49 protein-coding genes and 1 pseudogene (2 of these 50 running past the window's edge) are annotated in these 57,671 nt (G+C 63.5%); 18 read left to right on the top strand and 32 right to left on the bottom strand.

Features of this window, described 5'->3' with window-relative positions:
• The 3 genes from NG898_RS10975 to NG898_RS10965 all read left to right on the top strand — a co-directional run.
• Positions 1–1,283: the 3' portion of an L-serine ammonia-lyase gene (locus NG898_RS10975; protein ID WP_252692318.1), read on the top strand. Its footprint begins 94 nt before the window's first position; 1,283 of the gene's 1,377 nt are visible here — the last part of the coding sequence; the start codon falls outside the window, past its left edge; the stop codon is at positions 1,281–1,283.
• 633 nt (positions 1,284–1,916) lie between these two features.
• The gene (locus NG898_RS10970) at positions 1,917–3,974 is read left to right on the top strand and encodes an OPT family oligopeptide transporter (RefSeq protein ID WP_252692317.1); all 2,058 of its coding nucleotides are present in this window, start codon (positions 1,917–1,919) and stop codon (positions 3,972–3,974) included.
• Positions 3,975–3,988: 14 nt separating this feature from the next.
• Positions 3,989–4,504 carry a GNAT family N-acetyltransferase gene (locus NG898_RS10965; protein ID WP_024977257.1) on the top strand — a complete coding sequence of 172 codons (516 nt, stop codon included), beginning with the start codon at positions 3,989–3,991 and terminating at the stop codon, positions 4,502–4,504.
• Between the two features lie 15 nt (positions 4,505–4,519).
• Here the strand turns inward: NG898_RS10965 and NG898_RS10960 are convergent, their stop codons facing one another.
• From NG898_RS10960 to NG898_RS10940, 5 genes and pseudogenes are all read right to left on the bottom strand, one after another.
• A complete protein-coding gene (locus tag NG898_RS10960; protein WP_252692316.1) occupies positions 4,520–5,653 on the bottom strand; it encodes a YbdK family carboxylate-amine ligase in 1,134 nt (377 codons plus the stop codon).
• Between the two features lie 5 nt (positions 5,654–5,658).
• Entirely contained in the window at positions 5,659–6,882 is a 1,224-nt protein-coding gene (locus NG898_RS10955; RefSeq protein WP_092976320.1) for a cation:proton antiporter, read from the bottom strand.
• Positions 6,883–7,080: 198 nt separating this feature from the next.
• Positions 7,081–8,214, bottom strand: coding sequence for a branched-chain amino acid ABC transporter substrate-binding protein (locus NG898_RS10950; protein WP_252692315.1), 1,134 nt, complete (start codon positions 8,212–8,214; stop codon positions 7,081–7,083).
• A 130-nt stretch (positions 8,215–8,344) separates the two neighbouring features.
• Positions 8,345–12,316, bottom strand: coding sequence for a trifunctional transcriptional regulator/proline dehydrogenase/L-glutamate gamma-semialdehyde dehydrogenase (gene putA / locus NG898_RS10945; RefSeq protein WP_252692314.1), 3,972 nt, complete (start codon positions 12,314–12,316; stop codon positions 8,345–8,347).
• Between the two features lie 304 nt (positions 12,317–12,620).
• Positions 12,621–13,074: pseudogene (locus NG898_RS10940) on the bottom strand (primosomal protein N'); the annotation flags it as partial.
• Between the two features lie 307 nt (positions 13,075–13,381).
• Here NG898_RS10940 and NG898_RS10935 point away from each other — a divergent pair.
• The 6 genes from NG898_RS10935 (at position 13,382) to hpaB (ending at position 18,836) form a co-directional block, all read left to right on the top strand.
• Positions 13,382–14,077, top strand: a complete 696-nt coding sequence (locus NG898_RS10935; RefSeq protein ID WP_252692313.1) for a glycine-rich domain-containing protein — start codon at positions 13,382–13,384, stop codon at positions 14,075–14,077.
• A 96-nt stretch (positions 14,078–14,173) separates the two neighbouring features.
• The gene (locus NG898_RS10930; protein WP_252692312.1) at positions 14,174–15,826 is read left to right on the top strand and encodes an ATP-binding cassette domain-containing protein; all 1,653 of its coding nucleotides are present in this window, start codon (positions 14,174–14,176) and stop codon (positions 15,824–15,826) included.
• Position 15,827: 1 nt separating this feature from the next.
• Entirely contained in the window at positions 15,828–16,700 is an 873-nt protein-coding gene (locus NG898_RS10925; RefSeq protein ID WP_252692311.1) for a cupin domain-containing protein, read from the top strand.
• Between the two features lie 9 nt (positions 16,701–16,709).
• Entirely contained in the window at positions 16,710–16,943 is a 234-nt protein-coding gene (locus tag NG898_RS10920; RefSeq protein WP_252692310.1) for a DUF2164 family protein, read from the top strand.
• Positions 16,936–17,328 carry a hypothetical protein gene (locus NG898_RS10915; RefSeq protein WP_252692309.1) on the top strand — a complete coding sequence of 131 codons (393 nt, stop codon included), beginning with the start codon at positions 16,936–16,938 and terminating at the stop codon, positions 17,326–17,328. Before NG898_RS10920 ends, NG898_RS10915 begins: the two co-directional genes overlap by 8 nt.
• 2 nt (positions 17,329–17,330) lie before the next feature.
• On the top strand, positions 17,331–18,836 hold the full coding sequence (hpaB, locus tag NG898_RS10910) for a 4-hydroxyphenylacetate 3-monooxygenase, oxygenase component (RefSeq protein ID WP_252692308.1): 1,506 nt from the start codon (positions 17,331–17,333) through the stop codon (positions 18,834–18,836).
• A 100-nt stretch (positions 18,837–18,936) separates the two neighbouring features.
• On the opposite strand, the gene NG898_RS10905 is transcribed toward hpaB, so the two are convergent.
• The 3 genes from NG898_RS10905 to NG898_RS10895 form a co-directional block, all read right to left on the bottom strand.
• Positions 18,937–21,234, bottom strand: a complete 2,298-nt coding sequence (locus tag NG898_RS10905) for a primosomal protein N' (protein ID WP_252692307.1) — start codon at positions 21,232–21,234, stop codon at positions 18,937–18,939.
• A gap of 589 nt (positions 21,235–21,823) precedes the next feature.
• A complete protein-coding gene (hemE, locus tag NG898_RS10900) occupies positions 21,824–22,918 on the bottom strand; it encodes a uroporphyrinogen decarboxylase (RefSeq protein ID WP_252692306.1) in 1,095 nt (364 codons plus the stop codon).
• Positions 22,919–23,012: 94 nt separating this feature from the next.
• Positions 23,013–23,507 carry a cupin domain-containing protein gene (locus NG898_RS10895; RefSeq protein WP_252692305.1) on the bottom strand — a complete coding sequence of 165 codons (495 nt, stop codon included), beginning with the start codon at positions 23,505–23,507 and terminating at the stop codon, positions 23,013–23,015.
• Positions 23,508–23,818: 311 nt separating this feature from the next.
• Here NG898_RS10895 and NG898_RS10890 point away from each other — a divergent pair, with 311 nt between their 5' ends.
• A complete protein-coding gene (locus tag NG898_RS10890) occupies positions 23,819–24,676 on the top strand; it encodes a bestrophin-like domain (protein ID WP_252692304.1) in 858 nt (285 codons plus the stop codon).
• 10 nt (positions 24,677–24,686) lie between these two features.
• Here the strand turns inward: NG898_RS10890 and NG898_RS10885 are convergent, their stop codons facing one another.
• From NG898_RS10885 to NG898_RS10870, 4 genes are all read right to left on the bottom strand, one after another.
• Positions 24,687–25,715: a Rieske 2Fe-2S domain-containing protein gene (locus NG898_RS10885; RefSeq protein WP_252692303.1), complete on the bottom strand. Its 1,029-nt coding sequence runs from the start codon at positions 25,713–25,715 to the stop codon at positions 24,687–24,689.
• Positions 25,712–26,851 (bottom strand): hypothetical protein, encoded by a 1,140-nt coding sequence (locus NG898_RS10880; protein ID WP_252692302.1) that lies wholly within the window; start codon positions 26,849–26,851, stop codon positions 25,712–25,714. Before NG898_RS10880 ends, NG898_RS10885 begins: the two co-directional genes overlap by 4 nt.
• Positions 26,848–28,005, bottom strand: coding sequence for an ATP-grasp domain-containing protein (locus tag NG898_RS10875; RefSeq protein WP_252692301.1), 1,158 nt, complete (start codon positions 28,003–28,005; stop codon positions 26,848–26,850). Before NG898_RS10875 ends, NG898_RS10880 begins: the two co-directional genes overlap by 4 nt.
• A gap of 123 nt (positions 28,006–28,128) precedes the next feature.
• Positions 28,129–29,931, bottom strand: coding sequence for a methyl-accepting chemotaxis protein (locus NG898_RS10870; RefSeq protein WP_252692300.1), 1,803 nt, complete (start codon positions 29,929–29,931; stop codon positions 28,129–28,131).
• A gap of 224 nt (positions 29,932–30,155) precedes the next feature.
• Between NG898_RS10870 and NG898_RS10865 the strand changes: the two genes are divergently transcribed.
• Both NG898_RS10865 and NG898_RS10860 read left to right on the top strand, forming a co-directional pair.
• On the top strand, positions 30,156–30,593 hold the full coding sequence (locus tag NG898_RS10865; RefSeq protein ID WP_252692299.1) for a hypothetical protein: 438 nt from the start codon (positions 30,156–30,158) through the stop codon (positions 30,591–30,593).
• A gap of 98 nt (positions 30,594–30,691) precedes the next feature.
• The gene (locus NG898_RS10860; protein ID WP_252692298.1) at positions 30,692–31,621 is read left to right on the top strand and encodes a sterol desaturase family protein; all 930 of its coding nucleotides are present in this window, start codon (positions 30,692–30,694) and stop codon (positions 31,619–31,621) included.
• 1 nt (position 31,622) lies between these two features.
• Here the strand turns inward: NG898_RS10860 and NG898_RS10855 are convergent, their stop codons facing one another.
• A complete protein-coding gene (locus NG898_RS10855) occupies positions 31,623–32,504 on the bottom strand; it encodes a LysR family transcriptional regulator (RefSeq protein ID WP_252692297.1) in 882 nt (293 codons plus the stop codon).
• Between the two features lie 99 nt (positions 32,505–32,603).
• Here NG898_RS10855 and gstA point away from each other — a divergent pair, with 99 nt between their 5' ends.
• The 3 genes from gstA (at position 32,604) to NG898_RS10840 (ending at position 34,864) form a co-directional block, all read left to right on the top strand.
• Entirely contained in the window at positions 32,604–33,233 is a 630-nt protein-coding gene (gene gstA / locus NG898_RS10850; protein WP_252692296.1) for a glutathione transferase GstA, read from the top strand.
• Positions 33,234–33,426: 193 nt separating this feature from the next.
• Complete coding sequence (pstS, locus tag NG898_RS10845) at positions 33,427–34,488, top strand: phosphate ABC transporter substrate-binding protein PstS (RefSeq protein ID WP_252692295.1); 1,062 nt, start codon at positions 33,427–33,429, stop codon at positions 34,486–34,488.
• Positions 34,489–34,660: 172 nt separating this feature from the next.
• On the top strand, positions 34,661–34,864 hold the full coding sequence (locus NG898_RS10840; protein ID WP_024977239.1) for a DUF3562 domain-containing protein: 204 nt from the start codon (positions 34,661–34,663) through the stop codon (positions 34,862–34,864).
• Positions 34,865–34,875: 11 nt separating this feature from the next.
• Here the strand turns inward: NG898_RS10840 and NG898_RS10835 are convergent, their stop codons facing one another.
• The 3 genes from NG898_RS10835 to NG898_RS10825 form a co-directional block, all read right to left on the bottom strand.
• Positions 34,876–35,823, bottom strand: coding sequence for an alpha/beta hydrolase (locus tag NG898_RS10835; protein ID WP_252692294.1), 948 nt, complete (start codon positions 35,821–35,823; stop codon positions 34,876–34,878).
• Positions 35,824–35,971: 148 nt separating this feature from the next.
• Positions 35,972–36,433 (bottom strand): CoA-binding protein, encoded by a 462-nt coding sequence (locus NG898_RS10830; RefSeq protein ID WP_092976273.1) that lies wholly within the window; start codon positions 36,431–36,433, stop codon positions 35,972–35,974.
• 20 nt (positions 36,434–36,453) lie between these two features.
• Entirely contained in the window at positions 36,454–37,596 is a 1,143-nt protein-coding gene (locus tag NG898_RS10825; protein ID WP_252692293.1) for an RsiV family protein, read from the bottom strand.
• A gap of 587 nt (positions 37,597–38,183) precedes the next feature.
• Between NG898_RS10825 and NG898_RS10820 the strand changes: the two genes are divergently transcribed.
• Positions 38,184–40,592, top strand: a complete 2,409-nt coding sequence (locus tag NG898_RS10820) for a DUF6600 domain-containing protein (protein ID WP_252692292.1) — start codon at positions 38,184–38,186, stop codon at positions 40,590–40,592.
• Positions 40,593–40,693: 101 nt separating this feature from the next.
• On the opposite strand, the gene NG898_RS10815 is transcribed toward NG898_RS10820, so the two are convergent.
• The 14 genes from NG898_RS10815 to NG898_RS10750 form a co-directional block, all read right to left on the bottom strand.
• On the bottom strand, positions 40,694–41,110 hold the full coding sequence (locus NG898_RS10815) for a F0F1 ATP synthase subunit epsilon (protein ID WP_009239559.1): 417 nt from the start codon (positions 41,108–41,110) through the stop codon (positions 40,694–40,696).
• Between the two features lie 92 nt (positions 41,111–41,202).
• Positions 41,203–42,606 carry a F0F1 ATP synthase subunit beta gene (atpD, locus tag NG898_RS10810; RefSeq protein WP_024542535.1) on the bottom strand — a complete coding sequence of 468 codons (1,404 nt, stop codon included), beginning with the start codon at positions 42,604–42,606 and terminating at the stop codon, positions 41,203–41,205.
• 42 nt (positions 42,607–42,648) lie between these two features.
• Positions 42,649–43,524 (bottom strand): F0F1 ATP synthase subunit gamma, encoded by an 876-nt coding sequence (atpG, locus tag NG898_RS10805; RefSeq protein ID WP_004628636.1) that lies wholly within the window; start codon positions 43,522–43,524, stop codon positions 42,649–42,651.
• A 64-nt stretch (positions 43,525–43,588) separates the two neighbouring features.
• Positions 43,589–45,130, bottom strand: a complete 1,542-nt coding sequence (gene atpA / locus NG898_RS10800) for a F0F1 ATP synthase subunit alpha (RefSeq protein WP_252692291.1) — start codon at positions 45,128–45,130, stop codon at positions 43,589–43,591.
• 73 nt (positions 45,131–45,203) lie between these two features.
• The gene (locus tag NG898_RS10795) at positions 45,204–45,740 is read right to left on the bottom strand and encodes a F0F1 ATP synthase subunit delta (RefSeq protein ID WP_232041392.1); all 537 of its coding nucleotides are present in this window, start codon (positions 45,738–45,740) and stop codon (positions 45,204–45,206) included.
• 2 nt (positions 45,741–45,742) lie between these two features.
• The gene (locus tag NG898_RS10790; RefSeq protein WP_045205302.1) at positions 45,743–46,213 is read right to left on the bottom strand and encodes a F0F1 ATP synthase subunit B; all 471 of its coding nucleotides are present in this window, start codon (positions 46,211–46,213) and stop codon (positions 45,743–45,745) included.
• 106 nt (positions 46,214–46,319) lie between these two features.
• The gene (gene atpE, locus NG898_RS10785; RefSeq protein WP_003262709.1) at positions 46,320–46,586 is read right to left on the bottom strand and encodes a F0F1 ATP synthase subunit C; all 267 of its coding nucleotides are present in this window, start codon (positions 46,584–46,586) and stop codon (positions 46,320–46,322) included.
• 83 nt (positions 46,587–46,669) lie between these two features.
• Positions 46,670–47,551: a F0F1 ATP synthase subunit A gene (atpB, locus tag NG898_RS10780; RefSeq protein ID WP_092976258.1), complete on the bottom strand. Its 882-nt coding sequence runs from the start codon at positions 47,549–47,551 to the stop codon at positions 46,670–46,672.
• Between the two features lie 232 nt (positions 47,552–47,783).
• Positions 47,784–48,332, bottom strand: a complete 549-nt coding sequence (locus NG898_RS10775; RefSeq protein WP_092976338.1) for an ATP synthase subunit I — start codon at positions 48,330–48,332, stop codon at positions 47,784–47,786.
• Between the two features lie 351 nt (positions 48,333–48,683).
• Complete coding sequence (locus NG898_RS10770; protein ID WP_092976255.1) at positions 48,684–49,595, bottom strand: ParB/RepB/Spo0J family partition protein; 912 nt, start codon at positions 49,593–49,595, stop codon at positions 48,684–48,686.
• Positions 49,596–49,612: 17 nt separating this feature from the next.
• A complete protein-coding gene (locus NG898_RS10765) occupies positions 49,613–50,398 on the bottom strand; it encodes a ParA family protein (protein WP_092976251.1) in 786 nt (261 codons plus the stop codon).
• Positions 50,399–50,435: 37 nt separating this feature from the next.
• Complete coding sequence (gene rsmG / locus NG898_RS10760) at positions 50,436–51,104, bottom strand: 16S rRNA (guanine(527)-N(7))-methyltransferase RsmG (RefSeq protein ID WP_252692290.1); 669 nt, start codon at positions 51,102–51,104, stop codon at positions 50,436–50,438.
• Positions 51,104–53,053 (bottom strand): tRNA uridine-5-carboxymethylaminomethyl(34) synthesis enzyme MnmG, encoded by a 1,950-nt coding sequence (gene mnmG / locus NG898_RS10755; protein ID WP_252692289.1) that lies wholly within the window; start codon positions 53,051–53,053, stop codon positions 51,104–51,106. The genes rsmG and mnmG overlap by 1 nt, the downstream gene beginning before the upstream one ends.
• A 171-nt stretch (positions 53,054–53,224) precedes the next feature.
• Positions 53,225–54,166, bottom strand: coding sequence for a LysR family transcriptional regulator (locus NG898_RS10750; protein WP_252692288.1), 942 nt, complete (start codon positions 54,164–54,166; stop codon positions 53,225–53,227).
• A gap of 86 nt (positions 54,167–54,252) precedes the next feature.
• On the opposite strand from NG898_RS10750, the gene NG898_RS10745 reads away from it, so the two are divergent.
• On the top strand, positions 54,253–55,266 hold the full coding sequence (locus tag NG898_RS10745; protein ID WP_252692287.1) for an aldo/keto reductase: 1,014 nt from the start codon (positions 54,253–54,255) through the stop codon (positions 55,264–55,266).
• A 68-nt stretch (positions 55,267–55,334) separates the two neighbouring features.
• Here the strand turns inward: NG898_RS10745 and NG898_RS10740 are convergent, their stop codons facing one another.
• Both NG898_RS10740 and NG898_RS10735 read right to left on the bottom strand, forming a co-directional pair.
• Positions 55,335–56,483 (bottom strand): ABC transporter substrate-binding protein, encoded by a 1,149-nt coding sequence (locus NG898_RS10740; protein ID WP_252692286.1) that lies wholly within the window; start codon positions 56,481–56,483, stop codon positions 55,335–55,337.
• 156 nt (positions 56,484–56,639) lie between these two features.
• On the bottom strand, positions 56,640–57,245 hold the full coding sequence (locus tag NG898_RS10735) for a short chain dehydrogenase (RefSeq protein ID WP_252692285.1): 606 nt from the start codon (positions 57,243–57,245) through the stop codon (positions 56,640–56,642).
• A 107-nt stretch (positions 57,246–57,352) separates the two neighbouring features.
• On the opposite strand from NG898_RS10735, the gene crgA reads away from it, so the two are divergent.
• Positions 57,353–57,671: the 5' portion of a LysR family transcriptional regulator CrgA gene (gene crgA / locus NG898_RS10730; RefSeq protein WP_252692284.1), read on the top strand. 590 nt of this gene lie beyond the right edge of the window; the window shows 319 of its 909 coding nt (coding positions 1–319); the start codon lies at positions 57,353–57,355; its stop codon lies off the right edge, out of view.

Genomic DNA, 57,671 nt, shown 5'->3' with positions numbered 1-57,671 from the left:
CCGGCCTGGAAGCCGATGGGCTGATGCCGCAAGTCGCCAGCGTGCGCGTGGAGCTGTACGGCTCGCTCGGCGCCACCGGCAAGGGCCACGGCACCGATCGCGGCGTCATCCTCGGCCTGATGGGCGAGGCGCCGGACACCATCGACCCGGACACCATCGAAGACAAGCTCGCGGCCCTGCGCGCGTCGCAGTCGCTGTCGCTGCTGGGCCGTCACGCGGTGCGCTTCACCGAAAAGGAGCACATCGCCTTCTATCGCCGCGAGGCGATGGCCGAGCATCCGAACGGCATGAAGTTCCACGCCTTCGATGCCGCAGGCGAGCGGCTGCGCGAAGCGCGCTACCTGTCGGTGGGCGGAGGCTTTGTCGTCACGGCCGGTGCGCCGAATACGCAAGTGCTGGCCGCGCACGACCAGTTGCCGCATCCATTCCGCAGCGGCAAAGAGCTGCTGGCGATGTGCGAATCGACGGGCAAATCCATCGCCCGGCTGATGCTCGAAAACGAACTGACGTCGCGCACGGAAGCTGAAGTGCGCGCTGGTCTGCTCAACATCTGGCACGTGATGCAGGCGTGCGTGGCGCGCGGCTGCCGCACGGAGGGCGAATTGCCGGGCCCGTTCCACGTGCGTCGCCGTGCCGCCGAGTTGTATTCACGGCTCACGGTGCAGGCCGAACGCACGCTGTCCGACCCGCTGTCAGTCATCGACTGGGTGAATCTGTATGCGATTGCCGTGAATGAAGAAAACGCTGCGGGCGGGCGCGTCGTCACGGCGCCGACCAACGGCGCAGCGGGCATCATCCCGGCCGTGATGCATTACTACGACCGCTTCGTGCCCGGCGCGAATGACGATGGCATCGTGGACTTCCTCCTCACCGCCGGCGCGATCGGCATGCTTTACAAGATGAATGCGTCGATCTCGGGTGCGGAAGTCGGGTGCCAGGGCGAAGTCGGCGTGGCGTGTTCGATGGCGGCCGGCGCGCTTGCTGCGGTGCTGGGTGGTACGCCTGCGCAGGTGGAGAACGCGGCTGAGATTGGCATGGAGCACAACCTGGGGCTGACATGCGACCCGGTCGGCGGGCTGGTGCAGATTCCGTGCATTGAGCGCAATGCGATGGCTTCTGTAAAGGCGGTGAATGCGGCGCGCATGGCGCTGCGCGGGGATGGCACGCATTATGTTTCGCTCGACTCCGTGATCAAGACGATGCGGGAGACGGGGGCGGATATGAAGACTAAGTACAAGGAGACTGCGCGGGGCGGACTGGCTGTGAATATTGTGGAGTGCTGATTTTGATTTTTGCCTTGGTGGTCCACACTCCTTTCGTTCCCTGCCGGGACCGACTCACTTTTCTTTGTCTTGCCAAAGAAAAGTAAGCAAAAGAAAGGCGCGCCCGAGATGGCGAAAGATTCCTTGAATTTGCGTAACCGGGCGGAGGTGGGGAAAACTCGCTGCGCTCAGACAAGCCTCCTTCCTTGATCCGCCCGCCCACAAAAATTCAAGGCGCCATCAAGGGCTCAACGTCAAAAGAAAAAGGCCAACCCGTCGCGAGGTTGGCCTTTGTCGTTTGGGCTTGCGTCCAGAGTGTTTTGCTTCTGTCTTTGACTTTCCCTGCCCTATGCGGCGCCTTGAATTTCTGTTGCAAGGAGGAAAAAGGAAGGGAAACTGTCTGAGCGCAGCGAGTTTTTCCCTTCCCCTCCTTGCGACATAAATTCAAGGAGGGGGTCGCCGCATCGGGCGCGCCTTTCTTTGCTTACTTTCTTTGGCAAGACAAAGAAAGTGAGTCAGCCCCGGCAGGGGATGAAACAAGGGATGGACCACAAACAACAAATCTAGAGGGCACCCCAAAAAAAACGCACAAGCCCCCGCCCCCATCCACTCCTATAATCCGCGCCACAAGAACCCTCTTTGGAGATCCGCAGGATGCAATCCCTCCATCCTCCCAAGCACATTCCGGCAGCGACCCTGCCGGAGCTGACGCTACGCGGCATGATCCTCGGTGCCATCATCACCGTAATTTTTACCGCTTCAAACGTGTACCTCGGCCTGAAGGTCGGCCTGACGTTCTCATCGGCGATTCCGGCAGCGGTCATTTCGATGGCGGTGCTGCGCATGCTCGGCGGCACGAACATCCTTGAGAACAACATGGTGCAGACGCAGGCGTCTGCGGCCGGGACGCTGTCTTCCATCATCTTCATCCTGCCCGGCCTGGTGATGATCGGGCACTGGCAAGGTTTCCCGTTCTGGCAAACGTTTGGAGTGTGCATGGCGGGCGGCATGCTCGGCGTGGTGTTCACGATTCCGCTGCGCCACGCGATGGTGGTGCAGAGCGACCTGCCCTATCCCGAAGGCGTGGCGGCGGCGGAAATCCTCCGCGTGGGCAGCGGCCAATCTGCTGACGGCGAAGACGCCGCCGATGGCGAGGCGGTGCCCGCCGCGACCGGCATGCGCGATCTCGCTGCCGGCGGCATTGTCGCGGCCATCGTGGCGTTCGCAACCAGCGGCCTGCGCCTGCTGGGCGAAGGGGCAAGCTGGTGGTTCGCAGCGGGTGCCGCGGTGGTGCGCTTGCCCATGGGCTTTTCAACGGCACTGCTGGGCGCGGGCTATCTGATCGGCCTGGTGGCGGGGCTTGCCATGCTGGTGGGCCTGGTGATCGCCTGGGGCATCGCCGTGCCGTATCTGACCTCCATTACGCCGATGCCGGCGGGCAAGGCGCTCTCGGCGTTCGGCACGGACGTGTGGCGCACGCAGGTGCGTTTTATCGGTGCAGGCGTGATTGCGGTGGCGGCCGTGTGGACGCTGGGCACGCTGATCGGCCCGGTGGTGCACGGTGTAAAGCGTTCGTTCGGCAGCCTGCGCCCGAAGGCCGATGGCGGCGCCCAGCGCACCGAGCAGGACATGGCACCGCGCTGGATTCTGCTGGTCACGCTGGCGATGGTCGTGGTGCTGGTGATCACGTTTGCCGCATTCCTGGCGCCGACCATGCTGTCGGCCGGCTCGCGCTGGACGCTGATCACCTGCGCGGTGATCTTTGCGGTGGTGTTCGGCTTTCTGGTGGCAGCGGCGTGCGGCTACATGGCCGGGCTGATCGGTTCGTCGTCGAGCCCGATTTCAGGCATTGGCATCATCGCCATCACCTTGGTGTCGCTGCTGCTGTTGGCTATCGGCGCGGACAACGGCATCGTTGGTTCGCCCGAAGCGAGCAAGCTGGGCATTGCGCTGGCCATCTTCACAACCTCGGCCGTGGTGGCCGTGGCGACCATCTCCAATGACAACCTGCAGGATCTGAAGACAGGCTGGCTGGTTGGTGCCACGCCATGGCGCCAGCAGGTGGCGCTGCTGATCGGCTGCGTGGCGGGCGCGGCGGTCATCTCGCCGGTGCTGGAACTGCTGTACAACGCGTATGGTTTTCCGGGTGCGCTGCCGCGTGCCGGTATGGACGCGGCGCAGGCGCTGTCCGCCCCGCAGGCGACGCTCATGACGGCCATTGCCACCGGCATCTTCACGCACCAGCTGGAATGGAACATGGTGATTGCGGGCATCGTCATCGGTGTGCTCCTGATCGCCGTCGACTGGGCGCTCAAGCAGCGTGGCGGTGTCGCCCGTCTGCCGGTGCTGGCGGTGGGCATCGGCATCTACCTGCCGCCGACGATCAGCACAGTGCTGGTGACCGGCGCGGTGCTGGCGTGGGTCATCGAGAAAATTCTCTCCAAGCGTGCGCAGGCGGCCGGTGTGCCGTACGAGCGCTATGCCGAGGTGCCGAACCGCCACGGCGTGCTGCTGGCGTCGGGCCTGATCGTGGGCGAAAGTCTGGTCGGCGTATTGATGGCAGCCATCATCGGGGCCACGGGCAAGGATGCGCCGCTGGCGATCGTGGGCGCGTCGTTTGAAGGCACGGCGCAATGGCTTGGGCTGATCGTGTTCGCCTTGGTATGCTGGGCCTTCGCGCGCCGCGTACTGGCGGTGCGTCCGACTCATTGACCCCATCCCGCAATATGCTGCTCCGCGACGCAACGCAGGCCGACCTGCCGGCCATCCTCGCCATCTACAACGACGTGATCGCCACCTCCAACGCGATCTACACCGAAACGCCGGTCACGCTGGAAGACCGCACCGCGTGGCTGGCGTTGCGTGCCACGCAGGGGTATCCGGTGCTGGTGGCCGATGATGGCGGGCAGGTAGCAGGCGTTGCATCGTTTGGGGATTTCCGGCCGTACCCGGGCTTTCGAACCACCGTCGAGCACTCGGTGCATATTCATCGCGACTGGCGCGGCAAGGGCCTGGGCAGCCTGCTGGTTGAAGCGCTGTGCGAACGCGCCGCGGCGCTGGGCAAACACCTGATGGTGGGCGCCATCGACGGCGCCAATGCAGGCTCGATCCGCCTGCACGAAAAGCTCGGCTTCAAGGAAGTGGGCCGCATGCCCGAGGCGGCCATCAAGCACGGCCAGTGGCTCGACCTCGTGTTCATGCAGCGCTGGCTTGAAGCGCCTGGAACGGTCCGCAACGACTGACCGTTCCTCGATGCGTCAGGCGGGCTGCGTTGCCGCCTGCGTCCAACGCCCGCAGCCGCGTCGCACGGTCTCGTGCAGGTTGCGGGTTTCACGTTGCGCCGCGCGGATCCATTCGGCATCCGCATCTCGCGCCTCCACCACCTCCCGCACCATATCCAGCGCGCCTTCGGACGACAGCGCTTCGGCATGTGTCGACAGCACCTTGCTCGTTTCCAGGATGTGATCAGCCAGCGCACCGCGGTTGCCCGTGGCCGGGTCGACGTATTCGCCGGCCAGCCCGAAGCGGCATGCCTGGAAGCGGTTGAAGGTGTAGACGAGGTAATCGTCTTCCTCGGGCATGAACGGGCGATCGAGCAGCAGCCAGCGGCCCAATGCCTGGATATAGGCGGCGATTGCGGCCGCGCGTTCGACGGTCAGCGGGGTGTCCATCACGCGGACTTCGATCGTGCCGAATTCGGGCTTGGGGCGGATGTCCCAGTAGAAGTCCTTCATGCTTTCGATCACGCCCGTGGCGTGCATCTTGTCGAAGTACGCAATGAAGGCATCCCACGTCAGCACGAACGGCGCGCGGCCCGACATCGGGAAGGCGCTGACCGAGTTCATGCGCGCGGAAGCAAACCCCGTATCCACGCCCTGCACGAACGGCGACGACGCGGCCAGCGCAATGAAGTGGGGCACGTAGCGCGACATGGCGTGCAGCAGGTACAGCGCGTCGTCGGGATTGGGGCAGCCAATATGCACGTGCTGCCCGAACACGGTGAACTGCTTGGCGAGATAACCGTACAGATCCGAGATGTACTGATAGCGCGGCGATTGCGAAATCTGGCGCTGGCTCCATTGCTGGAACGGGTGCGTGCCGCCACCGCAGATGCCGATGTTCAGCGCCGTGGCGGCGTCGGCCATGCGGTCGCGCATCTCGCGCAACTGCCAGAGCGCCTCGTCATGGCTGTGGCAGATGCCGGTGGAGATCTCGATCATCGAATCGGTGATCTCCGGCTTGATGTCGCCGGGGTATTCCTTGCCCTTGAGCATGCGCAGCAGGTCGGGCGACGCTGACGCGAGGTCGTAGTCATGGCGATTGACGAGCTGCAGTTCCAGCTCGACGCCAAACGTCAGGGCTTCGGATTTCGAGAACGGTTCGAGGGACATGGGGCTCAGTGCCTCCCTTCGTCTTGTCGCACCTCACCTGCCCAGCGCAGCGAACGCGCGGTCAGGATCGGCGCGGCAATCTGTTGGATCGCCAGCGTGCAAAGAATGATGGCCGCAAGCGGCCCGCCGGTTTGTGGATACAGTGCCGCCGTATCGTGCATCAGCAACCATGACAGTCCCGACATGGGCCCAAGCGCCAGGCCCAGCGCGATGCTCTGCCGCATCGACAGGCCCGAGAACGAGCCCAGCGCCGTCGTGGCCGCCAGTTTGGCAATGAAGCGCGACAGCACCAGCGCCACCGCCGCCACACCGCCGATCACCCAGTCCGACGCCTTGAGCGGCAAACCAAGCGACACGATCATCACCACAATGAGGATGCTGCCAGCGCTGCCGAAGTGCGACGGCCACACGCGCGGGTGATCGTCCTGATGCTTGAACACCACGCCTGCCAGCAGCAACGTGAGCGGCACCGACAGCTTGAGCAGCTTGGCCATCGCCAGCGCAAACAGGACCAGGCCGACCAGCACCAGAAACGCGTAGTGATCGTCACCCGCCATGCGGTGATACAACGCATGGCCCACCTTGCCGACCACCCAGGCAAGGAGCACGGAACCTGCCAGCAGGTACAGCGGATGGAGCAGCGCCGCCGCCCAATGACCGTATTCGCTGTGCAGCCAGCCCGCGGTCAGCGGCACCAGCACGCTGGCGTAGATGCTGTTGAGCGCGCCCAGCGAGAGCAACCGCTCCGTCACCTGGCCTTCGGCGCGCAGCTCGTTCTTCAGTTGCAGCAGCACCGTGGGGGACGTGGCCACGGCGATGGCGCCTGCGGCCACCGCCACCGGCGTCGCCACGCCAAACAGCTGTAGCACCCAGGTGACGAGGCCCCAGGTCAGCAGGCTCTCGAAGCCACTGGTAAGCAAGAGCCAACGATTGGCACGCAGCCACTCGAACGACAACCGGTGACCCAGTTCGAACAGCGCCAACGCCAGCGCCATCTCGATCAGGATGTGGGTCTGGTCGAGCATGTCGGCGTCGATGAGCGGGCGGCCCAGCACGCCGGCCACCAGCCCCGCTGCCGCGTAGCCGACGATGCGCGGCAGCTTGAGCGCCGCACGCGCAAACTCGCCGCACAACGCCGCACCGACCAGCGCCAGCCCGACCCAGAAAAGACCGCCGGGTTCGGGCGGCCACGAAGGGAAGAGATCGTGAAGTCCTGTCATGGGCGACATGGTACCCGAAGCACCCGCTTGGGAAAGTCAGCCAAGCACTGACACGCGTTAGACCCGTGTTACACGATATTTAACAATAGATCGATGGTGTTGAATGCAGAAGGCGACAACTCTGCGTTTGGAGACGTTGGCCGCCAGCAAAGAAAAACCGCCCCGGAGGGCGGTTTTCATACTGCGAATGGCTGAGAGCCGGTCGGATTACTTGCCGCCGACACTCTCCAGCGGCGTCCACTTGCCGCCGGTGACCTTGTAGACGGTGATACCGCCGTCCTTGAGGTCGCCCTTGTCGTCGTAGGCGTAATGCTTGGCGGTCACGCCTTGCATGTTGGTCGCGGCCAGGATCGGCAGGTACTTGCTCGGATCCGACGAGCCGGCCTTCACCATGGCTTGCATCAGGGCCATCGCGCCGTCGTAGGCGTACGGCGAGTACGTCTGCACCGGCGTGCCGAAGCGCTTCTCATAGCGGGCCTTGTAGCCAGCGCCGCCCGGCATTTGCTCCAGCGGCAGACCGGCCAGCGAGCACACCACGCCTTCGGCCGATTGCGCGCCAGCCAGCTTGATGAAGTCGTCGGTCTTGGACATTTCGCCCGACATCAGCGTGGACTTCATGCCCAGTTCGCGCATCTGCTTGACCAGCGGAGCCGATTGGCCTTCCGCGCCGCCGTAGAACACGGCGTCAGGCTTCTTGGCCTTGATCTGCGTGAGGATCGACTTGAAGTCGCTGGCCTTGTCGTTGGTGAACTCGCGACGCACGATGGTGGCGCCGGCAGCCTTGGCGGCCTTCTCGAACTCGTCTGCCAGACCTTGGCCGTAAGCGGTGCGGTCATCAACGATGGCGATGTTCTTGTAGCCCAGCTTCTTGACGGCGTACGTGCCGACCACCGAACCCTGCTGGGTGTCGGAAGTCATCATGCGGAATGTCGTCTTGTAGCCTTGCTTCGTGTATTCCGGTGCCGTTGCCATCGCAATTTCTGCAATGCCGGCGTTGTTGTAGATGCGCGAGGCCGGGATGGTCGTACCCGAGTTGAAGTGGCCCAGCATGCCCTTGATGCCGCTGTCCACAAGCTTCTGTGCGACGGTGGTGCCGGTCTTCGGGTCAGCCTGGTCGTCTTCCGAGATCAGCTGGAACTTGACTTCCTTGCCGGCGATCTTCGGCTTGGTGGCGTTGAACTCTTCCACAGCCAGCGTCAGACCGTTCTGCATGTCCTTGCCGTACTGGGCTTGAGGACCGGTCATCGGGCCGGCGTAGCCCAGCTTGATGACTTCTTGGGCCGATGCCGCACTACCCAGCGCGCACAGCGCCGCCGCCAGACACAGTTGCTTCAATTTCATTTGTGCGTCTCCTAGTTCAAACGCAATTTGGATCAATAGCGCGACGGGATCACCGTCGCCCTCCTCCCGCTTCGCGCGCCATCCGTACCCGTCGTGCGGATGCCGCTGCGAATCCTGCTCGTGCTCCCCGTCAGCCGATGGTCATCAGGCTGGCGTTGCCACCCGCTGCGGCCGTATTGACCGACAGCGAACGCTCGATCAGCAGGCGCTCCAGCGCCAGCCCTTCCCCGCCATGCGGCAGGCCTTGCACGCCCACGATCGGGCCGGCACGTCGTGCCAGTCCTTCGCAAATGGCGCGCAGATGGTCCGAATCGCCGTGGTGCAGCACCGCATCAAATGCCGCTTCGTCGGTCGACCCGACCACACGGACGCGCGATTGTACTGCCGCCGGCAAGCCCCGAAGTACCGCTTCGATGGCAGGGTTTTCCTGCACAACGGCCACGCTGCCCACGGCCAGCACAGCCGCCAGCTGGCGCAGCCAATCGGCCGGATCCGCCGCCACGCACAGCACCGCTTCGCGCGGCAGCAGCGTGTAGGTGTTGCGCTCGCCCGTCGGGCCCGGCAGCGTGGCCGTGGCGCCCGTGGCCGACGCCGCAGCCAGGCGTTCGCACAGCGATGCCAGCTCAGGCGACTGCTTGCGTGCCCAATCCGTCAGCGCATCGAACGGCGCCAGCAGCGCGCGGCGCGCATCGGTATCGATTTCCGTGCCGGCGCCAGCGGTCAGTTCCAGCGCAGTGCGCATGCCGTCCTGCGGGCACGTCGACAGCAAACGCAGCAGATACAGCGGGCCGCCGGCCTTCGGACCCGTGCCCGACAGGCCTTCGCCGCCAAACGGCTGCACGCCCACCACGGCGCCGACGATATTGCGGTTCACATACAGGTTGCCGACGTGCGCCCGATCCACCACGTGCGCGATGGTCTCGTCGATACGCGTATGGATGCCCAGCGTCAGGCCGTAGCCCGTGCCGTTGATCTGCTCGATCAGCTTGGTCAAGCCGGCGTTGTCACCGGAGCGTTTCCAGCGCACCACGTGCAGCACGGGGCCGAAGATCTCGCGCGTCAGGTCCGACAGGCTGTCGAGTTCGATGACGGTGGGGGGCACAAACGTACCGTGCGCGCAGGCGGCCGGCACCGGCGCCTGATGCACACGGCGGCCCTTGGCGCGCATCGCTTCGATGTGGCCGACGATGTTGTCGCGCGCTTCGGCGTCGATCACCGGGCCGACATCGGTGGCGAGGCGATCCGGATTGCCCATCGCCAGTTCGGCCATGCCGCCCTTGAGCATCGCGAGCACGCGGTCAGCCACGTCATCCTGCAGGCACAGCACGCGCAGCGCCGAGCACCGCTGGCCTGCCGAATCAAACGCAGACGACAGCACATCGGCCACCACCTGCTCGGCCAGCGCAGACGAATCGACAATCATCGCGTTCTGGCCGCCGGTCTCAGCAATCAGGGGGATCGGCGCGCCGTTGGCGTCCAGGCGGCCAGCCAGCGTGCGCTGCAGGATGCGCGCGACTTCGGTCGAGCCGGTAAACATCACGCCCTTGGTCCGCATGTCCTTCACCAGCGCCGCGCCGACGGTCTCGCCACGGCCCGGCAGCAGTTGCACAGCACCGGCCGGCACGCCGGCTTCACGCAGAATGCGCACGGCCTGGGCGGCGATCAACGGGGTCTGCTCGGCAGGCTTGGCCAGGACCGGGTTGCCTGCAGCAAGCGCTGCGCTCACCTGGCCGGTGAAGATTGCCAGCGGGAAGTTCCACGGGCTGATACAGACCACGGGGCCCAGCGGGCGATGCGTGTCGTTCGAGAAACCGCCGCGCACTTGCGCTGCGTAATAGCGCAGGAAATCGACGGCTTCGCGCACTTCGGCGATGGCGTTCGACAGCGTCTTGCCCGCCTCGCGAATGATCAGCCCCATCAGGTGCTGCATCTCGTCTTCCATCAGGTCCGCTGCGCGATCGAGCAGCGCGGCACGCGCTTCCGGCGGTGTGGCTTGCCAGATCGGAGCGGCAGCGGCGGCGGCCGACAGCGCGGCATCCACATCGGCTTCGGTGGCTTCCGTCACGTGGCCAACGATATCGCGCAGGTCCGACGGATTGCGCACCGGTTGCGGTGTGCCGCCAGCGTATGGCGCATCGCCGATGGTCGGCTGGGCCGTCCAGACGGTGCTCGTGCCCGCAAGAAGGGCGGACGACAACGACGCCAGGCGCTGCTCATTCGCCAGGTCAATGCCCGACGAGTTGGCGCGCACGTCACCGTAGAGGTGGCGCGGCAGCGGAATCTTCGGATGCGGCAGGCCGAGCGTCCCTTCATCGGCGTGCATCTTTTCCACCACCGCCACCGGGTCGGCGACGAGGTCGTCCAGAGGAATCGACTCATCCGCAATACGGTTCACGAACGAGGTGTTGGCGCCGTTTTCCAGCAGACGGCGCACGAGGTAGGCCAGCAGCGTTTCATGCGTGCCGACCGGCGCGTAGATACGGCACGGGCGGTTCAGCTTGCCCGGCTTGTTGCCGACGACCTGCTCATACAGCGGTTCGCCCATGCCATGCAGGCACTGGAATTCGTATTGGCCGGGGTAATAGTTTTGGCCGGCCATGTGGTAAATGGCCGCCAGCGTGTGCGCGTTGTGCGTGGCGAACTGCGGGAAGATCGCTTCCGGGGCGGCCAGCAGCTTGCGTGCGCAGGCCAGGTACGACACGTCGGTATAGACCTTGCGCGTGTAGACCGGGTAGCCCTCCAGGCCGTCGACCTGGGCGCGCTTGACCTCGCTGTCCCAATACGCGCCCTTCACCAGGCGGATCATCAGGCGGTGCTTGCTGCGGCGTGCCAGATCGATGATGTAGTCGAGCACGAACGGGCAGCGCTTCTGATAGCCCTGCACCACGAAGCCGATGCCGTTCCAGCCGGCCAGCTCGGGCGCAAAGCACAGGCGCTCCAGCAGGTCGAGCGACAGCTCCAGGCGATCGGCCTCTTCCGCATCGATGTTGATGCCGATGTCGTATTCACGCGCCAGCATCGCCAGCGCCTTCACACGCGGATACAGCTCGTTAATCGTGCGGTCGTACTGCGCGCGCGCGTAGCGCGGATGCAGCGCCGACAGCTTGATCGAGATGCCCGGCCCTTCGTAGATGCCGCGCCCGCCCGACGCCTGCCCGATCGCGCGGATGGCCTGCTCGTACGACGCGAGGTAGCGCTGCGCATCTTCCTCCGTCATCGCGGCCTCGCCGAGCATGTCGTAGGAATAGCGGAAGCCTTCGGCCTCGAACTTGCGCGCGTTGGCCAGCGCTTCGGAAATGGTTTCGCCGGTGACGAACTGCTCGCCCATCAGGCGCATCGCCATGTCCACGCCCTTGCGGATCAGCGGCTCGCCGCTCTTGCCGATGATGCGCGTGAGCGCCTTCGACAGCCCTGCTTCGTTGTGGGTGGCGACCAGCTTGCCCGTGAGCAGCAGGCCCCAGGTGGCGGCATTCACAAACAGCGACGGGCTCTGGCCGACATGCGAATACCAGTTGCCGTTGCTGATCTTGTCGCGGATGAGTGCGTCGCGCGTGGCCTTGTCGGGAATGCGCAGCAGCGCCTCGGCCAGGCACATCAGCGCCACGCCTTCCTGGCTCGACAAGGAGAATTCCTGGATCAGGCCCTGCACCAGCCCTTCGCGGCCAGTGCCGACCTTTTGCGTGCGCAGCTTGCCGGCGAGGTCCCGTGCGAGCTGCTTGGCTTCCGAAGCGAGCGCGCCCGGCAGACGGGCCTGCTCCAGCAGCATCGGAATGGCTTCGGTTTCCGGCCGGCGATAAGCGGCGGTGATGGCAGCGCGCAAGACCGATTGCGGTTGCACGCTTTGTGCGAATTCGAGGAACGGTTGCACCGCGGGTTCGTCACCCTCGTGCACGTCCGAGACGGCTGCGGCGGCGGACGGGAGGCCATCCGCCGCCGGGCCGTTTGCATCAGTTGGCAGCTGCCCCCGCTCCACTTGATCCAGATACGTGAAGATCGCCTGCTTGATCAGCCAGTGCGGCGTGCGGTCAATGGACTGCGCAACGCGCTTGAGGCGTTCACGCGAAGCATCGTCCAGCTTGACCCCGAGGGTGGTTGTAGCCATGTGGGTTCCTATCCAGAGCTGCCATTGCCTGGCTTGTGGCCGGCAAATTGGGCGGATCATACGCCTGGCGATCTTGAAGGTGCAACCTAGTGAAACCCCTTGGTTCGAAATGGGTAGATTGGGGTGCAACCGCAGGGGCGGTTGGGGCTTTTGGGCTGGTTTTTTGTTGGTGGTGCATCCCTTGTTTCATCCCCTGCCGGGGCTGACTCACTTTTCTTTGCTTACTTTCTTTGGGCAAGACCAAAGAAAGTGAGTCAGCCCCAGCAGGGAACGAAAGGGAGGTGCCCCCCCAGCCCTCAAATGCTCAAATCCTCAAAGGATCAATCTCCAACTGCCACCGCCCCCCCTTCACAGTCTTGCCAATCCCCGCAAACTCCTCAGTCCAGGCAGTCAAAAGCTTCTGCAACGCCGCGCGAGAACCCGATTCAACCAGCAACTGCGCCCGCTCGCGGTCGGCCAGGCGCACCATCGTCGTGGGCACCGAATCATGCAGGAACACGGGGGTGCCCAGTTCGGCCGCCAGTGCCTCGTCAGCGGCCCGTGCTGCACCCAGAAATGCCAGCGCCCGCGCCACTTCTTTGTGCTCGGCGGTCAGCAGCGCCTGATAGGCAAACGGCGGTAGCCCCGCCTGCTTGCGCTCGCGCAGCAGTTGCCGCGCAAAGCCCGCGTAGTCGTGCCGCACCAGCGCCTGCAGTGCGGGGGGCGTCCGGATAGCGCGTCTGGATCAGCACCTCGCCGGCCAGCCCGGCGCACCCGCGCGCCTTCGCCATGCGCGCTTTGACCCGATTACGCATCAACACAATTTGACAACGATCTCACCAAGGTTGCGGTGATGATTTAGAGCGTCATTTCGGGCCATTGGCAATCCACCATATCGGAACAGAGCAATACGAGATCGATGTCAGCGACCCCGACCCGAGTCGCGCAGTCACTCGCACTATGGCAGGTGATTGCGCGATTGCACAGGTCGATTGAAATTCAACTGCAAACAGGAGGAACCCCGCACGACTATGAAATAAGTGCCGTCGCATCTTTTCTCAGCTTAATCAGCAAAAAGGAGGTTTCATGACCGCAGTTTTGGATCGCCAGAGGGATGTTGTCGATTTTTTGTATTCAGCGGATTTGGCGCGCTATCAGCACGAAGGCGTCATTGGCAAGTTCAGGGACGAATGGGATGTGGAGGAGGCAGAGGCACTCGACATCTTTTCGGAAATGAAAAAATTTCTGTGTGTATCGGAGTACGCGCAGAGACAATGCATTGAATTTGAAATCGATGAGCCACTTTTGATGGTCGACAAAATGTGGCACCACTTCATTCTCTTCACCAAAGATTACGAAAAATTCTGTAATCGCTTTTTTGGGAAGATGATTCATCACATACCGTTCTGCTCGGCGCATCTGACCCAGAAAATCCAGACACTGTCCCAGAAAGGAATAACGCTGAGCGATCACAAGCGCGGCAGGCTTGAGAAACAGCTTCAGGTCATCAGCGCGACGTTCGGCAATGAGACGCTGAAAAAATGGTATGTGCAATACGGCAACAAGTACTCCCCCGAAAAGGTGAACCTGTTGCAAAGGTCCGCATATCACGGGGACCTGAAGAAACTGGGGACACCTATCGATCCGAAACTCGCCAACGGAATGACGACTGGCGAACTCATCCAAGGCATCATCCAGCAGGTATCCCCGTCAATGTATTGTGGTGGTAGTGGCTGTGGCATGTACTGCACCTGCAACTCCTCCCGTAATCTCTACACCTGAGGCGCTCACAGAAATAGAGCGTGACACCCCGGGTCGCCTCAGTCCGATTCGGGGTGGAGCCAGTCATGGAGTCCACAATTGGATCAAGGAACGGGCATGTCCCATTATGTTGCGCGGCTACTGGCTCGCTACAAGTACTACTTTGCGGGTGTGATCGCACTCGCGTGCCTGAGCGCATTGCTGAACACATCGTTTGGCGCCTTGCTGAAATGGCTAACGGATGGCTTGCAGCACGGAAAGACTGATATTTTGTTCCTCTTTATCGTGTTGTTCGCATTGCAGAGATTTCTGCTTCCAATTGCGGGCGCCAGTGGTACATTGATTTCTAACCGGCTCGCGAACCGGATCGAAAGCGACATCCGAAAGAGCTGGTATGAATACGTTGTCAGTCTGGACTATGGCAGCGCACGCCTGAAGAATTCCGGGGAATACCAAAAGAAGATACAGGAGGCTGTTTTTTCAGTACGCACCCTGCTAAACAGCACGCTGAGATCGCTGCTTTCCATCGCACTTGAGATAGTTTCCATTGCCCTGTTTGCAGTCATTTTCGTGGGGTGGGAGGCGGGGTTGGTTCTTCTGCTCTTCGCGGCGTTATATTCTGCATTTGTCGTGTATGTCACAAAGAAAAGAGCGCCAATGATGAGGGAGATTGCGCAATCGGATACCGAGTGCGCAGCTTTCATGCACGACAGCTTCATTAATTCTGGGGCCATTTCCCCAGACATGCGCAACGGTCGACTGAGCCATCACGCAATCCTGTTGGCCAAACTAGAAGAACGGAAGAACAATAATGTCAGGAAGCTGTTTCTCGACAGCATCGTTTCTTCGGTTATCTGCGTAGCAGCCTGCTTCTTGATGCTCACGGCGTATTGCGGACAGGGGGCAGGCTCGACTGGCGCCATCATCCTCCTGGCCACCGGGTTGGCACAATTGATCATTCAGATCAATGCCCTCGGCTTCAATTATCGCAATATCCTCAGCGCAGGGATCGATATTCGGCGAATCTCGGAGGGGCTGAAGATCAAAGATGGCATCAACGTCGGTACCGCGTCTCCTGTGTTTGGTGCTAAGCGCTATGACTTTTCCTTTCAGGGCTTCTGCGCTGCTGGCATCACCGCGAATGGTACGCAGCCAATCTATGGGGAGATCAACATTAGTCCTGGAGTGGTGAACACCTTGCGCGGTGCCAGCGGTATCGGGAAAAGTACCATCGCGCGTGCGATGCGCGGAGAAATCCGGGCGCCGGCAAAGCAACTACTCATCAATGGCATAGATGTGAGCGGTATGGATTCCGATCTGCTGCTAGCAAAGATTGGCTATGTTTCCCAGGACAACACCATCTTCAATGAGTCCATCATTCAAAACCTTAGGTACGGAAAGCATGACGCGAGCCCCAAGGAACTCGTCGATTCGCTCTCAAAGGTCGGACTACAGAAATTCAGCGATAACCTGGAATATGTTGTTGGCGAGAAGGGTGGGCGGCTTTCTGGTGGAGAGCGTCAGCGGTTGGTGATCGCTAGAGGGCTGCTTCAGGAGTGCGATATCCTGATTCTCGACGAACCATTTTCAGGACTGGATGAAGAGAGGGCGTACTCCCTCGCTGGCACCATCGCGAGCCTAGCGAGTGACACATGCATATTTATAATCACCCATCAGCACCCTCATGTGCTCTTCAACCGTGAATCCTTAGGTAACCAGCATGTCATGGAGGAATCAGGCGGCAATATCTACATAGAGAACCGGAGCTAATATGCTGAATTGCCCCGATTTTCTAACAGGCGGTTTGCATTTTCGGCCTTATATTCTTGACGCGCTCCACGTCGAAGAGATCGTCACCTGGAGTGAAGTCAATTCACTTCTGTCCAGCGGACTGATCGATTACCCCAGAATCCGGGTTGCGGCAGCGGACAATGAATACAGCCGAAGCTATAACGGGTTCCTACGCTACTCGTTCTCCGAGCGAGGCGAAAGGCGGCCCAGGCTGGTCCCCGGGGTACTGCGCAAGGCAATGCGCGATGGTTGCGCGATTATCATCGATCATTGCGAAGCCTTCTTCCCGGGACTCAAGGCGTTAACTGGCGAAATCGCTGCCGCACTGGGCTGCCCGGCATGGGCGAACCTGTACATCTCCCCGAAGGGTCCAAGCGGATTTGGCCGCCACTTTGATGATCATGACATCGTCGCCATACAGATTTATGGCAGTAAGCGGTGGTCAATACATGCTCCTACATACCACTCGCCAAACCGGGGGGACAAGAGTTTCTACTTGCCTTCTCCCAAAGGCAAACCGTTGATGGAACACGTGCTGTCCGCAGGTGATGGCCTGTACCTGCCATTCGGCTATTGGCACGATGTGGAAACCATTAGCAATATCTCGATGCATGTCACGATTGGCCTGGATTTCGCCAGGAAACTAGACGCCGTGAAACTGATTTCCGAAGAACTGGCCAAAGACCGCTTCTTCCGTGACAAGATTGACTATTCGATGACCGAAGTCGAAGCCCGCGAGTTTAAGGAACGTTTGATTGACGTGATACAAGATCTTGATATGGAGAGATTTCTTGCGAGACTACGTGAACGGCGGCTCGACAAGGAACCAGAATTCAATCTTCCCACCTTTTAGGAGTGTGTCGTGCATACCCAGAAATTCGACCTGATCAAATTCTCTTCTCAAGTACGCGATCTGCTGGATAGCGAACTTCAGATTTCGGTCGGCAACATGGAAGTCGTTCCGTTTGCCGAGAAGCTGTACAAGCTGATACGCGCCCTGGCTTACAACGAAGGCGTGTTTGACGCGAGGCGCGTGATGGACCGCAAGATCTCCGACATCTCGGAGCAGATTGATACCTTGTTGCAGTATGAGTAAAAAATATTCGTTCAAGCAGATAAGAGCAGTCTGGATCAATGCATATCTGAATGGAGAAGTGGATTGGCTCGCTTATCTGGAAGCTCCGTCATTCTTTATCCAGAGGAATGCCGAGCGGGTATCCAAAGCCGATCAGATTGCGTACATCGAACGAAGCCGTACCAAATTCCCTAACAGGCGAGCGGGCAATGTGGAGTTCAAGGAAACCGTCACAGCGATGCAGGAGCACAAGAGTTGGGCCACAGTTGCGGGCTCGGCCTGGTTCAAGAGGAACGACCAGATTGTCAGCCAATGCGAGTTCTTCGAGTTGTGGCTGATTGTCGAAGGTCGATGGCAAGTCGCATCGCTTTGCATCGAAAACACCGATCGCACCGAGGAGACATAACGATGACGGATAGAGGCCAAGACGATAACGAATCTGCGTCTGGGACGTGGGCATTTGATGGAAAATACCATGGTGCGAGAAAGGGCGCGGACTTTCTGCAGCGCCTTCAGAGCAGCCCACCTGACCTTTGGTATCAAGGCAAGCGCATCGAGAATGTTCGGCATTTCGCGCCGCTCAAGAATGGTGTGGAGACTCTCGCGGCGCTCTACGATTATCAATGGGATCACAGCGACCTGATGCTGGAGACCATTGATGGCAGGAAGGTGAGCATGTCGTTCAGCATCACAAAAGACCGAAGCGATCTGCTCGCCATGGGTAAAGCGCTTCTGACAGGCGCGCGATTCAGTCAGGGCATGCTCGGTCGCGACCCGGCCTACCTGAACAGATCAATTGCCGCGTTCTCAGGCAGTGCGAGCTTTTTCGATATCGGAGGCAGAACTTTTTCGAACAACGTCAAGGAATACTTCAGGTTCGTTCGCGATAATGACCTTGCTCTGACGCACACGATATTGAATCCGCGGGTCAATCGGCTGGCTGGACCAGCGTTTCAGAATGATCCAACAGTATCTGCTCATGTCACCCGAGAATCGGACGCCGGCATCTATGTTACTGGCGCCAGGCTGGTCGCAACGCTTCCTTTTGCCGATGAGATCGCAGTCTTCCCGGCGCGGCTGCTAGACGTCTCGGATGCTTCGAAGGACTACGCATTTGCATTCGTCCTGCCTACCAGCACTGCAGGACTAAAGTTCATCTGCCGCGATTCCGTTGATTATGGAATGGGCCCTAGGAATCATCCGCTTGGCGCGCGGTACGAAGAAATGGATGCGGTCGCACTCTTTGATGACGTGTTTGTCCCCTGGGAACGTGTGTTTTGCTATCGGGATATCGACATCTGCAACCAATTCTATGATGTCACCGGAGCCACCGCTCACATCACCTACCAGGTAGTTTGCAAGAATATTGTCAAAATCGAATTTTTTCTCGGCCTGATTTCACTGATGGTCCGTGGATCAGGACTGGATAGGTTTCAACATATTCATGAAAAGATGGCCGAGATCTGGGCGGGATGGCAGGCGATGAAGGCATTCAAGTCGGCGGCCGAGGCTGGAGCAAGATTGAACGATTTCGGCATGCTCGTTCCCGACTGGAGTCCGCTGGAGGCGGCCAGATTCATGTTTCCCCGCATGTATCCCAGGATTGTAGAGATCGTCCAACAGATTGGCGCCAGCGGCTTGGTGACATTGCCAACGAGTGAGGATCTGGATGGACCACTGCGTACCGAAATCGATAAGTACTTCCAAAGCGTGAAGCTCGCGGCCGCAGACAAGATTGATCTGTACCGGCTGGCGTGGGATGCCTCGGTTTCCGCATTTGCTGGTCGACAGGTGCTCTACGAGAGATTCTTCTTTGGTGATCCCGTGCACATGGCAACACGCATATTCCGGAACAATCCGTGTTCCGACCTGATGGAACGGGTGAATCACTTCATTCATGGCAGAGATTGCTAGCGATACGTCTCCGCAAATTTTGTTTTGCTCTTGCGGTGTCTCCCTTGTCTCTTCCCCTGCCGAGGACGAAACCGGGATGCACCATCAAGGCCCCAAAACTTCAAATCCGCAGCGGATCAATCTCCAGCTGCCACCGCACGCCCTTGACCGTTTTGCCGATCTGCGCAAAACCGTCCGTCCACGCGGCCAGTAGCTTCTGCAACGCTGCGCGCGAGCCGCTTTCCACCAGCAGTTGTGCGCGCTCGCGGTTTGCCAGGCGCACCATCGTCATCGGCACCGGATCATGCAGAAACACCGGCGCGCCCAATTCAGCGGCCAAGGCTTCACCAGCCGAACGCGCAGCGCCCAAGAACTCCAGCGCCCGCGCGACTTCCTTGTGCTCTGCGGTCAGCAGCGCCTGATAGGCAAACGGCGGCAACCCGGCTTGTTTGCGTTCGCGCAGCAATTGCCGCGCAAATCCGCCGTAGTCGTGCCGAACCAGCGCCTGCAGCGCGGGTGCATCCGGATACCGCGTCTGAATCAGCACTTCCCCCGCCAACCCGGCCCGGCCCGCGCGGCCGGCCACCTGCATCAGCGATGCAAAGAGATGCTCGCCTGCGCGGAAGTCGTGCGAGAACAGTGAGGAGTCGGGCGCGACCACGCCCACCAGCGTCACCCGCTGGAAGTCATGCCCCTTGGCGACCATTTGCGTGCCGATCAGGATGTCGACGCTGCCCTCGTGCACGGTGTCGAACAGCGCTTCCGCGCTGCCTTTGCGGCGGGTGGAATCGGCGTCGATACGGGCGACGCGCGCCTGCGGAAACAGCTCGCCGAGCGTCTCTTCGATACGCTGGGTGCCGCGCCCGAGCGGGGCGATGTCGACGTTGCCGCAGTCGGGGCAGTGATGCGGGATGCGGGATTCATACCCGCAGTGGTGGCATCGCAGGCGCCGTTCGGGCTTGTGCAGCACCAGGTACGCCGAGCAACGCGGGCAGCCCGAGAGCCAGCCACACGCGTCGCACGAGAGCACGGGCGCGTAGCCACGGCGATTGAGAAACAGCAGGCTCTGTTCGCCGCGCGCGAGGCGATCGGCAATCGCATCGACGAGCGGTTTGGACAGCCCATCGCGAATCTCACGCCCAGCGCGGCGTTCCAGGTTCAGGTCGATGAGCGATACGCTCGGCAGCACCGCTTCAGCCTGCGCACGTTGCGAGAGCGTCAGGCGCGTGGTGGCAGTCTGCTCGGCGCGCCACCAGGTTTCCAGCGACGGCGTGGCCGAGCCCAGCACGACGGGGATGTTGCGTTGCTTGGCACGCCATAGCGCCAGGTCGCGTGCGGAGTAGCGCAGCCCCTCCTGCTGCTTGTACGACGTGTCGTGCTCCTCATCGACGAGGATGAGCGTCAGGTTGGGCAGCGACGCCAGCATCGCCAGCCGCGTACCGAGCACGATGCGCGCCTCACCGCGATGCGCTGCGAGCCAGTTCAGCGCACGCGGCTGTTCGGCCAGGCCGCTGTGCAGCGCCGCCATCGGCACCCCGGGAAAACGCGCCGCAATGCGCGCTTCCAGTTGCGGTGTCAGGTTGATCTCGGGCACCAGCATCAGCACCTGCGCAGCAGGATCGCGCGCCAGGGCGTCGGCGATGGCGTGCAGGTAGACCTCGGTCTTGCCGCTGCCCGTAACGCCGTACAGCAGGAACGGGCTGAACGTGCTGGCCGCGCCCGCTTGGGCAATGGCCGCCACGGCGGCGGCCTGTTCATCGTTCAGGGCAGGCGCGACGGACGGTGCCGGCAATTCGAGCGGTTGCGGCAACAGCGCCTTCGGCCGCAGTTCTGCGCGCAGCCAGCCAACGGCTGCCCAATCCCGCAGCTTAGCGACGGCTTGCCCGTGCAGTTCGACGGCAGCGCTGGTGGACAGCTCGCCATCGCCGGTCAGCGCTTCGGCTAGGCGCATGGCGCCCGAGGCACGTTTCGGAATGCTGTCCAGCAACGCGGCCCGTGCTGGCTCGCACATCACGTAGACGGTTTCGTTGGCCTGGCGCGCGAGGTTGTCCCAGCTGCCGGGCGTGCGCCAGAGCGGTGGCAGTGCCGGCAACGTCACCTCGCCGAGGGCACGGTGGTAGTAGCCAGCTGCAAATTCGGCCAGAGCACGCCATTCGCCGTCGAGCGGCGGTACCCAGTCGAGCACGCGCTCGATATCGCGCAGCTTCTCTTGCGGCACGTCGGTGGTCGCGGCAGTTTCGACCACCAACGCCACCACACGGCGATTGCCGAACGGCACGACCACAAGTTGCCCGGGAAGCACAGGCGACCCGCACCGGTAGTCGAACACCGCATCAAGCGGCGTATCGATCACCACGCGCGCGATGGCGGCCGACGCCCTGGCATCAGAGAAAGCGGCGTCGACTTGGGTGGTGGTCATGCAAAGCGCAAACGGTTGAATTGCAAAGGGATTGTTGCGATGCAGCGGCGGATCCTGCACCTGGGAAATGCGTCTTGCCCATCTCACCTTGCCTTCACAGCCATTGTCGTGGCCGGCTCAATGTTCAAGTGTTACTTGAGGTTTGCGCCCTGGCGCCCTGATCGGCGACCGTTTTCCGGGCTATCCACACAGCCTGTGGATAACTTTGTTGAAAAGTCGCCTGCCGCGCCCACGAAGGCCAATGGATTCACCGTTTTTCTAGCTTGCACGATTTACGCGCACGCGGCTTTCTTTCAGAAAAATCAAACACTTATGCGTTGGATGCACACTGCCGCCCCTGTTGCGCCGCGGAAAGAACCAGCCGCGACAGCTTTGTGCATAAGTCAAGTCTTGACAGCCGGCAACGCACCAGAAAGCGCGAAATAAATCGCTTGACACCCCTTCGGGGCCAGATGGGGCCACCCGCACGCGAGTAGTCACTCACCCCTACTGCACCAAAGCGGCGAAGATTCCACCCGTGCCCCCGGCTTCACGCACTACTGCGGCTCAATTCAAACGCTATCGCACCGCAACATTGATCTCATACGTGTTATTTCGCTTTCGTGCGCAGCGCGCGACTGAAGCTGTGCACCTCGTCCACCAGCACCGTCACGGCTTCGGGCGGCGTGAACTGCGAGATGCCGTGACCGAGGTTGAAGATGTGGCCGTCGCTGTCGCCGCTGGCTGCGTAGTCTTCCAGCACGCGGCGCACTTGGCCGCGAATGGCGTCGGGTTCGGCAAACAGCACCGTCGGGTCCAGGTTGCCCTGCAGGGCGACGCGCCCTGCCGTTCGCTGGCGGGCGAGCTGCAGATTGACGGTCCAGTCCACGCCCAGCGCGTCGGCACCGGTCTCAGCCATGGCTTCGAGCCACAGGCCGCCGCCCTTGGTGAACAGGATGACGGGCACGCGCTGGCCGTCGGCCCCGGGGCGAATACCCTTCACCACGCGCGCCATGTAGGCCAGCGAAAACTCCTGGTAGATGCCATCGGCCAGCGCCCCGCCCCAGGTATCAAACACCTGCACAGCCTGGGCACCGGCCTCAATCTGTGCGTTCAGATAGTCGATCACGGCCTGCGCGTTGATCTCCAGGATGCGGTGCATCAGGTCCGGGCGCGCGTAGAGCATCGACTTGACGGTGCGGAAATCGTCCGAGCCCCCGCCTTCGACCATGTAGCAGGCGAGCGTCCAAGGGCTGCCCGAGAAGCCGATGAGCGGCACACGCTGGCGGCCGTCCTGGACGAGCGCCCGGCGGATTTCCGCCACGGCATCGAACACATATTGCAGCGACGACATATCCGGCACCGACAGCGCCACCACATCGGCTTCCGTGCGCACCGGCTTGGCAAAGCGCGGGCCCTCGCCCTGCGCGAACGACAGGCCCAGGCCCATGGCGTCGGGCACGGTCAGGATGTCGGAAAACAGAATCGCCGCGTCCAGCGGATAGCGATCCAGCGGCTGCAGCGTCACTTCCGTCGCATATGCCGGCGACTTGGCCAGGCCGAGAAAGCTGCCGGCCCGCGCGCGCGTGGCGTTGTACTCGGGCAGATAGCGGCCCGCCTGGCGCATTAGCCACAGCGGCGTGTAGTCGGTGGGCTGGCGGCGCAGGGCGCGCAGGAAGGTGTCGTTGGCGAGCGGGGCGGACATGGCGATGGACTCTTTAGGAGGGCGCCATTGTAAGGGATGGTGTTTTTATCCCACCCTGACCCAGGCCAACATCCCGCAGATCACGGCGCAGATATCACGGCACCTTGTGCGTATCGCCCGCGCGCTGCGGCGGCAGCTTGATCGCCATCGCCTTGAAATCCGTGCTGGTGGTCAGCGTTCCGTGCACCACGCCGCGCGGAATCACGATCAGATCGCCCGCCCGGACTTCGCGCGCCCCGTTGTCGAGCCAGACGGTGGCCGTGCCCGACATCACGTACTGGATCTCGTCCGAGTACGTATGCGTGTGCTTGGCCACGGTGCCCACCTGGATGCCGACCGTGCCGTTGGCCGCCGTCACCAGGGTCTTCGTGCGCAGCGTACCCATCTCGGCGATGACGGGGCCGATCTCGTCCGGGGTCATGCCGCCCATGTTGATGATCTGCGCCGAGAGCGGTGGGACGGGCTGGGCGGCCGGCGGCGCAGCCGGAGCCGACGCCTGCGCAAATGTGCTGGCGTGACCGACCAACGCGGCAAATCCGGCCACAGCGCAAACCGCCCGGACGGCGGCAACAGAACGATGGCGATGCATGATGCCTCCTCTTGACGCGGCCGCCGTCGGGATGCGGCGATCCGTGGTGATCGAGATGAATTCACGCAGCGATTGTCGCATCGGCCCCCGGGCGCGGAGACTTAGGGCGACTCCCGAGGGCGCAGCTACCGCCCGCAAGGCGCTTCCCCCCCCTGCTTTCCACGGAGAGTCGCGCCAAGCGCTGAGACGCAGCGACCATCCCACGCGACGCCGTCACCATTTGCGCCAACACCCCGCGGCGGCAATTGAACCGGCCACACCGCGCGTGAGAGCATGCCGCCCCATCTTCCCGGGCGGGCGTGCCGCGCACCATGCATCATTTCGATTACTACAGCTGGCTGTTCACCCTTTCCAATTCGGCGCTGCTGACGGTGTGCTTCGTCTCGCTGGGGATCGTCTCGGCCGGCGCGTCGGCGGTGTCTGCCATGCTGGCGCGCCTGTGGCCGACCCGGCCGGGCGCCAACATCATCGGCACGCTGCTGACCGGACTGCTGGTGCCCACGGCGGTGATCATCGGCTTCATCTCCAGCGATATCTGGACGCAGAACGCCCGCGCCGAAGCCGCCGTCGAGCGCGAGGGCATCGCCGCCGCAGAGGCGCTGCGCATTCTCGAAGCCCTCCCGGCCAAGCTCGCCACCCCCATTCAGACCGCGCTACTGGTCTACGCGCGTAGCGCCGTGGAGGACGAATGGCCGGCCATGGCAGCGCGCCAATCGAGTCCGCAGACCGCGCGTGCATTCGCGCAACTGCGTGAATCGGTCTGGGCAGCGCGCTACGACAGCACGCAGCAGGCATTGCGCGGGACCGCACCGGCCGATGTGCGGCGCATCGATGCGCCCCAGCATATTGCGCACGAATTCGACGAGCTGGAAAAACGCCTGGATGCCATCGAGAACGCCCGGGCCACGCGGCTACAGCTCGCCAAGCGCCAATTGAGCGGCATCAAGCTGGCGGCCATGGCGTGGCTGCTGTTCACCAATGCCTTCGTTATTGCCGAACTGCACCGGGGGGCTGCCCGGGAGCGCCGCATTGCGCTGGCGCTGTTCACGGCGGGCTTCGGGATGATCTTCTTCCTGCTGGTGCTGCACGACCGCCCGTTCGCGGGCAGCGTGACCATCGGCGCGGACGCGCTGTCGACAGTGCTCGCCTGCCCGCCTCCGGGTCAGTAGGCTGCACGCGCTACACCAATATCCGCATCACGCGCTCACCGGTCTGCACGGGCTTGCCGTTGGGCATCCACACGGCATCAAGCATGGGGCGCACAAAGTCGAGCTCGGTGGAGATGCCGTTCTGCCGGCCAAAGCGCACACTATTGGCAGCCTGCGCTTCGACCACCCGCCGGTCCTGCTCGGCAACCCGATATAGGAACGGCCAGACGAATGCACGCACGGCCCAGGCGGGCGCCCAGCGCTTTTCCACATGCAGCGTGGCAAACAGGCGCGTGCGCATCTCGTCTTCGGGCGTGAAGTGCAGCGTGAAATACAGCGCGCTGCCGTTGGCGTAGCGGTATTCGAGCTGGGCGGTGGCGGGCGCAGCGATACCGAAATGCGCGCGCTCCACCGTGCGGGGCGATTCGAACAAGCGGTACAGCAAGCCGCTTTGCTGCGCTTGGCCGGTGTAATCCACCTGCAAGCCATGTGTCGATTGGGTGACGGTCACCGTCACGGGCTGGCGCGCGCCGTGCCTGCGCACGAGGCCAGGATGCACAAGGTGCGTGTGCAGCGGATCGAGAAAATTCTCCAGCGCATCGGCCGGGCGGGCCTGCCACAGCGTGCTCCACAGAAAGCGGCGGCTGCCGGGCGGCAAGCGCTGCAGAAATGCTGGCAAGGCAGCAGGCGCAGCTTCACCTGGCGCTCGCACGCTCATCCAGATCAGCCCGTCGTGCTCGAACGCCTGCCACGCGTGCACTTGCACGGCGGGCACAGCAGCGCCCGGGCACATGCCCGGCATGGCGGTGCAGCGGCCGTCGGCGCCGAACGTCCAGCCGTGGTACTTGCACTGCAGTGTCTCGCCGACGAGCTGCCCGTCGGACAACGGCACATGCCGATGCGGGCAGCGGTCATCAAGCGCAAGCAGGCCGCCCGAGGGCAAACGCGCAAGCACCACCGCGCGGCCAAATACCGTCACGCGCGTTGGCTTGTCGCGCAGGCGGTGCGCTTCGGCAACGGGATACCAACCGCGCAGCAGCGTGGCGTTCCAGGCAGTCATAACTGAAAGCGTTGCATGATCGGCACGCCGATCCGGGTTGTGAGGGTGCGCAGCACGGCAATGGCGCGGCGCGTGGCGGGCGGCAGATGCCGGCAGTACACGGCGCTCATCTCAATGGCCGGCATGCCGCCGCGCAGGCGCTTGAAGTGCGCGGCGCCAGCGCTCAGGTTCAGTTCGGCATCGTGCGTGATGGTCAGGCGCAGCACATGCGCCATCAGCAGACGATACAGCGCGGCCTGCTGCGGCCACGTCGTGTCGTATCCGACGATGGGCGCAGTCAGCAACGGCCCTTGCCCAAACACGCCGACCACCGCGCGCAGCACACCATCGTCATCGCGAAAGCCCGCGCACTCGAGCAGCCCCGCCGCGTGCCATGCGCGCATGAACGCAGCGGTATAGCGCGGGTTCAGCGCGGAATACTTGTCGAGATAGAGCTGCGCATACAGCCGCTCGGCCTGCGCGAAATCGGCATCGGTAAGGGCGTCGTGCGGCACGAAAGTCAGCGGAGTCGCGTCGAGCAGCTTGAGATCCCGCCGCAGGTCACGACGCAGCTCCGACGCGCGCGACGCACGTTGCAGGTGCTGGAACAGATAGACCTGCCGCGTGGGGATCAAATCGAAGCCGGCGGCCGTGGTGGCGCGCAGCCAGTCGGCATGCTGGATCGTGTTGAGCGAACGCAGCCAGATCGCACGGCCGGGCCACCGGTCGCGGCACGTACGCACCAGCGCGTCCAGATCGAACGCCGCTGCCGATGGATACAGGTTCGTGCTGACGAGCCAGTTGTTGACGGCCACCGCCCGGTCCAGTTGCGCATGCCGCATCCATGCATCGGCCAGACCGATCGCACCGCGCAAGAGCGGCCGCAGCATACGCGGCATCAACCGCTCGGACTCTTCCGCTGCATAGCGGCCATACGTGGTGATGGGCGAGCAGACCCAGGCATTCTCGGCATGACCGGCGCGATCCTCGCTGTCGTTGATCGTTACCGGCAGCGGCAAACTGCCGGCCTCCACCACATCGACCTGCGTCACCAGATTGGCGACAAACGGCAGCGACGCCTGCCCGCGATGCACGTGCAGGAACGCGCCCGCCTTGTCGGCAAAGCATGCGTGCGGCACGGCGCCGGGCGCATTCATACCTCGGGTAGCTCCTGGCCGTCCCACTCGATGTCTTGTGTGGCGGCTTCGCGCATGTTGCAACGCTGCGCGATCGCCATGCGCGCATACGCGGCGAGATCGCACACGCCGCCCCAGAGCGGGCCGCGATCGCCCGGCGTGGCGATGACGTCGGTGGCGGCACGCCAGTCCTGGCGCCATTGGCGCAGCCTGCCGTGGCGCACCGCATCGAACAGCCCCGCCGATGCCATCACCGCAGCCGCCATGCGCGGCACACCGGGCGACGGTTCGATGCAGCCGTCGAGCGTGCCGGCCAGCGCGGCGGGCAGTGCATCGTCAAGGCCGAACAGGTGGCAGCCGCTGGTCGCGCGCGGGTTGCATTCGAGCGGGCTCACGCGGCCATCGGCCTGCTGGATCCAGTCGAACGAAAGCTGTCCCGTGAAGTCGAGCTTGCGCGCGAAGTCGGCGACAAAGCCGCGTACCGCGTCGATGCGCGCAGGCGCGAAGTAGAAACTCGCGCTGGTCGACATGCGCCAGTCGGGGCGATACAGCGCATGGGCTACGAGTCGGCCGCGATCGGCCACGCTGTACGAGCAGAACTCCTGCCCTGCCACCAAGCTCTGCACCACCCACGCGCCCAGGTCGGCCAGCGGCGGTGCATCATCAGGAATGCCGTTGCGATACAGGCGCACATGCACGCCAAAGCGCGAGAACTCCGGTTTGAGCACGACTGGGCGCCCGCCTGCCCAGGCACGCGCTTCATCCAGCGTGCGCACCCGCGCGGAGACCGGCACATCTGCGCCGCAATCCTGCGCAAGTTCAAGGAACGTCCATTTGCTGTGCACCGCGCGCAGCTTGTCGAAGTCTTCGGCCAGCACCCGCACGTGGTTCGGCAAGTGATGCCGGTAGCGCGATACGAAAAAGACTTCCTCGCACGTCGGCACCACCAGATCGATGCTGCGCTCGCGCACGATACGCGCAAGGTCCGCCGCGAACTGCGCAGGCGCATGGCGCGGCGATGCAATGCGAAACGTGGCCGCGACAGCCCGAGAGGCGCCGCTGATCTGGCACGGAATGCTGTCGGCAATGCAGACCGTCCACCCCTGGTGGGCAAAGCGGCGGGCGTGGTCGAGCGCCACCGGCGCGCGGCCACCGAGGATCAGCACATTGGGCATACCGGCGGAGCGTTGAGGTCAGGCAACGTCCGCCGAAGGCAAGAGGCGCGGGGGAAGTTGCCGGGGCTCCATTCTAGGCAAAGGAGCACCCGGCCCGGGCGCGGTGAAGAGGGGTACGGCGCGTCAGGCGTTGCGCAGCTTGAACAGCCCGACCGTGCGTGCCAAGCCCTGCGCTTGCTCGTTGAGCATCGACGATGCGGCGGTCGACTGCTCCACCAGCGCGGCGTTCTGCTGCGTGGCCTGGTCCATCTCGGCGACGCTGCGATCGATCTGGCTGATTCCGGTGCTCTGCTCGTGCATCGCGCCGTCGATCTCGCCGATGATGCGGGCGACACGCTCGATGCCCTGCACGATCTCCTGCATCGTTGCGCCGGCGGCCTGCACGCGTTGCGCGCCGGTCTTCACGCTGGCTTCCGATGCCTGGATCAGGTCCTTGATCTCGCGGGCGGCCGTGGCGCTGCGCTGCGCCAGTGTGCGCACCTCGCCGGCCACCACGGCAAAGCCGCGGCCGTTCTCGCCGGCACGGGCGGCTTCTACCGCAGCGTTCAGCGCGAGGATGTTGGTCTGGAACGCAATGCTGTCGATCACGCCGATGATCTCGGTAATGCGCGCCGACGATTTGGCGATCTCGTCCATCGTGCTGACCGCGCTGGAGACCACGTCGCCACCGCGCGTGGCGGCATCGCTTGCGTCGCTCGCCAGGCGCGTGGCCTGCACGGCCGCATCGGCGGAGTTCTTCACGCTGGTCGTCAGCTCCGTCAACGCGGCAGAGGTTTCCTGCAGGTTGCTGGCCGAAACTTCGGTGCGGTTGGAAAGATCACGGTTGCCCGCTTCGATCTCGCCGGTGGCGGATTTCATGCTGTCGACGCTGGCGCGCACGTCCAGCAGCACTTCGCCAATCTTGTCGATGAACGTGTTGAACGAGGCGCTGATCTGCGCGACCTCATCGTTGCCGACCACGGGCAGGCGATGCGTGAGGTCACCGCCGCCGGAGCCGATGGTGTCCATCGCATCACGCACCTGCGACAGGCGGCGGAACGACTGCGACGTGAAGAACGCGGCGATGCCCACGGCGGCCAGCGTCAGCAGCACCATGGCCACGGCCAGCGCATTGACGACGTTGCGCAAACCGGCGGTGGCTTCAGCCTTGTCCAGCGCAATCACGAGGTACCAATCGGTGCCCTGCACGGCCTGTGCCTTGAGCAGTTTCGGTGCACCAGCCAGGTCGACCTCCAGCGGCGTGGTGGCTTTGGCCAAGTTGGCCAGCGTATCGACGGTGAGCGAGGCCGCCACGTCGGTGGCCGGCTTGAGCATTAATTTTGCGTCGGGGTGGGCGATCACCTGGCCATCCTTGGCGACCACGAAGGCGAGACTCGACGGTGTCGGGTGTACCGCTGCCACCACCTCGCGCACGCCATCCAGCGGCACGGCACCGGAGAGCGCGCCGGTGGTTTCGCCGTTCTTGACGAGCGGCGCAGCAAATGAAACGTACGGCACGCCGGTCGACACGTCGCCGTAGGGCTTGGTGACGAGCAGTTGGCCTGCGGCAAGGGCTTGCTTGTACCAGGGGCGGCCGGTCGGGTCGTAGTCCTTGGGCGTGGTGGCGCTGGTCGAGATGAAGCTCTTGTCAGTCCAGCCGATCGTGATGATGGGGAAGCCGTTGGCGTCGCCCATGTGCTTGCCGAAGCCTTGCGGGTCTCCGTGCTCGATCACGCCGGCGGTGGCCTTGACGGCCTGAGCCTTCGCCGCGACCCATTTGTCGATGGCGAGCGTGTTGCCGCTGGCAATGGCAGCGAGGTTCTGGTCAATCGATTCCATCGTGTTCGAACGCACGATGGAATATGTGGCCGCGCCGGACAGCGCGAGGGCGCCAACCACGGTGGCCGATGAGATGAGGAGAATTCGGGTGCGGAGAGAGGAGATCATGATTCTTCTAGGCCAAACGTTTTCCATGAATCTGACTGCGTACGGTATTTGCCGCAGCGCCCTCCAGAACCGACTGCTGGCTGTCGGGGGCCACCCAAGCTGCTACGGCACCGCGCAGGCGAACTTGAGGCGGCGAAACCCGCCCCCACGGGGGGGATGGCTGCTATAAAAGGAAACTCACCACGTGATTGCCCAGGCAATTCACCCCCTTCAAACCGAAGCCCATGCAAGACGCCTTCCACATCGACCCCGCCACCGGAGACATCCGGTTCGCTGACATCCGCGTCACGCCGCAGACACGAGCCGATGCCCTGCCGGCACGCTTTGCAGTCGGGCCTGTGCGGTCCGTGAGCGTCGAGGGAAAAGACGTCCCCTGCCAATTCGCGACAGTGGCGGTGCTGGACGACACCACGCCCGTGACCGTCAGCCTGCGGTTTGAGGCCGATGCGTTGGTCAGCGTATTCGTTGAGCTGGCGCAGCCGGTTTCGTACGACGACATCGGCGTCGTGGAAGAACGCCACCGCCGCTGGATCGCCAGCAAACTCGGCAAGGATCCTGGCGGCCTGACGCGTTACCCCTGGGGCAGCGCGGGCGTGGCACAAGACAAGAGCGGGGGCGTGCACATCTTTCTGCACAACCGCAACAACACATGGGGGCGCTGAATACGCTGTAAGACGCCCGCGCGTCGGCCCCAATTGCCGCCCCGGCACCGTTTGCAGTACCGTCGCTGGCATTCCTACGGAGCCGGGAGCCCAGCGCCATGGCCGTGCTGTTCACCATTCTGAAGATTGCCGTCGTGCTCGTGCTGGTGTCGTCACTGGCCGAGGCGATCGTGCTGTCATTGAGAAACGGCTGGGCCAACTACGACTGGAAGGCGGCGGGCTTATCGGTGGTGGATTTCCTGGTACGCGAGTACCCACTGCGCTGGCTGCTGCCGCTGGCGTTCTGGACGCAAGGCCTGGAATGGGTCTACCAGCATCGTCTCTGGACGCTTCCGATGGATCACTGGACAGGCTGGGTTGCGTGCTTTCTCGGCCAGGAGTTCTGCTACTACTGGTACCACCGCGCCGCGCACCGCGTGCGCTGGTTCTGGTGTACGCACGCCATCCACCATTCGCCGAACGACCTGAACCTTTCGGCGGCCTACCGCTTCGGCTGGACGGGACGGTTGACCGGCACGCTGGCGTTTTTTGCGCTGGCGCCGCTGCTGGGCATGCCTCCGCGCATCGTGCTGATGCTGCTGTCGCTCAATCTGCTGTACCAGTTCTGGATTCACGCCACGTGGATCCCCCGCCTGGGGCCCCTGGAATGGGTGCTGAACACGCCCTCGGCACATCGCGTGCATCACGCATCCAACCTCGAATACCTCGACGGCAACTACGGCGGCGTGCTGATCGTGTTCGACCGGCTGTTCGGCACGTACATCCCCGAGCGCAAGGACGTGCCCTGCCGCTACGGCCTCGTGCACCCGATGCGCACGTACAACCTGCTGGTGATCGAATTCGCACATTGGCGCGCGCTGTGGCAGGACCTGAAGACTGCACGCTCAGCTGGCGAAGTGCTTGGTTATCTGTTCCGCCCGCCAGGCTGGCGGCCCGATGGCAATGGCGACACGACAGAGGATTTGCGCCGCCGCGCCGCGCTCATTCCCGAAGACCAGCCGATCGCCGCGGCCGTTGCTGCCAACTGAACTACGGCAAACGCAGCGTCTGCGCCAAGTGCCCATACACCACGGCAATCCGCCGCAGATGGCGCGATTCCGGATGCGTCAGGAGCCATAGTTCCGATTGATTGGCATCTTGCAGATCCCGCAATGTCACCAGATCGCGGCGTTCCTGTGCCATCACCACGGGCAGGATCCCGACGCCCATGCCCATGCCGACCATCTCGGCCGCGATCTGCAGGCTGTTGACGAAGTATGTGGGCATGACCTTGGGGAAATGTCGCTTGCGCCAACTGACTGATGGGTGATCCGGAATGGCGTCGTCAATCGCGAGCCACGGCGTGCGGCCGGCTTCGACATCGGCGTAGGTGATGCCGCTCGTGCGCCCTGCGTACAGCCCCACGCGAATCGACCCGATGTGCTTGCCCACCAGATGCTGGGGCGGGCGCCGTGTGGCCCGCACGGCAATGTCGGCATCGCGCCGGGTCAGGCTGGCCAGCTCGTTGCTCACACGAAGGTCGTAACTCAGATTCGGGTGCTCGGCTTGCAACGCCTTCAACGCGGGCGCGACCATGCCGACCAAGATCGTGTCCGTGGTGGTGATGCGCACCGTGCCCGACACCTGATCCGGCACCGCATGCACCGCCGATCGCGCGGCCTCGAGCGCGGACTCCACCTGCTCGGCCTGTTCGGCCAGGGCCTGCGCCAAGTCCCCCGCCAGATAGCCCGTACGCGAACGCGCAAACAGCGTGGCGCCCAGCCCGCGCTCGATGCGCTGCAATGACCGGAACACGGTGGATGCATCCACGCCAAGCCGCTCGCCCGCCGCCGCCAGCGTGCCCGTGCGCACCATCGCCAGCACGATCTCAAGGTCTGCCGCGCTTAATCGGTATTGCGTCTGTGCAAGCATGATTTGCTGCTCCGCCTATTTCGTTGGCACTGGCGCAATCCTACAGTGTCGTCACCGCCGCCGTCGGCGGCTTCCCAACCCGTTCACGAGATGACAACCATGAAGCTCTACTACTCCGCCGGCGCCTGCTCGCTGGCCGTTCATATCGCCCTGCGCGAAGCGGGTGTGCAGTTTGACCTGACCGCCGTCGACCTTGCCAAGCACCTCACCGCCGACGGCACGGATTTCTACACGATCTCGCCGCGCGGCTACGTGCCGCTGCTGGAGCTGGCCGATGGCTCGCGCCACACCGAAGCCGCCGCGCTGCTGCAATACGTGGCCGACCTCGACCCGGCGCAGGCCCTGATCGGCAAGCCGGGCAGCGCGCACCGCTTGGCCGTGATCGAGTGGCTCACCTTCGTCAGCACGGAGCTGCACAAAGGCTTCGGCCCGCTCTGGTACAAGGACACGCCCGAAGCCACCCGCCAGGGCGCCAAGGACAAGCTGGCGAAGCGCTTTGCCGAACTCGACGCACGCTTCGCCAAACAGCCGTACTTGGCCGACACGTACAGCGTGGCCGACGCTTATGCCTTTGCGGTGCTGAACTGGACGAACTTCCTGGCGCTGCCGATGAGCGCGTATCCGAACGTGCAGGCGTATATGGCGCGGGTGGGTGCGCGGCCGCAGGTGGTTGAAGCGTTGACGGCCGAGGGCCTGATCAAGGCCGATGCAGCCAGCGCCGTCGCCTGACCGATGGCCTGGGATCGGCGAGCCCTAAACAAAACCGCCGATCCCACCCCCTACTCCGCCCAACGTTTGCGGAACGTCTTACAACAGATCCCCATGTTGTAGATGGGCCCTATCGGGGCTGCACGCCGTGCTGTCACAGGCGCGTCGCTACAATCGCACGCTTCGCGTCTTCTGCAGTCCCGCAGCTCCGCCCATGTTCAAGCACGCTGTTCTCGCCCTCGCCATTGCGGCTGCGGGCTTGCCGCTCCTCGCGCGCGCCGATGTGCGCGGCGCAGGTTCGACCGCCGCTGCGCCGGTCTATCGCGTCTGGTCGGCAGGGTATGCCGCATCGTCGGGCGTTGCGCTCAGCTATGACGCGGTAGGTTCAGGAGAAGGCCTGAAGCGCATTCGCGCGGGCGCGGTGGATTTTGGTGCGTCTGACGTGCCGCTCTCCAGCGCGGAGGCTGCCAAGGCAGGCCTCGTCTGCGTGCCATCCGTGGTGACAGGTGCGGTGCCGTTTGTGAACGTGCCGGGTGTGCCGCGCGGTCAGCTCAAGCTGACGGGCGAAGTGCTGGCGCAGATCTTCCTCGGCAAGATCGAGAGCTGGGATGCGCCTGAGCTGCGTGCGCTGAACCCGGGCGTGACGCTACCCAAGCTGAAGATCCATCCCGTCGTGCGCTCCGATGGCTCAGGCACGACGTACCACTTCACCGATTATCTGAGCGCCGTCAGCGCCGATTGGAAAAGCGCTTACGGCACCAAATCGACCATCAACTGGCCGGCGGGCTTCACGGCCGCAAAGGGCAGCGGCGATGTGGTCAAAGCGGTGCAGGCTACATCCGGCGCCATTGGTTATGTCGACTACAACTACATCCTCGACAACGACCTGAGCGGCGTGCAGCTACGCAACGTGGCCGGCCGCTTTGTCAGCGCGCAGGTGAGCGGCTTTCGCGAAGCGGTGATGCAGAGCGCTTGGAACCGTAAGGGCGATTTCACCGCGCCGCTGGTCAACCTGCCGGGCGCCGAGACGTGGCCGATCACCATGGGCACCTTCATCGTCGTGCCGGCAGTCAGCGTATCGGGGCCGCGCACGCTGGCCGCGCTGAAGTTCCTGACTTGGGGTTACTTCCACGGCGACGAGCTGGCCGCGCGTGCGAAATTCGTGCCGCTGCCCGAGCGCGTGCAGGCGATTGCGTATCGCGAACTGGCACGCGTGACCGATACGTCGGGCGCCGCCATCGGCCTGCAGAGCATGCCCGCGAACTGGGGCAAATGATCATTGCCGGTGCAGTGTCTGCACTGGCAACAGCACAGTTCTGATGCCGCGCAAGTGACCCGTTGAAAGCTTTGCAACAAGGCTGGATTGTTCCGACGCGTTTCCTATAGTGGTCACTCGCCGCGCAAGTCAGCCCGCGCGTCACCGCCAAAGCAACGACCGGAAAGCAAACATGGGTACCGCCATCGCAGACCAGGACGAGCAGATCCACCAGATCGCACAGGACACCGGCGCACCAGCTGATCTCGTCCGCGAGCAGTACATGCAGACAATGCGCACATTGGCCGCAGATGCCAGCGTGCACGACTATCTCTCGCTGTTTGTCACACGCCGGGTGCTCGCCGCGTTCCGCCCGCGCCGCACGCCCACGCGTTAGTCCCGCCCTGCTTATTCCTCGCTGATCATCCCGACGAATGCATGCGCTGCGCGGCGCATCCATTCGCGTGCGCGCTCGGCCTCGAACTGGATGCGCGCAAAGGCGTGCGTCATGCCGGAGGCTTCGATGGTGATGACCTGCGCGCCGTGCTGCACGAGGTAGTCGGCGTATTGCAGGCCATCGTCGCGCAACACGTCGTGCGCGGCCACGATGACAACGGTGTCCGGCGGCGTATAGGCCGGCGCACGCGCCATCAGGAAGATGCGTGGGTCGTGCTCGGCGAGCGGCTTGGCGAGGGCGTCTGCACCGATGTATTTCTCCCAGTACCAGCGCATTTCGTCACGCGTGAGGCCGGGGCCTTGTGCAAACGCGTTGTAGCTTTCGCTACCAAAGGCGGGCGTGGTAACGGGGTACAGCAACAACTGCGCATTCACGAGGCCGGGGCGCATGCCCTGCGCGGCCTGCACCGCAAGGTGGCCGCCCGCGCTGTCGCCGCCCACCGCCAGGAAGTCCGGATCGAAGTCGAGGTCCGCGCGCTGCTCGGCCAAGTACGCGAGCGCGTCGCGTGCATCGTCCGCCGGCGTGGGAAATGCATGCTCGGGCGCAAGGCGGTAATCGACACTCACAACGGCACAGCCCGTGTCTTGCGCCACCAATGCGGCGAGCATGCGATGCGTTGTGCGCGGCGCGCCAACCACCCAGCCGCCACCGTGGAACCACACCAGCAAGCGCGGCGTGGTCACGCCTTTTGGACGAAAGACGATGGCGTCGAGCGTGCGCCCCGCAAGCAGCAGGCTGAGGTCTGAAACGTCAACGCTTTCGGGATCGGGCCGGTCGGATATCGCAGCAATCGCCTCAAAGCGCGCGCGCTGCGCGGGTGCGTCTTCAGGCGGGGGCAAGGCGCCGAACTGTTCGGCAAGGCGTTGGTAGAACTGCAGGATTTGCGGATCGACGGCCATGATGTAAGCAGGATGCGATGACCGCCAGAGTGTAGCGCGCCAGGTTGGCTGAACTCCCTTGATCCGTCAGGAAGCGATCGGCGCGGTCGTTGACGAAACCTCTGCCCCTTGCGCCATCGTGTTTGTCACAAGGCCGTGGGGCCGGCGTTCATTTTTGCTCGCCGATACCGAGTCGCCAGTGTTCGATCTTCGTGCAGCGGTCTTGCACGGCCGGAATGCCGGCGTTGCGCGCCACGGCCATCGCCTCGTCATTCACGATGCCGAGCTGCACCCAGATGCCTCCCACGCCGAGCGTCACGGCTTCCTGCACGACGGGCAAGACCTGTTCTGAGCGACGGAAGATATCGACCAGATCGATGCGCTGGCCGGCGGCGGCAAGCGTCGTCGCCGCTTCGGTGAGCGTGGCGTAGCAAGGTTCGCCGAGCACGTCTTCGCCCGCGTGCTGCGGGTTGACGGGCACGATGCGATAGCCGGCCTGTTGCAGATAGCGCGCCACGTCATAGCTGGGCCGCGTCGGCCGCGGCGACAGCCCGACCACGGCGATGGTCTTGCCGGACAGCAGCCGGCGCATGGTGGCTTGCTCGTCGACGTAGGAAGGATTGGCAGACATGGTTGGCGATGCAGAGGCAATCAGGTTGCGGGCCGCTTGCAGGCGGAGCCCAGGTCATCGAAGCGCACGGCGGCACGGAACGCCCCCGACGAATACGGGCCGACCTCGTACGGCCCGTAGTGCACGACGATGCGGTCACCTTGCAGCGTAAACGGAAACGCGGCGTTACGCAGATCACGCTCCTTGAGCGCGCCGCGCGGCGCATCCGGTGCGCCTTCGCGCTTGAGCGCATCGACAATCTGCGTATTGAAGCTCTGCAGGCAGGCGGATGTGGGGTTCAGCACATCAGCCAGGGCAATCGGCTGAAAACCCTGCGCGCCGCGTCGCCAGTTGCCGGCGGTAAAGCTGTAGTTGCCGTGCGCGCCGCCGCTGTACGCCCACACCATGCGCAAGAGGCTCACGGTGTCGCCCAGGCCGACTGCGCTGATGCGGATGACGCACTCGGTGTCGTACTGGTCGCACTTGCGCACACGCAGCGACTGGATCAGCGCGTCGATGGCGGCATCGCCCGTCACCGGATAGCGCTCAGTCAGCTTGGCCTGGCCGGAGGCGGCCGTGGCCTCCTGATAGCGCGCCATGCGCTTGAGCGTGAAGGGTTGGCTGCGGCCGCCGTCGCTCCAGGTTCCGGTAGCAGCGGCACCATCGGCCGAGAGCGCGCCGGAGAGCGTGCCGCCCTCGCGCACGACAGACTGGCCGGCCGCATCGAGCGCTTCTGCACGTTCGCGCCACACGAAGCGGCGCTCGGGCGCGTTGCGGCCTTCGATGCTCCAGAAGGCGCGGCCCTGCGGGCGGTCATCGTAGGCTTCGCCGGTCAGCGTGTCGGCCACCGGATCCTTGTCTTTGCCCTCCTCTTTGGGTGCCGGGTCGTACACGTTCAACCAGACGTTCCAGCCGGGGCTGTCGGCGCCTTTTCCGACCGCGCCCTGCCAGAAGTTGCCGGCCAGACGCTCGGACTGCTCTTTCTTTTTTTCAAGTGGGACAGTTGGCGCAGAAGCAACAGGTGCGGAGGCGGGCGGCGCACTCGCAGGCGTTGCAGGTGGAGCAGGGGCGGCATCGGTGCCCGCCTGTGCGCCACCGGCCCCGCCAAGTGCCCCCATCAAGGTAACAAAAACGCCCGCCCTCACCGACTTGTGCAACACATGGTGCATCGCATGCCTGTGCATGCCTCCCTCCTATGAACCCGACACCCCAGACTAGGACACACCCGGCTGGTTCGTCTTTTTCCAAGCCCCGTCTGCCTAAGCGGCAAACCGATGGGACTGTGCGGGTGCAGCAGGCGTTCCCCGAACGTGCCTTCGAAGCGGTTTTGGGCTCACACCAAGCGGCTTTTACCACGCTTGCATTCGATTGCAATCCGACACACTTTGTTACGCCTCAGGGCCACCCCGTCACCCACAATGCCTTCGCACCCCGGCGTTTGTGTCCAATTGTTGTGCGCCATATCTGGCCCAGCGGTGGCGGCGACACGGCGTCCGGTGCAAGGTTACCCCCTCCTTTCGAATTGACCCCTCGAAGGGATTTCCCGTCCGCGCGGTGCTCCCCGGCCCGCGCGCTTTTTTTTGTGTGCGCAATTCGCGCGCCTGCCCGCGTGCTTCCCACCTTCCCCAACGCCCTGGATGCGACCGATCCGTCTATCGGCTTCCTGCGCGACGAAACACGCTCTTACAAAGGCAAGTCGACCCCTCGGCGCCTGCCGCGTTAAATGGAGACATCCACGCGGCACAGGCCGCCATAAAAACGAGGGCTCACCATGTCCAATGTTTCCCGTCGTTCTCCTCTCTCCGGTGTACGGCTGCCGCATGTGCTGCGCGCGGTGGGCGTTGCCGCCGTATTGCTAGTTTGCGGTGCGCAGGCCGCGATGGCCGCCGATCCGGCCTCACGGGTGGCGCGGCTGTCGGACTTTTCCGGCACGGTTAGCTTCGCGCCCGCCGGATCCGATGATTGGGCCGGGGCCTCGCTCAACCGCCCACTCACCACGGGCGACCGCTTGTGGTCGGACCAGGGCAGCCACAGCGAGCTGCACGTCGGTTCTACGGCACTGCGCCTGGGCCAGAACAGCGGCGCCACCCTCGTCGACCTGGACGATCGCAACACGCAAGTGAAGCTCACGCAAGGCGCCCTGTCGGTTCGCGTGCGTTCCCTGCCCGCCGACCAGACCATCGAAATCGATACGCCCAACCTGGCGTTCACGCCGCAGGCCCCGGGCGAATACCGTCTCGACGTTGCACCTGATGGCTCCAGCACGACCGTCACCGTGTGGCACGGTCAGGGCACGGCCTACGGCGATGACCGCTCCACCCCGCTGGGTACCGGTCAGCAAATCCGCTTTGGCGGCACCGATCTCGCCGAGGCCGGCGGCACCGACAACCCCGGCCGCGACGCCTTCGACCGCTGGGCGGAATCTCGCGATGCCCGCGAAGACGCATCTGTCTCTGCCCGCTACGTCGGCCGTGAAATGACCGGCTACGAAGCCCTCGACGACAACGGCACATGGCGTGAAGAAGACGGCTACGGCGCCGTGTGGGTGCCGCGTGCCGTGCCCGCCGGCTGGGCACCGTATCGCACAGGCCATTGGGCCTGGGTGGCACCGTGGGGCTGGACGTGGGTCGACGACGCGCCTTGGGGTTTCGCGCCTTTCCACTATGGCCGCTGGGCGTATGTTGGATCCACCTGGTGCTGGGTGCCCGGGCCGGCGGTGCCGCGTCCGGTCTATGCGCCCGCACTCGTTGGTTTCGTGGGCGGCGGAGGCGGCGGCGGCGTGAGCTGGGGGATCAACATCTCGATCGGCTCGCCGGGTGTGGCGTGGTTCCCGCTGGCGCCAGGCGAGGCATACCGCCCCGTGTATGCAGCCAGCCCGACGTATGTGACGAACATCAACCGCACGGTGGTGGTGAACAACGTCACGGTCAACAAGACCATCATCAACAACAACACCAACGTGACCAACGTTCGCAACGTGAACCGGGTCACCTATGTCAACGCCAACAACCCGGCCGCGCTGACGGCGGTGCCCGCCAAGACGTTCGTCAACGGCCAGCCCGTCGGCCCCGCCATGACGCATCTGCGGCCGGAACAACTGCGCGCGCAGATGGCGCACGCGCAGTTTGTGTCGACGCCGGCGCTGGCACCGGTGCGTGCCAGCCTGGTGGGCGCAGCAGCCAACGGCGGGCCGCATCAATTGCCGCCGGCACAGGCATTTGCACGTCAGGCGATTGCGGTGCGCGCACCCGCCCTGCCGGCAGGCGGGCACGATGCATTGGCGGAACGGTTCCGATCACAAGGCGGTGCGCTCCCGGGCGCTGGCCCGGCGTGGACGGGCGGCAACGTGGGCGCCCGCGTTGCGCCGGTGCGGGGTCACGCCAATATGGGAGTGCCGACCCCACCCGCGGCTGCGCAGGCAGCAGGGCTACGTCTGACTCGCGCCGCACCGAGTGGGCAGAATGGGCCTGCGCACGCCGGTAACGAGGCGGCCCGACCGCAGGAACAGCACGGTCCGAATGGGCCGCAAGGATTGATGGGTTCGCCGAACCCGCAGGGTGCGCAAGCGCCGCACGGCGCCCAGCCTGGGCCGGCACCGCGGGCCCTCATGGCCCCGGACTCGATCAACCGTCCACGCCCGTTGCCGGGTGCCGCCGCACCGCAGGAGCGCCCCGGACAACCGCAGATTGGGCAGGCGCCACAAGGCCCGGCCGGCATGACAACACGGCCGCCGCAGCGCGAAGACGCGCCCGGTACACCGCGTGACGAGCGCCGCGCCTTCGAGCCGCGTCCGCAACTGCCGCAGCCCGGCCCGCAAGCGCCTCATCCGCAACAGCAACCTCAACCGCAGCGCGGTGGCCAGGAGCCGAATCGCTTCAACGGCAACACGGCACCGGCCATGCAGGAGCGTCCGCACAACGAGCCGCCGCAGATGCGCGCCCGCCCGGAGCCTGAACAGCGCCGGCCGGAGCCGCACACGGAGGCCCCGCGGCCGGCACCGCAACCGCAACCGCACGTTGAGATGCGCCCGCCGCAACCGCAGGCCCTGCCACGTCCGCCTGAGGCTCGCCCGCCGCAACCTCAACCGCAGGCCCAACCGCCTCGGCAGGAACACCATGAAGCCCAACCGCATCCGCAAGGCAATCGCGGTGAAGAAAAGCACGAAGGTGAGCACCGCTGAGCGGGTGTTGCACCAGTTCGCAGGCGAAAAAAAAAGCAGCCCTTCGGGGCTGCTTTTTTGTCTGCGCTGGCCGATGACACCGGCCAGCACACACTTTTGCCTTAGCGCTTGCGACGCAGGCGTGCGATCGCTGCAAGCTGCGCAGCGGCCACGGCCAGTTCACCTTGCGCACGGGCCAGATCCAAGTCGCTGCTTTGATTCTGCAGCGCCTCTTCGGCCGCACGCTTGGCTTCGTTCGCCTTGGCTTCGTCCAGGTCGTGACCGCGGATTGCGGTATCGGCCAGCACGGTTACCTTCTTCGGCTGCACTTCGAGAATGCCACCGGCAACGAACACGAACTCTTCGCCGCCATCTTCCTTCTCGATGCGCACGGCGCCCGGCTTGATGCGCGTGATCAGCGGCGTGTGACCAGGCAGAATGCCCAGCTCGCCGGCTTCGCCGGGCAGTGCCACAAACTTGGCATTGCCGGAGAAGATCTCGTGCTCAGCGCTGACGACGTCTACATGAATGGTTGCCATCTCGATTCCTTTGCTCAGAAAAGCGGCTTCCTGAATGGACTTCAGGAAGCCAGTACTGGCCCCGGCTTACGCACGGCGCCAGACCGTTGCTCTTACTGGAGCTTCTTGGCCTTCTCGAAGGCTTCGTCGATCGAACCGACCATGTAGAACGCCTGTTCCGGCAGGTGATCGCACTCGCCGTCCACCAGCATCTTGAAGCCGCGGATGGTTTCCTTCAGCGGCACGTACTTGCCCGGCGAGCCCGTGAACACTTCTGCCACGTGGAACGGCTGCGACAGGAAACGCTGGATCTTACGAGCACGGCCCACGGCCAGCTTGTCTTCCGGCGACAGTTCGTCCATGCCCAGAATCGCGATGATGTCGCGCAGTTCCTTGTAGCGCTGCAGCGTCTTCTTCACGCGGTCGGCGACTTCGTAGTGTTCCTGGCCGACCACTTGCGGGTCGAGCTGGCGCGAAGTCGAGTCGAGCGGATCCACTGCGGGGTAGATACCCAGTGCAGCGATGTCACGCGACAGCACGACGGTCGAGTCCAGGTGCAGGAAGGTCGTTGCCGGCGACGGGTCGGTCAAGTCATCGGCAGGCACGTACACGGCCTGGATCGACGTGATCGAGCCAGTCTTGGTCGACGTAATACGTTCCTGCAGCTTGCCCATTTCTTCAGCCAGCGTCGGCTGATAGCCCACGGCGGAAGGCATACGGCCCAGCAGTGCCGACACTTCGGTACCGGCCAGCGTGTAGCGGTAGATGTTGTCGACGAAGAACAGGATGTCACGGCCTTCATCACGGAAGCGCTCGGCCATCGTCAGGCCGGTCAGCGCCACGCGCAGACGGTTGCCCGGCGGCTCGTTCATCTGGCCGAACACCATGGCCACCTTGTCGAGCACGTTGGAGTCCTTCATTTCGTGGTAGAAGTCGTTGCCCTCACGGGTACGCTCGCCCACGCCAGCAAACACCGACAAGCCCGAGTGCTGCTTGGCGATGTTGTTGATCAGCTCCATCATGTTCACGGTCTTGCCGACGCCGGCGCCACCGAACAGACCCACCTTACCGCCCTTGGCGAACGGGCAGACCAGGTCGATCACCTTGATGCCGGTTTCCAGCAGGTCCACCGACGGCGACAGTTCGTCGAACTTCGGAGCCTTCTGGTGAATCGCGCGCTTTTCGTCGCAGGCGATCGGGCCGGCTTCGTCAATCGGGCGACCCAGCACGTCCATGATGCGACCCAGCGTGCCGTGACCGACCGGCACCGAGATCGGCGCGCCGGTGGTCGCCACGCGCATGCCACGACGCAGACCGTCGGACGAACCCAGCGCAATGGTACGCACCACGCCGTCGCCCAGTTGTTGTTGCACTTCGAAGGTCAGGCCCTTCTCGGCGAACGAAGCGTCGTTGCTGTCATCCAGCACCAGCGCGTCGTAGACCTTCGGCATCGCGTCGCGCGGGAACTGAATGTCCACCACGGCGCCGATGCACTGCACGATATTTCCGTTTGCGATACTCATTTGTATCTCCAATAACTTGATTCTTTGCCGTGGCTATCAGACTGCCGCTGCGCCGCTGACGATCTCGGACAGTTCCTTCGTGATCGCTGCCTGACGGGTCTTGTTGTAGACCAGTTGCAGTTCGCCGATCACGTTCTTCGCATTGTCCGAAGCCGCCTTCATCGCCACCATCCGGGCCGATTGCTCGGACGCCATGTTCTCGGCCACCGCCTGGTACACCAGCGCCTCGACGTAGCGGATCAGCAGCTCGTCGACCACCGTCTGTGCGTCCGGCTCGTAGATGTAATCCCACGAGTAGGCCTGCTTCTCGGCGTCGCTCTGCGCGAGCTTGTCGGCGGTCAGCGGCAGCAGTTGCTCGACCACCGGCTCCTGCTTCATCGTGTTGATGAAGCGGGTGTACGCGAGGTACACGGCATCGATCTGGCCAGCGTTGAACGCGTCCAGTTGCACCTTGATCGCGCCGATCAGCTTTTCCAGATGCGGCGTGTCGCCCAGATGCACGACGTTCGAGACCACCTTCGCACCGACGCGGCCCAGGAACTGCATGCCCTTGGTACCGATGGCAGTGGTTTGCGTCTCAACGCCCTTGTTCTGCAGATCGCGCAGTTGGGTGGTGACGGCACGCAGCACGTTGGTGTTCAAGCCACCGCACAGGCCCTTGTCCGTCGTCACCACGATCAGGCCGGCACGCTTGATGTCGCGCGCAACCATGAACGGGTGCTTGTACTCCGGATTGGCCAGTGCCATGTGCGCAGCCACGTTGCGGATCTTCTCGGCATACGGGCGGGCAGCACGCATCCGTTCCTGCGCCTTGCGCATCTTGGATGCGGCGACCATTTCCATCGCCTTGGTGATCTTGCGCGTGTTTTGCACGCTCTTGATCTTGGTGCGGATTTCTTTTGTTCCGGCCATTTCTTCCTCTCCGTTCAAACCTGGTCATGCTGGCTACGCGCGACCAGTTTCGGGAATGACGCGGTTAGAACGCGGCGGACTTCTTGAAATCCTCGATCGCGGCACGCAGGGCGGCCTCATCGTCCTTCGAAAGATCCTTCGTATCTTCGATGCGGTTGATGAGATCGGCGTACTTCGTCTTCAGCGTGTCGTGCAGGCCCTTTTCAAAAGCCAGGATGTCCTTCACGTCCACGTTGTCGAGGAAGCCGTTGTTGGCTGCGTACAGCGACGCGGCCAACTGCCACACTTGCAGCGGCTGGTATTGCGGCTGCTTGAGCAGTTCGGTCACGCGGCGGCCGCGCTCGAGCTGCTTGCGGGTCGCTTCGTCCAGGTCGGAAGCAAACTGCGCGAACGCAGCCAGTTCACGATACTGAGCCAAGTCGGTACGGATACCGCCGGACAGCTTCTTGATGACCTTGGTCTGAGCAGCACCACCCACACGCGACACCGAAATACCGGCGTTGATTGCGGGGCGCACACCTGCGTTGAACAGGTCGGTTTCCAGGAAGATCTGGCCGTCGGTAATCGAGATCACGTTGGTCGGAACGAACGCGGACACGTCGCCGGCCTGCGTTTCGATCACGGGCAGTGCGGTCAGCGAACCGGTCTTGCCCTTGACTTCACCGTTGGTGATCTTCTCGATGTGCTCGGCGTTCACACGTGCAGCACGCTCCAGCAGACGCGAGTGCAGATAGAACACGTCGCCGGGGTACGCTTCACGGCCAGGCGGACGGCGCAGCAGCAGCGAAACCTGACGGTACGCCCAAGCTTGCTTGGTCAGATCGTCATACACGATGAGGGCGTCTTCGCCACGGTCGCGGAAGTATTCGCCCATCGTGCAGCCGGCGTAGGCCGACAGGTACTGCATGGCAGCCGAGTCGGAAGCGGCAGCCGCCACCACGATCGTGTAGTCCAGCGCGCCGTGCTCTTCGAGCTTGCGCACCACGTTGGCGATCGTCGAAGCCTTCTGGCCGATTGCCACGTACACGCAGAAGATGCCCTTGCCCTTCTGGTTGATGATGGCGTCGACGGCCACAGCGGTCTTGCCGGTCTGACGGTCGCCAATGATCAGCTCACGCTGGCCACGGCCGATCGGCACCATTGCGTCGATCGACTTCAGACCGGTCTGCACCGGCTGGCTCACCGATTGACGTGCGATCACGCCCGGAGCGACCTTTTCGATCACGTCCGTCTTCTTGGCGTTGATCGGGCCCTTGCCGTCGATCGGCTGGCCCAGTGCGTTGACCACGCGGCCCAGCAGTTCCGGACCAACCGGCACTTCCAGAATGCGGCCCGTGCACTTGACTTCGTCGCCTTCGGAAATGTGCTCGTACTCACCCAGCACCACAGCGCCGACAGAGTCGCGCTCGAGGTTCAGCGCGAGGCCGAACGTGTTGCCCGGGAATTCCAGCATTTCGCCTTGCATCACGCCCGACAGGCCATGAATGCGGCAGATACCGTCCGTCACGGAAATGACCGTGCCGGTGTTCTTTGCGTCAGCGCCAGCCTTCAAGCCCTCGATACGGGTCTTGATCAGGTCGCTGATCTCGGAGGGGTTCAGTTGCATCGAATGCTCCTAATTCTTCAATCTGTCTGCGGGCGCGATATCGTCGATTGCATCGTCGCCTCGCGAAACAGCATTACGCGGCGGTCAGCGCAGACTGCATCTGCGTCAGGCGCGCGCGCACCGAGGTGTCGAGCACTTCGTCGCCAATCTGCACACGCACGCCGCCGATCAACGAAGGATCGACGTTCACGTGAGCCTGCAGCTTCTTGCCGAACTTGCGTTCGAGCGTGGCGACCAGTTCGGTCAGGGGCGCGCCCTCAAGCGGGAACGCACTGGTGATCTCGACGTCGGCGGCGCCTTCGCTGGCATTCCGCAGCACATGGAATTGCGCGGCAATTTCCGGCAGCAGCGACAGGCGCTTGTTGGCCACCAGCAGGCCAACCAGTTCCTTCGCCTCATGCGAAACCGGAGATTTCAGCGCCGACAGGAAGATCCCCGCCACATCGGCTTTGGAGAGCTTCGGATCATCGGCGACTGCCTTCATGTCGGGCACGGCGGCAATTTGCCCCATTTCCGACACGAGCTCAGACCATGCACCCAGATTGCCGGCCTTCGCCACGCGGAACAGCGCCTCTGCGTACGGACGGGCAACGGTTGCGAGTTCTGCCATGATTACAGCTCAGCCTTGAGTTGATTGAGCAGATCGGCGTGGACCTGCGCATTGACTTCACGCTTGAGGATCTGCTCGGCACCCTTGACGGCCAGCACAGCAACCTGGTCACGCAGCGATTCACGCGCGCGCACGGTTTGCTGCTCGGCTTCTGCCTTGGCTTGCGCAATGATGCGCGCGGCTTCGGCCTGGGCGTTTTGCTTGATCTCGTCGGCGCTCATCTGGGCGCGCTTTTCAGCGTCCGCGATGCGTTGCGCGCCTTCATTGCGCGCTTCGGTCAGTGCCTGGTCGACCCGCTTGTTGGCCAGCTCCAGCTCAGCCTTGCCCTTGTCGGCAGCGGCCAGGCCATCGGCGATTTTCTTCGCGCGTTCGTCGAGCGCCTTCACCAGGGGCGGCCAAATGAATTTGGCAACAACCCACCACAGGATGAAGAACACGACCATCTGCGCGACGAGTGTGGCGTTCAGGTTCATGGTGTGTTCCTTTCGGTATTGAGACTACGGATCAATGCACGAAGCGGCGAGGGTCACGCGCAGCGTTCACCCAGGCCGCCTCCGGCATCATGCAGACCGAAAAGAATTACTTGATGACCGACAGCAGCGGGTTGGCGAACGCGAACAGCATGGCCACACCAACACCGATCAGGAATGCCGCGTCGATCAGGCCAGCCAGCAGGAACATCTTGGTTTGCAGCGGGTTCATCAGTTCAGGCTGACGTGCGCAGGCTTCGATGTACTTGCCGCCCATCAGTGCGATGCCGAGGCAGGCGCCGATAGCACCCAGGCCAATGATGATGCCGATACCGATGGCGGTCAGACCTTGGATGTTGGCGAGAAATGCTTGCATGATGACTCCCTTTTACGTGAAAGACTAAGAACTTGAGAACTTGGAAAAATCAAACGGAACCGGAGAACCTGAACCGCAACTACTTAGTGGTGTTCATGTGCCTGGCCGATATACACCAGCGTCAGCATCATGAAGATGAAGGCTTGCAGCAGCACGATCAGGATGTGGAAGATCGCCCACACTGCGCCAGCCACCACGTGACCCACGAAACCCAGCGCCGACGTGTCAGCACCAAACGTCCAGACCGAGCCGAGCAGCGCGATCAGCAGGAACACCAGTTCGCCCGCGTACATGTTGCCGAACAACCGCATGCCCAGCGACACAGCCTTGGCGAGGAATTCAATGATGTTGAGGATCAGGTTGAACGGCGCGAGATACCACTTGGCGCCGAAGGGTGCCGACAGCAGCTCGTGCGCAAAGCCGCCAGCGCCCTTGATCTTGAAGCTGTAGTAAATCATCAGGATCAGCACGGCGAACGACATGCCAAACGTGCCGTTCAGGTCAGCCGTAGCCACCGCGCGATGGTGCGGCACGTGCACACCAAAGGTACCGAGGAGGTGGTTGACGCCCGTGACCCAGTCCACCGGGATCAAGTCGACCGCGTTCATCAGCGTGACCCACACGAAGACCATCAGCGCCAGCGGAGCAATCCAGGAACGATCGCCGTGGATGATGCCCTTGGCTTGGTCATCGACCATCTCGACGACGAGTTCAACGAAAGCCTGGAAGCGGCCCGGAACGCCGGCGGTAACGCGACGTGCGGCGATGCCCAGGAAGATGATGCCGATCAGGCCCATCAACACGGACCAGAACATCGTGTCCCAGTTGATGACGGAGAAGTCGACAACGGAGGCCTGCTTGCCGCCGATGCTATTGAAATTCTGCAAATGCTCCGCGATATACGCGGAAGGCGTAAGAGCGTGCTCGGCGGCGTGGCCGGCGGCTTCTGCGACTTCAGTTGCCATGATGATTCAGTCCAATATTGCGAAACATTCTTCGTGACCCGTTCCGACTCGCGCCCGATTCAACCAGGTTCCTCCTGGAGATCGCGGACTGCACGCGGCCGAAACGCGCCACCTTATTCTTGTGGAGTGTCAGCGCAATGAACCGGGGCTTCTCCTGCCTCAGGCTACTGCCACATGCCAACACGTCCAGTGTGCCCGCCGTGTCGTGGTGGGCTGGAGCCGACTCAACGCGCTATCGCAGCGCGAGACCGACCCAATACATCTTGAGTGCCAGGATCAGGGTGATCAGCAAGGGCGGCCAATGCAGGCCCTTGAAGACAACCACCACGATCACCAGCAGCGCGACCGTGCCGAGCACCTTGATCGCTTCGCCCACCACCAGACGGGCGATGGATTCGAACCCCTTGGCCGCCGACAGCCGCATCGCGAACCATGCCGAGGGCACCACGCACACGCCGCCACCCAGCAGAGCAGACAGCGCAGCCTCGCCCGCTGACGCAGCGCTCGTGCCCGCGAACCAACTGCCGACATACCAACCGAGCGCACACAACAGTGTGATGGCCACTTGGCCGAGCACGATGGAAAAGGGCGTGATACGCGAGGCCTGCAGAGCCTGCTCGCCGAACAGAGCGACCGCCTCGTCATGTGAGAGCACATGCACCGGCGGTTCCGCCTTCTCCTCATCGTCCCAACTATCGTGCTTCGGATCCTGCACCGACTGAGGTCGGGCGGCGTTCAACGAAGCGTAAGAATCGGGCCGTTGCCGGTCGGCTGGCTGCATGGAAGAATGTGCTTTCATCATGCCGCACCGCTTTGGGTCAGGCGGATTTAAAACCGCACGATTTTACGGGACATGGCGTTCGCCAGTCAACGCGCAAGCGAACGCTCGTGCGGGCGCCTTCGACAGCACTCAGCGCGGCCGCGTTCCATATGGCATGCACAATGCAGCGCTGCTGCCGAGGCACCGAATCCGCCGGATGGAGCGGCACCCCGTTGATTCCATGATGGTGTGGGCGATACGCAGCGTCGATGACGCGCGAGGTAATCGCACCAATTCCGTGCCAAGCGGCTGCCCGCAAATGGCGCAACCACGCCGGCTACGGCAGGTGCGTCAAACTGTCGCAGGTAAAATTCAGGCAGCTTCTTCGCCGCCATCAGGACGCAGGCGCGCCAACAACCCGTCGAATTCGTCGAGACTGCTGAACTGCACAGTCAACTGACCACGGCCCTTTGCTGCCAGCTTGATCTGCACGCCCAAGCCCAGTTGATCAGCCAGTTCCTCTTCCAGGCGCGCAACGTCGCGACCGCCCTGGTGGCCGCCCTTCTGCTTCAGTGACTTCAGCTCGAACGGCTTGAGCGTCAACGCCACCAGTTTTTCCGTCTCGCGGACCGACAGGCGCTTATTGACGATCTGATTGGCCAATGTGATTTGTGTTGCACCATCGACGGCGAGCAGCGCACGGGCGTGGCCCATGTCGAGGTCGCCGGCCATCAGCATCGTCTGCACAGGCTGGGCGAGATTCAACAGGCGCAGCAGGTTCGAGACCGCGCTGCGCGAACGCCCGACCGATTCCGCTGCCTGCTCGTGCGTGAACTGGAATTCCCGCACCAAGCGCGCGATGCCCTGCGCTTCTTCCAGCGGGTTGAGGTCTTCGCGCTGGATGTTTTCGATCAGCGCCATGGCGGCGGCCGATTCATCCGGCACGTCCTTCACGAGGACGGGCACTTCGGTCAGGCCGGCGAGGCGCGATGCGCGGAAGCGGCGTTCACCTGCGATGATTTCGTACTTCGGCTTTGTGCCGTCGGACTCGACCTTGCGCACCAGAATCGGCTGCATCAAGCCTTGGGCGCGGATGCTCGCGGCAAGCTCCTGCAGCGCGCCTTCGTCCATGCGCGTGCGCGGCTGATATTTGCCGGGCTGCATCTGTTCCAGCTTCAGGACCGTCGGCGCGCCCTCCTGCTTGGCGGCTTCGACAATCTCGGCCGGACTGCCGAGCAGCGCTTCGAGGCCGCGGCCCAGTCCCTTTTTCTTCATCGTGCTCATGTTGTTCCTCTTGCTGCTCAGGCCGGCATGTCGGCCATCTGCCGCACGCGCGCGATCATCTCGGCGCCGAAATCCAGATAGGCCTTGGCGCCTTTCGATGCCACGTCAAACGCTACGCCCGGCATGCCGTACGACGGCGCTTCGGCCAGACGCACGTTGCGCGGGATGACCGTCTTGAACACCTTGTCGCCGAAGTGCGATTCGAGCTGTGCCGAGACCTGCTGCTGCAGCGTCACGCGCGGGTCGAACATCACGCGCAGCAGGCCGATCACCTTGAGGTCGCGGTTCAGGTTGGCGTGCACCTGCTTGATGGTGTTCACCAGATCCGACAGGCCTTCGAGCGCGAAGTACTCACATTGCATCGGCACAACCACGCCATGCGCGGCGCACAGGCCGTTGAGCGTCAGCAGCGAGAGCGACGGCGGGCAGTCGATGAGGACAAAGTCGTAGTCGGCTTCCACCTCGGCGAGCGCAAGCTTGAGGCGATTTTCGCGATGCTCCAGATCGACCAGTTCGACTTCGGCGCCGGCCAGGTCGCGGTTTGCTGGCAACACGTCATAGCGCCCGGCCTCGGAGCGCTTGCGCGCCTGCGGAATCGTCGCCAGCCCGACAAGAACCTGGTAGACGCTGAATTCGAGCGTGTGCTTGTCAATGCCCGAGCCCATCGATGCATTGCCCTGCGGGTCGAGATCGACCAGCAGCACGCGCTGCCCTTGCGCGGCCAGCCCGGCCGCGAGATTCACCGTGGTGGTGGTCTTGCCGACCCCACCCTTCTGGTTGGCGATCACGAAAATATTCGACATGACTCCTCTGCGGTGAATGGCTCGCTACAACGTTCGCTCACGCCGACGGCGCGAGGATGACCAGGTGACGTTCGGCCGGCAGCCCCGGCACGGTCAGGCGTTCGATGGCCTCGACGGTCCAGCCGGCGGGCAAGCGTTCAATTTCGGCATCCGGGCGCACGCCCTTCATGGCGACCATGCGACCGCCCGGGGCCAGCAGATGCCCGGCCAGATTTACGAAATCGACCAGTTCGGCAAAGGCGCGCGAGGTGATGACGCCATAGCCGGTGGCATCGGCCAGTTTTTCCACGTGGCCCCAATGCGACTGAGCGTTGGTCAGACCAAGCTCGGCACGGCACTGCGTCAGGAAGGCGGTCTTTTTCTGCACGATGTCGACCATCGTGACGCTTACATCGGGAAAGGCGATGGCGAGCGGGATGCCCGGCAGGCCGCCGCCCGAACCGACGTCCAGCACACGCGGTGCGTCGGGTTGGGCACGGCGGGCCAGCTCGGCGATGCGCGACACGGCCGAGAGCGAATCCAGCAAGTGGTGCGTCAGCATGTCGCCGGCGTCGCGAATGGCGGTCAGGTTGTAGACGCGGTTCCATTTGGCCAGCAGCCCTTGGTACGCCAGCAGGCGATCGACTTGCGCTTCGTCCAGCGACAAGCCAAGCGCGCGGGCGCCGGCTTCCAGCTCTGTTCGGGCGTCTGTCAGTGCATTCGCCATCAAGCGGCCTCGCCTTCCGAGGTGGCACGGGGGCCGACTTGTCCACGCAGCACGCCCTTCTTCAAGTGCACGAGCAGCAGTGACACGGCGGCCGGCGTGATGCCGGAGATACGCGAAGCCTGTCCGATGGTCTCCGGCTTGTGCTTGGCGAGCTTCTGCTGGACCTCGATCGACAGGCCGCGCACTTGCGAATAATCGAACTCGGCTGGCAGGCGCGTGTTTTCGTTTGCACCAAGGCGCTCGACTTCATCGGCTTGCCGGGCGATATAGCCATGGTATTTGATGCCGATCTCGACCTGCTCGCGGATCTGCTCGGCCAGCAGCGGGTCTTCAGACAACGGCGATTCGAGTGCGTACTTGCCGCCCTGCATGCCCATGAGCGTTTCGTACGTCACGTTCGGGCGACGCAGCAAGTCGGCCAGAGCGTACTCACGCTCAATGCCTTTACCAAGCACCGGCTCAGCGTCTTCCAACGGAAGCGTGGCCGGGTTCACCCAAGTCGACTTGAGGCGCTCTGTTTCACGTGAAACAGCGTCGCGCTTCCGATTGAACGCATCCCAGCGCGCATCGTCGACGACGCCCAGCGTGCGGCCGACTTCGGTCAGGCGCATGTCGGCGTTGTCTTCACGCAGGCTGAGGCGGAACTCGGCCCGGCTGGTGAACATGCGGTACGGCTCGGTCACGCCGCGGGTGATGAGGTCGTCGACGAGCACGCCCAGATAGGCCTGGTCGCGGCGTGGCGTCCAGGCTTCCTTGCACTGCACTTGCAAGCCGGCGTTGATACCGGCCAGCAGGCCTTGCGCCGCCGCCTCTTCATAACCGGTCGTCCCGTTGATCTGGCCGGCGAAGAACAAGCCGGAAATCGCCTTGGATTCCAGCGAAGCCTTCAGTCCACGCGGGTCGAAGTAGTCGTACTCGATGGCGTAACCGGGGCGCAAGATGTGGGCGTTCTCCAACCCGCGCATCGAGTGAATCAGATCGAGCTGCACATCAAACGGCAGGCTGGTCGAGACGCCGTTCGGGTAGAACTCGTTCGTCGTCAGGCCTTCCGGCTCCAGGAAAATCTGGTGGCTGTCCTTGCTGGCGAAGCGGTGGATCTTGTCTTCGATGCTCGGGCAGTAGCGCGGCCCCACCCCTTCGATCACGCCCGTGTACATCGGGGAGCGATCCAATCCCGCCCGGATGATGTCGTGCGTGCGCTCGTTGGTGTGCGTCACCCAGCATGGCACTTGGCGCGGATGCATGTCCGCACGGCCCATGAACGAGAACACCGGCACTGGATCGAGATCGCCCGGCTGCTCTTCCAGCATCGAAAAGTTGATGGAGCGGCCGTCAATGCGCGGCGGCGTACCGGTCTTGAGGCGCCCTTGCGGCAGCTTCAATTCCTTCAAGCGCGCCGACAGCGATACCGCCGCGGGGTCCCCCGCGCGGCCGCCGGTGTAGTTATTCAACCCAACGTGGATCTTGCCATCCAGGAACGTCCCGGCCGTCAACACGACGGCGCGTGCACGGAACTGCACGCCGACCTGCGTCACCGCACCGACAACGCGGTCGCCCTCAACAAGCAGGTCTTCCACAGCCTGCTGGAACAACATCAGGTTCGGCTGGTTTTCCAGGCGATGACGGATCGCCGCCTTGTACAACACGCGGTCCGCCTGGGCGCGAGTTGCCCGGACGGCCGGGCCCTTGCTGGAATTGAGGATACGGAACTGGATGCCGCCCTCGTCCGTCGCGATAGCCATGGCGCCGCCCAGGGCGTCCACTTCCTTGACCAGATGGCCCTTGCCGATGCCCCCGATGGACGGGTTGCAGCTCATCTGCCCCAGCGTCTCGATGTTGTGCGTCAGCAGCAGGGTCTGGCAACCCATGCGCGCCGCCGCCAAGGCGGCCTCGGTGCCGGCGTGTCCGCCGCCCACCACGATCACATCGAATTCAATTGGATACAGCATGGCTTCCTCCTCGCATGGAGGCATCGAAAATTTGGAGAAGCGGAATTATAAGTCGCGCAGCTACACCGCAGTTCGACCATGCGGCAATCGAGACAAAATTCGCCCGCTTTTCGTGTTTCACGTGAAACATGCACCGCTTGTTGGCCGCGTTTGTGTTTCACGTGAAACACATCAACCGGTAGGCGCTCCGCCCTCGCGGTCCGAGTGCGCGCGCAGAAAATCAATGAAGACACGCAGCTTGCCCGGCATCTGTGGCGTGCGTGGGAAATAGAGATGAAAGCGATACATCGGGGGGCACCATGCCTCAAGCACCCGAACCAGATGCCCGGCCGCCACATCCTCGGTAATGAGGTCCTCGAGCACGTGCGCTAGGCCAACGCCCTGCTTCGCCGCCTCAACCATCGCCAGCACGTCGTTGGCAATGAAACCACCCGTCACGTCGGCAGACTGAATGGCCCCGCTGGGCTCGACAAACTCCCAGTCGTACAAGGCTCCGCTGCTTGGAAAACGGTAGCGGATGCACCGATGCCCGCGCAGTGCGTCGGGTGAATCCGGTATCCCATGCGCTTGCAGATAACCGGCGCTACCCACCACCGCGATACGACGCGCCGGCCCGATCGGCACGCCGACCATGTCGCGCTCGACACGCTCGCCAAAGCGGATGCCGACATCAAAGCGGTCTGCGACGATCGCGGACAGCCCGTCGTCCACCGACACCTCCAGTTCGATGCGCGGATAGCGAGAGAGAAAATCACCAAGCACCGGCTGCAGCACCGACTGGTACGCCACGCGCGAAGCCGTCACGCGCAACGTGCCGCGCGGCTCTGTTGCACGCTCCCCTACTTCCGCCATCGCACCGTATAGCGCGTCAAGGCCAGGCCGCGCGACGGCAAGCAGCGCTTCACCGGCTTCCGTTGCACTGACCTGTCGCGTGGTGCGTGCCAGCAGTTGCACGCCGAGCGCCGATTCCAGCCGCCGGACCGTCTGCGACAGCGCGGACGTCGAAACATCCAGCGCCGCGGCTGCCTGCGTAAAACTCCCCGCCTCAGCCACGCGGCGCAACGCATCCAGCGCGGGCAGCAGGTCCGGATCGATTGTGAATTCTGTCTTCATAGTGCATCCGATTCTATCCACTTAATCGGCGTGACCGCGCTGCCTAGACTGGCGACTCCTCTCCCTGACCTGACAAGGACATCGCCATGCAGACACGACAACTTGGTCAATCCGACCTGCACATCTCGCCACTCGGCTTCGGCACCTGGGCCTCGGGCGGCGGCAACTGGGAATATGGCTGGGGCGCGCAGGACGATCGCGACTCCATCGCCGCCATTGCCGCTGCTGTCGACGCCGGCATCAACTGGGTCGACACTGCGGCCGCCTATGGGCTGGGCCACGCGGAGACGGTGGTCGGCCGCGCGTTGCGTGAGTTGCCCGCAGAACTGCGCCCGTACGTGTTCACCAAAGGTTCGCTGGTGTGGGATGCGCAGGGGCGGATTTCGCATTCGCTCGACCCCGCATCGCTTTCACGTGAAATCGACGACAGCCTGCGCCGCCTGAAGGTGGAAACGATCGATCTGTACCAGATCCACTGGCCGGCATTTCCTCCGGGTGCGCCGGAGCAGTCGATCGAAGCCGCCGTTGCCGCGCTGGCAGAGGCTCAACGTGCCGGCAAGATCCGCCACATCGGCGTGTCGAATTTCGATGCGGCGCAACTGGAACGGGCACGCTCGGTCGCGCCGATTGCCTCATTGCAACCGCCCTACTCGCTGCTGATGCGCGGCATCGAAGAATCCATCCTGCCTTACACGGCGGCGCATGGCATCGGCAACATCGTGTATTCGCCGCTGCAATCGGGGCTGCTGTCGGGACGCATGACTCGCGAGCGCATCGCCGCGCTACCCGCCGACGACTGGCGCGCGCAGCGCAGCCCCGAATTTCAGGAGCCGAACCTGACACACAACCTGGCGCTCGTGGATGTGCTGCGCGACGTGGGGGCACGGCATGGGCGCACGCCTGCCGAAGTCGCCATCGCGTGGACGCTGCGCAACCCGGTGGTCACGGGCGCCATCGTCGGCGTGCGACGGCCGGAGCAGCTCGAAGGCCTGCTCGGCGCGGCGGGCCTCAAGTTGACCGACGCCGATCTCGCCGAAATCCGGGCCGCGCTGCCCAAGACCACGGCATCGCCCGTGCCGCAGAGCCTCGCCAACGCTTGAGCCCCGAAAAGCAAAACGCACGGCGCGAACCGTGCGTTTTGCGTGGGACGATGACGTTGGCTACGCCGTCAGTTCTGCAGCTTCCACTTCCCGTCCTTGATCTCCACCATCACCCGCGCCCGCTGATCCAGCCCGAGGTGATCCTTCGCGTTCATGTTCATCACGCCGTGCGAGATCGCCAGATTGGTGGTCGTCTCCATCGCATCGCGCAGTCCCTTGCGGAACGCCGGTGTGCCAGGTTGCCCCTTCTTCAGCGCTTCGGGCATCGCATGCGTGAACAACAAACCGGCATCCCACATGTGGCCGCCGAAGGTGGAAACCTGCCCGCCATAGGCCTTCTCATATGCCGTCTTGTACGCCAGCGCTGGCTTCTTCACCGGGTTGCTGTCGGGCAGTTGCTCGGCAACCAGGATCGGGCCTGCCGGCAGGAACGTGCCGTCGCAGTCCTTGCCGCACACGCGCAGGAAGTCGGCGTTCGCCACGCCGTGTGTCTGATACAGCTTGCCCTTGTAGCCCCGCTCCTTGAGCGCCCGCTCCGGCAGCGCGGCAGGCGTACCCGAGCCTGCGATCAACACTGCGTCCGGATTGGACGACATGATCTTCAGCACCTGCCCTGTCACCGACGTATCGGTGCGCGCAAACCGCTCGTTGGCGACAACCTTCAGCTTGCGCAGCCCTGCCACCTTGTCGAACTCCTGCGCCCACGAATCGCCATAAGCATCGGCAAAGCCGATCAACGCGACGGTCTTCACGCCGTGGTTGACCATGTGCTCGGCAATGGCGGTCGCCATGTGCGAATCGTTTTGCGGCGTCTTGAACACCCACGCCCGCTTGGCGTCCATCGGCTCGATGATGCGCGCCGATGCGGCCAGGGTGATCATCGGCGTTTCGCTCTCGGCCACCACATCCACCATCGCCAGCGAGTTTGGCGTGACGGTCGAGCCAATCACCAGGTCGACCTTGTCTTCGGTGATCAGCTTGCGTGTGTTCTTGACGGCCGTAGTCGTGTCAGACGCATCGTCGAGCACGATGTACTCGATCTTCTTGCCTGCGATTTCCTTGGGCAACAGCGCCACGGTGTTCTTTTCCGGAATGCCGAGCGAGGCGGCCGGCCCCGTGGCAGACACCGTGATACCGACCTTCACCTGGGCGAATGCCGTGCCTGCCAACAACGCCGTTGCGGCGAGTGCAATGCGGGATGCGCGCGAAACCTTCATGCCGTCTCCTGAGATGTGCCGAGCGGGTCTGCGCCCGCTCTGGATCTGCGATTTGGCCGACCGCTGGGTCGGGGATGAACGAGTCTAGAAGGAGTCACGCCACGCGGGCAAGGGGGAGATACCCCGAACCTTAACGTGTTCACGACCTGGGCAGATTCAGCCTACGCGATACACCCGCCCGCTCTGCACGCCCTCCACGCTGCGGCGGTAGGCCAGCGCCGCCCGCGCTGCTGGCACCGGCTCGAAGCCGGGAAAGAACGGGCCGTATGCCTCCATCGATTCAGTCAGCACCGTCGGGCTCACCGCGTTGATGCGGATGCCGCGCGGCAACTCGCACGCAGCAGCGCGCACGAAACCCTCGACGGCAGAGTTCACGGCCGTCGCGTTGGCGCCCTGCGCGATCGGCTCCTGTCCGACGATGCCGGTGGTGAGCGTGATCGAACCGCCGTCGTTCAGATAATGCTGGCCGACGAGTGCCAGGCGCACCTGACCGAGCAGCTTGTCCTGCAGGCCGATATTGAAATCCGCCGCGCTCATTTTGGTCAGGGGCCCGAAGAACAGGTTGCCGGCGGTGGAGACGATCGCGTCCACGCGGCCGAGTTTGTCGAACAGCGCGGCCACGCTGTCGGCGTTGGTGATGTCGACCTGATGCTCACCCTGCGTGCGGCCCACGCGAATGACCTCGTGCGCACCGCCCTGCTCCAGTTCCGCCACCACGGCGCGGCCCAGCGTGCCGCTGGCACCAATCACGACGATTTTCATGCTCTGCTCCTTCACAAATCCGGTTGGAATGGCGCCCATTCTTGGCCGAACTCACTATGTGATAAAGCCGTGATACCTTCGATCATTCCAAATCAATAGTTCGGAATATGGACAAGTTGCGCAGCATGGAAACCTTCGTCGCCGTGGTGGAAGGCGGCAACTTCACCGAGGCTGCGGCGCGGCTTGAAATGTCCGCGGTGATGGTCGGCAAATATGTAAGCGCATTGGAGACGCAATTGGGTGCGCGCCTGCTCCAGCGCAGCACGCGCCGCCAGAGCCTGACCGACGCCGGCCGCGTGTTCTACGAAGACGCCAAGCGCGTGCTGGAACAGGTGCGCTGGGCGGAAACGTCCGTCGAACGGCTGCGCGCGTCGCCCTCAGGCACGCTGCGCGTAAGTGCGCCCACCACGTTTGGCGCGTGCGTGA

This window comes from Ralstonia mojiangensis (assembly GCF_023955645.1).
GTDB classification, from domain to species: domain Bacteria; phylum Pseudomonadota; class Gammaproteobacteria; order Burkholderiales; family Burkholderiaceae; genus Ralstonia; species Ralstonia mojiangensis.
The sequence above is the reverse complement of the archived record's forward strand: the minus strand, read 5'-3'. Positions and strand labels throughout refer to the sequence as shown.

What these genes read in the sequence shown, in the direction of transcription:
- NG898_RS10970 (WP_252692317.1), top strand. Translation starts at nt 1,917, where the DNA reads ATGCAATCCCTCCATCCTCCCAAGCACATTCCGGCAGCGACCCTGCCG.
- NG898_RS10965 (WP_024977257.1), top strand. Translation starts at nt 3,989, where the DNA reads ATGCTGCTCCGCGACGCAACGCAGGCCGACCTGCCGGCCATCCTCGCC.
- NG898_RS10960 (WP_252692316.1), bottom strand. Translation starts at nt 5,653, where the DNA reads ATGTCCCTCGAACCGTTCTCGAAATCCGAAGCCCTGACGTTTGGCGTC.
- NG898_RS10955 (WP_092976320.1), bottom strand. Translation starts at nt 6,882, where the DNA reads ATGTCGCCCATGACAGGACTTCACGATCTCTTCCCTTCGTGGCCGCCC.
- NG898_RS10950 (WP_252692315.1), bottom strand. Translation starts at nt 8,214, where the DNA reads ATGAAATTGAAGCAACTGTGTCTGGCGGCGGCGCTGTGCGCGCTGGGT.
- putA (WP_252692314.1), bottom strand. Translation starts at nt 12,316, where the DNA reads ATGGCTACAACCACCCTCGGGGTCAAGCTGGACGATGCTTCGCGTGAA.
- NG898_RS10935 (WP_252692313.1), top strand. Translation starts at nt 13,382, where the DNA reads ATGACCGCAGTTTTGGATCGCCAGAGGGATGTTGTCGATTTTTTGTAT.
- NG898_RS10930 (WP_252692312.1), top strand. Translation starts at nt 14,174, where the DNA reads ATGTCCCATTATGTTGCGCGGCTACTGGCTCGCTACAAGTACTACTTT.
- NG898_RS10925 (WP_252692311.1), top strand. Translation starts at nt 15,828, where the DNA reads ATGCTGAATTGCCCCGATTTTCTAACAGGCGGTTTGCATTTTCGGCCT.
- NG898_RS10915 (WP_252692309.1), top strand. Translation starts at nt 16,936, where the DNA reads ATGAGTAAAAAATATTCGTTCAAGCAGATAAGAGCAGTCTGGATCAAT.
- hpaB (WP_252692308.1), top strand. Translation starts at nt 17,331, where the DNA reads ATGACGGATAGAGGCCAAGACGATAACGAATCTGCGTCTGGGACGTGG.
- NG898_RS10905 (WP_252692307.1), bottom strand. Translation starts at nt 21,234, where the DNA reads ATGACCACCACCCAAGTCGACGCCGCTTTCTCTGATGCCAGGGCGTCG.
- hemE (WP_252692306.1), bottom strand. Translation starts at nt 22,918, where the DNA reads ATGTCCGCCCCGCTCGCCAACGACACCTTCCTGCGCGCCCTGCGCCGC.
- NG898_RS10895 (WP_252692305.1), bottom strand. Translation starts at nt 23,507, where the DNA reads ATGCATCGCCATCGTTCTGTTGCCGCCGTCCGGGCGGTTTGCGCTGTG.
- NG898_RS10890 (WP_252692304.1), top strand. Translation starts at nt 23,819, where the DNA reads ATGCATCATTTCGATTACTACAGCTGGCTGTTCACCCTTTCCAATTCG.
- NG898_RS10885 (WP_252692303.1), bottom strand. Translation starts at nt 25,715, where the DNA reads ATGACTGCCTGGAACGCCACGCTGCTGCGCGGTTGGTATCCCGTTGCC.
- NG898_RS10880 (WP_252692302.1), bottom strand. Translation starts at nt 26,851, where the DNA reads ATGAATGCGCCCGGCGCCGTGCCGCACGCATGCTTTGCCGACAAGGCG.
- NG898_RS10875 (WP_252692301.1), bottom strand. Translation starts at nt 28,005, where the DNA reads ATGCCCAATGTGCTGATCCTCGGTGGCCGCGCGCCGGTGGCGCTCGAC.
- NG898_RS10870 (WP_252692300.1), bottom strand. Translation starts at nt 29,931, where the DNA reads ATGATCTCCTCTCTCCGCACCCGAATTCTCCTCATCTCATCGGCCACC.
- NG898_RS10865 (WP_252692299.1), top strand. Translation starts at nt 30,156, where the DNA reads ATGCAAGACGCCTTCCACATCGACCCCGCCACCGGAGACATCCGGTTC.
- NG898_RS10860 (WP_252692298.1), top strand. Translation starts at nt 30,692, where the DNA reads ATGGCCGTGCTGTTCACCATTCTGAAGATTGCCGTCGTGCTCGTGCTG.
- NG898_RS10855 (WP_252692297.1), bottom strand. Translation starts at nt 32,504, where the DNA reads ATGCTTGCACAGACGCAATACCGATTAAGCGCGGCAGACCTTGAGATC.
- gstA (WP_252692296.1), top strand. Translation starts at nt 32,604, where the DNA reads ATGAAGCTCTACTACTCCGCCGGCGCCTGCTCGCTGGCCGTTCATATC.
- pstS (WP_252692295.1), top strand. Translation starts at nt 33,427, where the DNA reads ATGTTCAAGCACGCTGTTCTCGCCCTCGCCATTGCGGCTGCGGGCTTG.
- NG898_RS10840 (WP_024977239.1), top strand. Translation starts at nt 34,661, where the DNA reads ATGGGTACCGCCATCGCAGACCAGGACGAGCAGATCCACCAGATCGCA.
- NG898_RS10835 (WP_252692294.1), bottom strand. Translation starts at nt 35,823, where the DNA reads ATGGCCGTCGATCCGCAAATCCTGCAGTTCTACCAACGCCTTGCCGAA.
- NG898_RS10830 (WP_092976273.1), bottom strand. Translation starts at nt 36,433, where the DNA reads ATGTCTGCCAATCCTTCCTACGTCGACGAGCAAGCCACCATGCGCCGG.
- NG898_RS10825 (WP_252692293.1), bottom strand. Translation starts at nt 37,596, where the DNA reads ATGCACAGGCATGCGATGCACCATGTGTTGCACAAGTCGGTGAGGGCG.
- NG898_RS10820 (WP_252692292.1), top strand. Translation starts at nt 38,184, where the DNA reads ATGTCCAATGTTTCCCGTCGTTCTCCTCTCTCCGGTGTACGGCTGCCG.
- NG898_RS10815 (WP_009239559.1), bottom strand. Translation starts at nt 41,110, where the DNA reads ATGGCAACCATTCATGTAGACGTCGTCAGCGCTGAGCACGAGATCTTC.
- atpG (WP_004628636.1), bottom strand. Translation starts at nt 43,524, where the DNA reads ATGGCCGGAACAAAAGAAATCCGCACCAAGATCAAGAGCGTGCAAAAC.
- atpA (WP_252692291.1), bottom strand. Translation starts at nt 45,130, where the DNA reads ATGCAACTGAACCCCTCCGAGATCAGCGACCTGATCAAGACCCGTATC.
- NG898_RS10795 (WP_232041392.1), bottom strand. Translation starts at nt 45,740, where the DNA reads ATGGCAGAACTCGCAACCGTTGCCCGTCCGTACGCAGAGGCGCTGTTC.
- NG898_RS10790 (WP_045205302.1), bottom strand. Translation starts at nt 46,213, where the DNA reads ATGAACCTGAACGCCACACTCGTCGCGCAGATGGTCGTGTTCTTCATC.
- atpE (WP_003262709.1), bottom strand. Translation starts at nt 46,586, where the DNA reads ATGCAAGCATTTCTCGCCAACATCCAAGGTCTGACCGCCATCGGTATC.
- atpB (WP_092976258.1), bottom strand. Translation starts at nt 47,551, where the DNA reads ATGGCAACTGAAGTCGCAGAAGCCGCCGGCCACGCCGCCGAGCACGCT.
- NG898_RS10775 (WP_092976338.1), bottom strand. Translation starts at nt 48,332, where the DNA reads ATGCAGCCAGCCGACCGGCAACGGCCCGATTCTTACGCTTCGTTGAAC.
- NG898_RS10770 (WP_092976255.1), bottom strand. Translation starts at nt 49,595, where the DNA reads ATGAGCACGATGAAGAAAAAGGGACTGGGCCGCGGCCTCGAAGCGCTG.
- NG898_RS10765 (WP_092976251.1), bottom strand. Translation starts at nt 50,398, where the DNA reads ATGTCGAATATTTTCGTGATCGCCAACCAGAAGGGTGGGGTCGGCAAG.
- rsmG (WP_252692290.1), bottom strand. Translation starts at nt 51,104, where the DNA reads ATGGCGAATGCACTGACAGACGCCCGAACAGAGCTGGAAGCCGGCGCC.
- mnmG (WP_252692289.1), bottom strand. Translation starts at nt 53,053, where the DNA reads ATGCTGTATCCAATTGAATTCGATGTGATCGTGGTGGGCGGCGGACAC.
- NG898_RS10750 (WP_252692288.1), bottom strand. Translation starts at nt 54,166, where the DNA reads ATGAAGACAGAATTCACAATCGATCCGGACCTGCTGCCCGCGCTGGAT.
- NG898_RS10745 (WP_252692287.1), top strand. Translation starts at nt 54,253, where the DNA reads ATGCAGACACGACAACTTGGTCAATCCGACCTGCACATCTCGCCACTC.
- NG898_RS10740 (WP_252692286.1), bottom strand. Translation starts at nt 56,483, where the DNA reads ATGAAGGTTTCGCGCGCATCCCGCATTGCACTCGCCGCAACGGCGTTG.
- NG898_RS10735 (WP_252692285.1), bottom strand. Translation starts at nt 57,245, where the DNA reads ATGAAAATCGTCGTGATTGGTGCCAGCGGCACGCTGGGCCGCGCCGTG.